This is a genomic window from Marinobacter sp. 3-2 (genome assembly GCF_003751355.1).
GTDB lineage: Bacteria > Pseudomonadota > Gammaproteobacteria > Pseudomonadales > Oleiphilaceae > Marinobacter > Marinobacter adhaerens.
Window position 1 is genome coordinate 114,267 of sequence record NZ_RJUQ01000016.1, and the last position, 56,136, is coordinate 170,402.

Here is a 56,136-nt window from a genome sequence, read left to right on the forward strand (position 1 = left end):
GTGTATATCTGTGTTGTCGACAGGTCAGAGTGGCCCAGCAGCATCTGCACCACACGCAGGTCCGCTCCATGATTAAGTAGGTGCGTGGCAAAGGCATGCCTGAGTGTATGAGGCGACAGGTGTTTGCGAATACCCACTCGAACCGCGTAGTGCTTAATACGATGCCAGAAAGTCTGACGAGTCATCGCCGCAGCACGGTTGCCCGGGAACAGCGCATCGCAGGATCGCCCTTTAAGGAGTTCCGGCCGCCCTTCCTTCATATACTGCAGCAACCAGTCCACTGCCTCTTCACCCAGGGGGACCAACCTCTCCTTGTCGCCCTTGCCAGTGATCCGAACCACGCCCTGACGAAGGTTTACCTGATCAACCCGCAACTCGGTCAGCTCCGAGACCCGCAGACCGCAACCGTAGAGTATTTCCAGCATGGCCTTGTCCCTGAGCTCAATGGCAATTCCGGGGTCCGGCTCGGAAAGCAGCGCATCCACCTCGCCCTCGGTCAGCGAGTCGGGGAGACGCCGAGGCAGCCTGGGGCTGTCAATCCGAAGGGTCGGGTCTTCAGTAATCAGGCCTTCTCGCAGCAGAAACCGATAAAACCGCCGCAGCCCGGACAACCGCCTGGCCGCCGTGGAGCTCTTGACGCCCTGCGCGAGGCCACTGGACATCCAAGCCAGTAAGTCGGTTCTGCGAACATCCTTGAGCAGCGGCTTGCCAGGCTGACTTTCGAGCCATTCCGACAACCGCAACAGATCGCTCCGGTAAGCCTGGCGGGTTTTTTCGCCCAGTCCGTCCTCCAGCCAGATGGCATCAACAAACCTGACGATCACCGATTCATCTTCTGCTCTCATGGCAAGTTCCCAGACTGCATAGGTCCCACAACACACCAAGCATACCGAAACCTCAGACACAAAAAAGGCAGCCCTCGGCTGCCTTTTGCTGACTGCTGTTCAGCGCACTGCTGATCAGCCCAGCTTTTCCTTGATACGAGCCGCCTTGCCAGACAGGTCGCGCAGGTAGTAAAGCTTGGCCTGGCGAACATCGCCACGACGCTTCACGCTGATGCTTTCGATCAGCTTGGAGAAGCTCTGGAAAGTACGCTCAACACCAACACCGTAGGAGATCTTACGTACGGTGAAAGAGGAGTTCATGCCGCGGTTACGCTTGCCGATGACGACACCTTCGAACGCCTGAAGACGCTCACGGTTACCCTCGGTTACGCGAACCTGAACGACCACGGTGTCACCCGGCGCAAACGCGGGGATTTCCTTGGTCATCTGTTCTGCTTCAAGTTGACTGATGATGTTGTTCTTGCCGCTCATCGTAATGCTCCTGATACCCAATCTGTTAATGCCCTGATTATTCAGAGGCACCCGGTTCGTTCAAAATCTCTTCCAGCAGCTCACGCTCTTCGTCCGTAAACACCCGCTTTTCCAGCAGGTCGGGGCGTCGCTCCCGGGTTCGCCTCAGCGACTGCTTGAGCCGCCAACGCCGGATCTGATCATGGTGACCGCCCAATAAAACATCCGGCACCGCCTGACCTTCGTAAACCTCGGGCCGGGTGTAGTGCGGACAATCCAGCAAACCGTCGGCGAAAGAATCCTGCTCTGCCGACTGCGCATGACCCAGCGCTCCGGGGATGAGGCGTGTAACCGCATCAATAACAGCCATCGCTGCCAGTTCGCCACCGGACAGCACAAAATCGCCCAGTGACACTTCCCGATCGACTTCCGTCGCTATCAGGCGCTCATCAACACCCTCGTACCGGCCCGCCACCAGAATCAGTTGCTGTTCTGCCGCGAGCGACTCGACAACAGACTGGTTCAGCGTCTCACCCTGGGGCGACAGGTAAACCACACAGGGGTTTCCGGGTGCCGATTCCCGTGCCGCATGGATTGCGTCCCTCAGGGGCTGAATTTTCATCAGCATGCCCGGGCCGCCACCATAGGGCCGGTCATCTACCGTGCGATGCCGGTCCTGGGTAAATTCACGGGGATTCCAGGTCCGAAAGGTCAGCAGACCATCCCGAACCGCACGCCCTGTGATCCCGTAATCCGTCACCGCACCGAACATCTCCGGGAACAGACTGACTGCGCCAATCCACACCCGTCAGAACTCCGGATCCCAGTCCACCACCATTTGCTTTGCGGCGAGATCAACACTCTGCACCACTTCGCCCGGCAGATAGGGGATCAGACGTTCACGTTGATCAATGGAGCCTGCTGTTGCCTGCACCACCAGAACATCGTTGGATCCGGTTTCCATCAGATGGTGCACTTTACCAAGGCACTCATCATCCACCGTGAACACATCAAGACCTTCCAACTGAAACCAGTAGTACTCCCCATCGGGAAGCGGCGGCAATTCAGCAGTGGAAACCCTGACTTCGGCACCACAATACGTGCGGGCCAGATCACGGTCGTCAATACCTTTCAGCCTGACAACGATCCCCTGCCCCTGGCGGCGACCTTCCTCAAGCTTGGCCGGAATACGCTTGCCATCCAGATCAAGAGTCCAATCGGGATAGTTCAGTATTCCTTCCTTGGGGTCTGTGTAGGAAAAGACTTTAAGCCATCCTTTGACCCCAAACACCGAGGTAATCCGGCCGATCACAGTTTCCTGCGAATTCTGTGTCATGCCATAAACCCCGGTGTCAGTACTGTCTTACCCAGCAGCCTTCAGCAGCTGTGCAACGCGCTCGCTGGTCTGCGCGCCCTGACCGAGCCAGAAATTGACACGATCACGATCAACGCGAAGACTCTCTTCCTGACCACGGGCTACCGGGTTGAAGAAACCTACGCGCTCAATGAAACGACCGTCGCGGGATTTGCGACTGTCGGTGACTGTCAGATGGTAGAACGGGCGCTTCTTGGAGCCGCCACGAGCCAAACGGATAATTACCATTTAACCAATATCCTGTTCTGTTGAACGAACTTTGTACGATTCACGCCTGCTGAACACCAGCTGACGCGAAGACCCATACTCGAAAGGGGCGCTATTCTATGCTAAAAAAGCGCCAAAGAAAACAGCAAAACCAGTTGTTTCCCCGTTTTCCATGTAAGGCTTTTTACATACGGCCAAACGGGGGCATTCCGCCTCCCCCACCGCCGCCAGGGGGCATCATGCCACCCATGCCGCGCATCATATTCGCCATACCGCCTTTCTTGCCAAACTTTTTCATCATCTTCTGCATTTGCTTGTGCTGTTTCAGCAGACGATTGACGTCCTGGATCTGAGTTCCAGACCCCGTGGCGATACGGCGTTTGCGGGAATTGTTGATCACATCCGGGTAACGCCGCTCTTTTGGCGTCATGGAGCAAATGATCGCCTCCATCTGCCCCATGGACTTGTCGTTGACCTGTTGCTGCGCCACCTGGGCCATCTGCCCCATGCCGGGCAACTTGTCGAGCAGGCCACCGATGCCACCCATGTTCTTCATCTGCTGAAGCTGATCCCGAAAATCCTCCAGATCGAAGCTTTTACCCTTCTTGATTTTCTTGGTGAGCTTCTGGGCCTTCTTCTGATCAAGCTTGCGCTCTGCCTCTTCAATCAGCGAGAGCACATCGCCCATACCCAGGATCCGGGAGGCAACCCGGTCCGGATAGAACGGCTCCAGCGCATCAGACTTTTCACCAACACCCAGGAACTTGATCGGCTTACCGGTAATGTGACGAACAGACAGGGCGGCACCGCCACGGGCATCGCCATCGGTCTTGGTCAGTACCACGCCGGTCAGCGGCAGGGCATCGTTGAACGCCTTGGCGGTGTTGGCGGCATCCTGGCCCGTCATGGCATCGACCACGAACAGGGTTTCAACCGGGTTGACCGCTTTATGCAGCCGACCAATCTCTCCCATCATCTGTTCGTCGACGTGCAGTCGGCCGGCGGTATCAAGAATTACCACATCAATGTGTTTCTTCCTGGCCGCGGCAATGGCACCCTCGGCAATATCAACCGGGTCCTGATCAGCACTGCTCGGGAAGAACTCGACACCCACTTCGCCAGCGAGGGTTTCCAACTGGCGAATCGCCGCCGGACGGTAGACGTCGGCGCTGACCACCAGGACGGATTTTTTCTGCCGCTCTTTAAGGAAGCGCGAGAGTTTGGCGACCGTGGTCGTCTTACCTGCACCCTGCAGACCTGCCATCATGACCACGGCCGGCGGCTGGACGTTCAGATTGAGGGACTCATTACCCTCGCCCATGACGCGTTCCAGCTCCTGCTGGACAACTTTCACAAAGACCTGGCCCGGCGTCAGACTGCGCTGCACCTCCTGGCCAATGGCACGCTTGCGGACGCCCTCAACAAAGTCCTTCACCACCGGCAGGGCGACATCCGCCTCCAGCAGCGCCATGCGTACTTCCCGCAGGGTGTCCTTTATGTTGTCATCAGTGAGGCGCGCCTGGCCGGAAATCTTGCGCAGACTGCCGGAAAGTCGGTCTTGGAGGTTCTCAAACATGTTGCTCTTCCGTACCCCGGATAAATTGAGTGCGTGAATCGGCAGAGCCGGCGACGACTCCTTGATTCCAGTTGCATAATCGCGACATTATAACCAGACTATCGCCCTGAAACGACCAGCCCGGTCAAATCGGCGCAAACCAGCGCCGATCCCCAGTCAGAACAGTGGTTAATAAGGAAGTCATGGGAACGCTGATTCTCGCGGTCACCTCTCTTTTTCTTTACAGCGTCGGTACCGCGCTGCAGGCCCTGCATTTCAGGGGCCGGGTTCAAAGCAACATTGCCATTACTACCCTAATTGGCGTTCTCGCCCTGACCAGCCACGGACTTCTCATTGGCCAGACAGTCCACCACGACGGCGGCTTCGATTTCAGTTTTTTCAAAAGCTCCGTGCTCATTTCCTGGCTGATCGTCTTCCTTCTATTGGGACTCAACCTTAAAAAGCCGGTGCAAAGCCTGTTTCTCGGCGTGTACCCGCTGGCCGGCCTCACCATTATTCTCGCCCTGGTTACCCATGGACCCTCGAGACTGGTGTCCGAGCAAAGCTACGGCATGCTCTCCCATATTGCGCTTTCGGTGACAGCCTACAGCCTCTTTACTCTGGCGGCCATCCAGGCGGTTCTACTTTACTTCCAGAATCGCCAACTGAAGCACAATTACAACAGCCTGCTGGTTCGTAACCTGCCGCCTCTGCAAACCATGGAGTCGCTGCTGTTCGAGATGGTCTGGGCCGGCGTCGTCATGCTGATTCTGGCCATTGTGACCGGCGCCCTCTTTATAGAGGATCTCTTTGCCCAGAACCTCGCCCACAAGACCCTGTTCTCGATCCTGTCCCTGCTTGTGTTCGTGGCGCTCCTGATTGGTCGTTACACCAAAGGCTGGAGGGGCATCACCGCCAGCCGTTGGACCCTCGCTGGCTGCGCACTCCTGATGCTGGCCTTCTACGGCAGCAAGTTTGTGCTGGAACTGATCTTCCAGCGCGGCGGCTGACACCGGAAGCACCGGTTATTCTCTTGACACAACGCTCGCCGAAACCCTATTTTCGCTACTTGTCAGCAATATAAGGACACCTCTTTTGAACGAAACATCGCTCACCGCGCTGTTTATTCTCCTGGTTGGACTGATCCTCCTTTCCGGTTTCTTCTCGAGCTCCGAGACGGGGATGATGTCGCTCAACCGATATCGTCTCAAACATATGGCCAAAACCGGCCATAAAGGTGCCAAGCGCGCCCAGGGCCTGCTGCAACGAACCGACCAGCTGATCGGCGTCATCCTGATCGGCAACAACTTCGTGAACATCTTCGCCTCTTCGATCGCCACGGTTATCGCGATTCGGGTCTGGGGCGATGCCGGCATCGCGATTGCCACCATCCTGCTGACCATCGTGATTCTGATCTTCGCAGAAGTCACTCCGAAAACCCTTGCAGCACTATTTCCCGAAAAAATTGCCTTTCCGGCCAGTTACATACTCGGTCCGCTGCTAAAAATCCTGTATCCGATTGTCTGGGCGGTGAACCTGTTCACCGGAGGCATACTGAAACTGCTGGGCGTTTCCGCCGCAGACGCTGCCAACGACCACCTCAGCCGGGAAGAACTGCGAACACTGGTGAACGAGGCAGGCGCCCTGATACCCGCCAAGCACAAGGACATGCTGGTCAGCATTCTGGATCTGGAAAAAGTGACCGTGAATGACATCATGGTGCCTAGAAACGAGGTAGTGGGTATCGACCTGGAAGACGACACCGACACCATTCTGCGCCAACTGCGGAGCAGCCAGCATACCCGGCTTCCGGTCTTCAAGGGCGACATCAATAACATTCAGGGCATACTGCACCTGCGCAGCGCTTCCAAACTGCTGCAACAGGAGGAAATCAACAAGGCCATGATCATGCAGCTTTGCCAGGAACCCTATTTCATCCCGGAAAGCACGCCCCTGAACACCCAACTGATCAATTTCCAGAAAGGTCGTCGTCGGTTCGGCGTTGTTGTCGATGAATACGGCGACGTTCTTGGCCTCGCGACACTGGAAGACATACTCGAAGAGATCGTCGGCGACTTTACGACGGATTATGCCGCCACCAGCCCCGACATCATCCCGCAGGACAACGGCACGTTCATTATCGATGGCACTTCCGCAGTTCGAACCATCAACAAGACCCTGGGCTGGAAGCTCCCTACCGATGGCCCCAAAACCCTCAACGGCCTGATTACCGAAACCCTGGAGAATATCCCCGACACCAACGTCTGCCTGAAAGTGGACGGCCACCGGGTAGAAGTGCTGCAGATCAAGGACAATGTCGTGAAAGCAGCCATTGTGCACCCGAAAAAACGCAAAAAACGTTCTCTGTCACTGAAACAGTAAAACTCGGACACCTCCTCCCTATGGCGCTATAGACCCTTCGGTTATAGCGCCTTCCGTTCTTGAAAGATCAAAATTTAACCGCCAGCTTGACCCCCGGTGATCCCCCACCAACACTGAAGGAGCGTGCGATACAAAAACAATCACAAGGAATACGTCCATGAGTCTGACACACACGTTTGGTCTGCTCGCCCATCCCGACCAGGAGTGGGAGGCGATCCGCAATGAATCCGAGACTGTCACAAGACTGTACGCCGGCCACATTCTGCTGCTGGCATTGATCCCTGCGGTTGCCGGCTTCATCGGAACAACCCAGGTAGGCTGGCAAATTGGTGATGGCCAGATCACCAAGCTGTCGGTAACGAGCGCACTCCAGCTATCCACACTTTTCTACGCGGCCATGCTTGCCGGCATTTTTATACTCGGCAAGTTCATTGATTTTTTCGCCGCAACGTATGATGCGGTAGAACGGACGCCCAGAGGCGTTGCTCTGGCGGCGTACACGGCAACCCCGATTTTCCTGATTGGCGTAATCGCCGCGTATCCGAACATATGGGTGAATATGCTGGCAGGCCTGGTGGCGGTTGCCTACGCGGTCTACCTGCTTTACGAAGGGCTACCGATTCTGATGAGGATCCCGGCGGACAAGGGGTTCATGTTCGCCTCTGCAGTCCTGACGGTTGGCCTCGTTATGTTCGTTGCCCTGCTCGCCATCAGTGTCGTTATCTGGAGCATGGGCATAGGCCCGGTTTACGTGAACTGACCGCAAATTCTCCTGCAAGTCAGTAATCTGCACGAGGGTGCCTGTTGGGCACCCCGTGTTTTTTTGAATTTGCTCCCACGTTAGCGTTTGGTCATGTTAACTTTGGGCAAAATGCGGTAAATTTAACCAATAACGAGAATCCAAGGATTTCAAGCTCGGTCATGTATCCGGTTGAGGCGTAAACAGGAGTCTGCCATGAACAAGCAGTCCGGCATACATTACCTCCGCGAACACAGGGAAGCCGGAAGTAACAGACCGGTTCCTGCGGAGGTCACCCGCATCCGGGACACGGTTGTCGCCGGGCTCGGTGATTTGCTGCAGGGCGCCTTCGACGCCGTCGACGATTCGCTGTTCGAGCTGGCCAATAATGCCCGCAGCAACAACGAACAGAACCGGTATTTCGAGGCGATGCGTGAAATTCGCATCAAGCGTAAGGGTGTCGAGCGGCATTTCCAGAACACCGTTGCCCAATATTTTGCCACCCCCCCTCACACCGGACCGCTTCAGGAAGAACAGCTGAGCAAGCAGGCCAGCGCCGACACTCTTGCCCTGGTCGGCAACGACGACCTTGAGGAGCAGGTTGCCCTCAACGCCATGATCACAAAGGCAAAGGCGCACTTTCAGGGCCCACTGCTGCAACTCCAGACCCGTTTCAGTCAGGTGTACCCCGAAGCCACCGACGAATCACCGGTCAATCCGATGGCACCGGAACACCTGTGCAGTGCGTTCACAGAAGCAATACAGGCCCTTGAAATCCAGATTCGTGAGCGCCTGATCCTGCTCAAGCAGTTTGACCGCTATGTTGTGTCCAACCTCGGCATGCTGCTGGACGAAGCCAACCGCATACTGATCCAGGCCGGCATCATTCCGAACTTCCGTTATCACGGCAAAGCCGGTCAGCAGCATGAGGCCTCCAGCTCCCAGTCGGCAGAGGCGCCAAAACAGGAAAGCGCGCCGGACGCTTCCGCGGCAGAACGGGCCGGCCAGGCCGCTAGCAGCAGCGCGGTTTTCGAACAGATCCGACAGATGCTGGCGCTGCAACGGGCCAATGCGGGCATACCTCCCCGTGCCTCGGACCCGAATGTCCGGGTCGTGGGTGACTCCGAGCTGGCAAGCCTTCTCAATTCATTGCCGCTTTCAGCCCCCAGGCAGGACCAGGGCAACCTGAGCGCCGGCGAACCTGTCAGCATTGATCTCCGTCAGCTGGTACAACAGCTCCTTTCCCAGACCGATACCGGGGATGGTCGAAAACCGGCGCTTAACGAGGTCGATGAAGACCTCATTAACCTGGTTTCCATGCTGTTTGAATTCATTCTTGACGACTACAACCTGTCAGCTCCGGTTCAGGTGTTGATAAGCAGGCTGCAGATTCCGATCCTGAAAGTGGTTATCCGGGACAAGAGTTTCTTCAGCCAGGCTACGCACCCGGCCAGACGTCTCTTAAACTCCCTGGCGAGAGCAGGCATCGGCTGGAGTAGCAGCGACGAGAAAACCAAGGACAAACTCTACGGACAGATTCACAACATTGTGCAAAGGATTCTCAACGAATTTGACGGTGATGTTTCGCTTTTTGAAACCCTCAATCAGGAATTCGAACAGTTCCTTGAACGGGAGAACCGAAAGGCGTCTCTGGTTGAGCAGAGAACCCGTGAATCCGAGCGGGGTCGGATCAAGTCCCAGACGGCTCAACAAACCGTCGACAATCTTCTTAAACAGAAGGTGTCCCGTTACAAACTGCCGGAGTCCATCCATGACATCCTGATGAATGGCTGGAGCCGCGTGATGTTTCTTGCCTATCTCAGGGATGACGTGGAGCATCGGTGGAATGCCACGGTGAAGGTCGTCGATGATCTGATCTGGTGTCTTCACCCCCACCAGGAAGATGACGAAAGAGACCAGTGGGTGCGGGTCGTGCCTGGCCTGCTGAAATCACTGCGGTCAGGGCTTGAAGAGGTCTCCTATAACTCATCGAGACTCGATGAAATGATGGGCCAGCTCAAGCATCAGCTGGCAGAGGCATTCCGGACCAATGCTGCCATCGAAGCACTACAGGATTCTCCTGAAGAGCCGGCGGAAGAGGAAATCGCGACCGTTCACCAGACGGCCGTTGAGCGCCAGCAGGAACTGGAAGACGCTGCAATCTCGGAATATGTTGCCCAGATTGACGGTATTGAGATTGGTAACTGGGTCGAGTTTCGACTGGTCAATGGTGCAAACTTCCGCTGCAAGCTATCCGCTATCATTGACGAAGCAGATTGCTTTGTCTTTGTGAACCGGATGGGGCTGAAAGTGATTGAGAAAACCCGGGTTGAACTGGCCCATGAAATGCGTCGTGGCCGGCTGACTCTGCTTGAGCAGGGCGCATTGATTGATCGGGCCCTGGATGCGGTTGTCGGCACCCTCCGGAGCAAGACCGCCTGACGCCAATGCCTGAAAAAAGCAGTCCCAATGCCCTGCCGGCTGCCTACCGGCTTGGGCTTGCCTTGTCTCTGGCTCTTTTCTTACACACGCTCCTGCTTTCAGGCATCCCCTCGCCCAAGGAAGAACCAACGGCCACGCACAGGGAGAGTGTACGGTTCGAGCTGGTAGTAGCCCCGGGCACTCACAGAACGGTTGCCGACCCGTCAGCTGACCCCAGCCCTCGTCGGGACGCACCACGGGTAACGCCGTTTGAGATTGATCCTCCTGAGCCGGCCCCCCTCTCCAAACCGGAGGTTGTGACATCCCGCGAGCCGCAACCCCCCGCCCCGACAAAGGCAACAAATACCAGCGCCCCCCGCAGCGAAGCCGCACAGGCGAGCGCCAGCTCTGCTGCCGGAGAAGAACCCGAACAGCTCCCTGAAAAAACGGAGGAGAGCATTACGAGGGTTACGGAGTCACCGGGCGAGCTCGACCCCTATGTGGTCAAACTGGCCGTCCATCTGGCCCATCAACTTGAAGAACTGAGAGTGCCGGCCATGAGGAGCCTCACTGACACGGTCGCTATGGAAGTGGAACTGCAGTTGCTGGGAAATGGCGCCCTGACCCGGGCAAGGGTTCTGAAATCAACAGGAATCAAGCCAATCGATGAAGCTGCATATCGGGCTGCGCTGGCGGCTAGCCCCTACCCCCAGCCACCGAAGGATAGCGGGAGCGCGAACCGCTTCGAGGTGGAACTGTTGTTCACCCCGAAACGGCTCTGAGCGGCAGTGATCAGGCTTCTGCCTGCTTCGCCGCCTCTTTGACAAGTTTGGCCAGCTCACCGCTCTCGGACATTTCGAGAACAATGTCACATCCGCCAACGAGCTCACCATTGATGTAAAGCTGGGGATAAGTGGGCCAGCTGGAGTAAACCTTCAGGGCTTCACGAAGCTCCTGGTTATCCAGAATATTGACGAAAGCAAAGCGTTCGCCGCAGGCCATCACAGCCTGTACGGTTTTGGCCGAGAAGCCACACTGGGGTGCCTGTGGGCTGCCCTTCATGTACAGGATGATCGGATTCTCTTCAAGCTGGCTCTTAATGGTTTCATTGATATCCATGAACATTCACCTCTGTTGGAACAGTCTTGCCACACGGCAATTTTCTTGACGCTATTGTACACGGGTGCCGAACACCTCACCAAACACCTTGATTTGACCTCGAGCAACACCGGCAGTTCCAGCCCCGGCCACAGCGTTGTCATACCTGCTCCGAAGGGCTAGACTTGATGCCCCATTTTTTCAGCCAACGTTCAGGCAATCCCGCCAGCAGCGGGGTTCGGTGAGATAAGGGCCATTGCATGGCGGCAAGACATTTTCTGACATTGAATGACATGACAACCAACGAGCTGGAAAGCCTGGTTGATCATGCCACAGCATTGCGCAACGAGTGGCGGCAAGGGAAAGTTCGGGACTCCCTCAAGAACCGTGTCCTTGCGATGATCTTCGAAAAATCATCAACGCGAACCCGGGTTTCTTTTGAAGCCGGCATGACCCAGCTCGGCGGCTCCGCAATGTTCCTGTCGCCACGGGATACCCAGCTTGGCCGGGGCGAGCCGATAGAAGACTCGGCTATCGTTATCTCCAGCATGGTTGATGCGGTGATGATCCGCACCTTTGCCCATGAAACCGTGGAGCGCTTCGCGGCTGCATCACGGGTGCCGGTGATCAATGCGCTGACCGATGACTTTCACCCCTGTCAATTGCTGGCCGATATGCAAACATTCCGGGAACACCGCGGCAGTATTCGCGGCGCTACCGTAGCCTGGATCGGCGATGGCAACAACATGTGCCACTCCTACATCAATGCCGCCGCACAGTTCGATTTCAACCTGAACATCGCCTGCCCTGAGGGCTACGAGCCGGCAGAATCAATGCTCAAGGGCCACGAAGACCGGGTCAAGGTGTTCCGGGAGCCGGCCGAGGCAGCCCGAAACGCCCAGCTCCTGGTGACCGACGTCTGGGCTTCCATGGGCCAGGAAGACGAGCAGAAAGCCCGTGAAAGGGCGTTCAGTGGCTATCAGATCAATCCCGGGCTGCTCTCTGTGGCCGATAAGGATGTGCTGTTCATGCATTGCCTCCCGGCTCACCGTGGTGAGGAAATATCGGCGGACATGATGGAGCATCCTGCCTCTGTGGTCTGGGACGAGGCAGAGAACCGCCTGCACGCCCAGAAGGCACTGCTCGAATTTCTCATCCTGAACCGGCTGGACTGATTCCATGAGCACAACCGCACAATCTCCGGCAGACTGGCTGCTCGAGGTCAATAACCTGTCCTGTGGCTACGGCGGGGATTCTGTGGTCAAGGATGTCAGCTTTGCCCTGAGCCATGGCGACATCGGCTGCCTGCTCGGCCCGAGCGGCTGCGGCAAAAGTACCATACTGCGCGCCCTCGCCGGCTTTCTTCCGCTTAGTGGTGGCGAGATTTCGCTGCAGTCCCAGGCCATCAGCCTGCCCGGACGCACCCTGCCCCCGGAAAAGCGTCGGATCGGCATGGTATTCCAGGATTACGCCCTGTTTCCGCACCTGACTATCGCTGACAACGTGGGGTTCGGTCTGCGGAATCTGAACAAGGCAGAGAAACGGCAGAAGGTCATGGAACTCCTGAATGTCGTGCACCTGCAGGATCTGGCCGACAACTACCCCCATGAACTGTCTGGCGGCCAGCAGCAGCGGGTTGCCCTGGCCCGCGCCCTGGCACCCGAGCCCACCCTGATTTTGCTCGATGAGCCGTTTTCCAATCTGGACGCGGATCTGCGCCGTCGGCTGAGCCTGGATGTTCGCGAAATTCTGAAGACGCTGGGCATCAGCGCCATTCTGGTTACCCACGACCAGCAGGAAGCCTTCGCCATGTGCGATCAGGTCGCTGTATTGCGGGACGGCAGGATCCAGCAGTGGGACGTGCCCTACAACCTCTACCATGAACCGGCAAATCGTTTCGTTGCCAGCTTCGTGGGTCAGGGCGGATTCGTCCCCGGCACCGCCCTGGGGCCGGATACTATTGAATCCGAGCTCGGCGTGATCCACGGCAATCGGGCCTACAAATGGGAACCCGGCACCCTGGTAGACGTTCTGATCCGGCCCGATGACATCGTTCATGACCCTGACTCGGATCTGCAGCCCAAGGTGGTTGAGAAAACCTTTGCCGGCACTTCCACGCTCTACCGTTTCCGGTGTTCCGAAGACACAGAGTTCGAAGCCCTGTTCCGCAGCCACCTGGATTTCAACCTGGGTGAGCATGTGCCGGTGCGTGTCGAGGCGGATCACCTGATTGCCTTCGAACGCACCACCTGATTGAGAGATTCAGTTGTTGCAGACGCGCTCGACAGCATCCAGCCAGCCAGCATAGAGAGATTCTCGCAAAGCCGGACGCATTTCAGGGTGGAACTGCCGCTCACATTCCCAGAGCGCGGAGATCTGCTCAAGGTTGTCAAAAACACCTGTCTGCAGTCCCGCAAGGTAGGCAGCTCCGAGAGCGGTTGTCTCTGTAACCCGGGGCCGGTCAACGGTGACATTCAGTATGTCGGCCAGGAACTGCATCACCCAGTCGTTCACCACCATACCGCCATCCACGCGCAGCGATTCAAGTCGGGCGCCGTCGTTCTGGATCGCCCGCACCAGATCCTTGGTCTGATAGCAGACCGACTGCAGGCCGGCGGTAACGATCTCGCCAATGCCCGTATCCCGCGTCAGGCCCATAATGGCGCCGCGAGCATGAGGATCCCAATGAGGGGCTCCCAGGCCGGTAAACGCCGGAACCAGGTAAACCGGATTGTCGACTCCGACCGCCTCCGCATGGGCGGAAGATTCATTGGCGTGGGCAATCAGCTTGAGCCCGTCCCTCAACCACTGCATGGCAGCACCGGCAACAAAAATACTCCCTTCTACCGCGTAACAGGGCTTGCCGTTTAGCCGATAAGCCATGGTGGTCAGCAACCTGTTCTCGGACCGAACGGCCTTATCGCCCGTATTGAGCATGAGAAAACAGCCGGTGCCGTAAGTGCTCTTGGCCATGCCCGGGTAAAAGCAGGCCTGCCCCACGAGAGCCGCGTGCTGATCCCCTGCAATGCCGGCAATCATAACTGGCGCGCCCAACCACTGTGCTTCGGCGGTGCCATAGTCTGCGGCGCTATCGAGTACTTCCGGCAGCAAGGCCCGCGGCACGCGAAACAGTGCCAGAAGATCGTCGTCCCAGTCCTGCTTGTGAATATTGAAAAGAGCCGTTCTCGAGGCATTGGTGGCATCGGTGCAGTGGGATTTCCCGTTCGTCAGGTTCCAGAGCAGCCAACTGTCCACCGTTCCAAAAGCCAGTGCACCGGATTCGGCCCGGGCGCGGGCGCCCTCCACGTTATCGAGAATCCAGGCTATCTTGGTGGCCGAAAAGTAGGGATCAATTAACAGCCCGGTTCGTTCAACAACCGTGTCCTCATGGCCGTCGGATTTCAGTTTGGTACACCAGGATGCGGTTCGACGGTCTTGCCAGACAATGGCGTGGTAGATCGGCTCGCCGGTTGCCCGGTCCCAGATCACCGTGGTTTCCCGCTGATTGGTGATACCAATACCCGCCAGCTCCGAGGCGTCGATACCCGCTTTGTCGAGCGCGCCGCGACACACCGCCAGAGTGCTGTCCCAGATTTCCCGAGCATCGTGCTCCACCCAGCCATCTTTCGGGAAATACTGGTGAAATTCCTGCTGATCGGTTGCAACGCTGTTGCCCGTTTGGTCAAAAACAATAGCACGGGAACTGGTTGTGCCCTGGTCGATGGCAAGCAGATAACGGGTCATGGACGGCCTCCTTTTGTTTCCCGGAATTCTAACAGCAGAGCAGACGGGAAAGGGTGACCGATATGGAATTTGGGAGCAGGCATAAAAAAAGGGCCGGAAAACCGGCCCTCAAATGACGAATGAAACAAGGAAAGTTCGTAAGAACTACAACCTCAAAAGTCATCCCTTACGCTTTGCAGTATTGACCGGCCCGCCAAAAACTTCAGTAGTGCTTGTGTAGCTGCTTTGTTACATCAGGTGAGGCGATGGGGTCTGGCTCACACAATGGAGTCCACGGTTTTTTTTCTGGGCCAGACCAGGCTGAATTTTGCACCGCCAAGCGTGTCGCTCCTGCTGACGAAGGCGTGCCCTCCGTGCCAGTAGAGAATCCGGCGAACAATAGACAAACCCAGGCCGTAGCCGCCGGAGGTTCGGGTACGGCTGTCGTCCAGTCGGGCAAACGCAGTAAACACTTTCTCCCAGTCTTCCTCTGGAATGCCGGGGCCATCGTCTTCAACATCAACGCGACAGTTGTCCTCATCGAAATGACAGCTGACCAGCACCTTACCAGCCGCGTAGCGTCCCGCGTTGCCTACCAGATTCTGGATCGCCCGATGCAGGTAGCGAGGCTCAATATCCGACAGCGCCCAACGTTCCGAGACCTCATCAATGTTGCCTTCGATACTCAGCTCGGGCCGGACCATCTGCTGCTCAGAGACCACCTGGCGGACAATGTCGGTTACCGAGGTTTCCTGCAGCGAGAAAACCGGGCCGCCCTGCTCCAGCCGCGCATAGGTCAGGATCTCATCAATCAGCTCGTCCAGTTCCTGGATATCGCCATCAATACCGTCCAGTTGCCTTTGCAGGGCAGCCTCGTCCTGGCAGTCCTCGATCATCTGGACGCCAAAGCGGATACGGGCCACGGGAGTGCGCAATTCGTGCGAAACCGCGTGAATCATTTCCCGCTGCACCTGCACCAGGCGCTGTATGTGTTCGGCCATACCGTTGAATGACGAGGCCAGACGGGTTACCAGCGTTCCCTCGCCCGCCTGGACCCGGGCGCTCATTTCTCCACGTGCGATTCGAACCGCTACCGACTCAACGGTTCTGAGATTACTGTCCACTTCCCGGAGCGCGAGGAAAACGGCAACGGCCAAAACCCCGCCAAGCACCAGGACCAGCAGCAGGACAACCGGCCAGGCCCAGGGATCAAACCCCGCGGGCATGTCAATCCGGTACAATTCGCCGTCGGATAGCTGAACGATCACCCGTCCGCAACCGTCTGATTCGTCGGTGTAGAAGGCAAGGCCCCGCTCGGCGACCTGGTCCAGAACGTCAGAGTCCGGCAGCAGGTCGGCGTCGTCCAGGGTCTGCACTTCGACATTGAGAGAACGGGCCATTTGCGAGGCAACATTGAGACGGTCATCCGCAGAGGCTGAATCAAGATGCCACCGGAAAATCAACCCAATGGTTTCTGACACATCCCGGTAGGGCTCGTTCAGACGCAGCTGCAGGATTTCTCCGCTCAGTCCGGTTACCAGAACCCGATACCCTACGTCACTGTCGATGCCAACCACCTGGCCGTAGCCAAGTCGCTCCAGAGCCACCGGTGACAGGTTGAAACGGGAAGCAGCCCCCATACGAAGATCAACCGTCGAACTCAGCCAGTGGTATTGCTGTAATGGTGCCGGGGCCGCAGCCAGCCAGCGCATCAGTGGCTCGGGGAAGCGTTCATGCCAGAATTGGGAGCGCACCGAGTTGATCCCGGTGAACAACAGGACACATAAAAAAACAACCAGCGCGGTCAGGCCGGCAAGGCGGGCATAAAGCTTGAGGAAGAACTTCAGGGGCATGGTACCAACCCTGGCATGGAAGACCGGTATGCGGGCGAATGGCACACCGGCTCCAGAGACTGAATCGTCAGGCTTCCTTTACGAACAGGTAGCCTTTACTACGAACGGTCTTGATGCGTCGCGGATGGATGGGGTCATCGCCAATCTTGGGTCGAATCCGGGAAACGCGAACATCAATGGATCGATCCTGGCCATCGTATTCAATACCACGCAAGGCGGTGAAGATTTCTTCCCGGCTAAGCACGCGGCCCGCGTTGCTGGCGAGCAACCAGAGCAAATCAAATTCGGCGCTGGTCAGATCAATACTTTCTTCACTCAGCCAGGCCTCCCGCATGGAGCGGTCGACAACCAGATCATTGAACTGGAGGCGCACCGGTTCTTCGCCCCCTGCCTCGTCCGCCGCCCCCGAGCCGGTTTCGGTCACCCGACGCAGCATGGCGCGAATCCGTGCCAAGAGCACCCGGGGTTTGACCGGTTTGCCAATATAGTCATCGGCACCCATTTCCAGACCCAAGACCTGGTCCAGATCGTCGGTTCGGGCAGTCAACATGATGATCGGACCGGAAAAGAAGGGGCGCACGCGTCGGCAAATGGAGAGCCCATCCTCGCCAGGCAACATAAGATCCAGAACCACCAGATCCGGCTGCTCGTTACGGATCCGCTCTACCGCGGCACCACCATGAGTTTCCAGGGAGACGGTCAACCCGTTGCTTTCAAGGTATTCGCGGGTTAACTCCGCCAACCGCTCGTCGTCCTCGACAATCAGAATTCGCCAACTTTCGTTTGTCTGTTCCACGCCATCCATCTCTGGTTTTGTTATTCCGGTTTCAGGTCATTCTGTGTACCTGACGATACAGGCAACCTGCTGTAACAGCAATTATACATGCTATTCAGAAATATACATGGAACCGCTGCTTCGTTACACCCTGTGACAGAGCTCCCGTAACCGCCAATCGGACCCGATGTCACAGACACGTCACCTGGTGGTCACCGATGTGTCATACCGGCTTCATAGGCTTGTCGGGAAATGGAAACAAAAGAGACGACGCCATGACCACACAAACCGCGAAAGCCCGCCGCAGCGCCCGTCGCCTGAAAACCGACATGACCCGGTGCCCCAGACAGGTCGAAGCGGCCCAGCGGCTGCGTTACCGGGTATTTTCGGAGGAATACGGCAGCGACCTGGGCGCACAGACGCCCGGCATCGACGCTGACGAGTTCGATGCAGTGTGTGACCACCTGATCGTTACCGACCTGGATTCGGGCGAACTGGTAGCGACCACACGCATCCTGCACCAGAACGACACCAAAGATGTTGGCGGCTTTTATTCGGCCGGGGAGTTCGACCTGAGCGCCCTGGAGAGACTCCCTGGCACCATAGCCGAGCTGGGGCGCACTTGTGTTCACCCGGATTATCGCAATGGCGCGACCATCAGCCTGCTCTGGTCGGCAGTGGCCGAATATCTGGTTGAGCGCGGTGTTGACTACATGATTGGCTGCGCGAGCATCGGCATGTCTGACGGAGGCCTGAAAGCCTGGCGCATCGCCCGCCACCTCCAGACCGAGTATCTGGCCGATCCGGCCTTTCTGGTAAAACCACTTCGCGCGATGCCGCATCTGACCCACACCCGGGACAGCGATCGACCGGTGGACGTTCCCGCGCTGATCCGAGCCTACATGCGTCTTGGTGCCCGTGTCTGCGGTGAGCCCTGCTGGGATCCGGATTTTCGCTGTGCCGACCTGTTGGTTGTGCTGGAGGTCAGTAAACTGGCCGGCCGCTACAGCCGGCACTTCATGCGCTCGGCATCCTGAAGACGGGAATCTGGGATATGAGCTGGCTGAGACTCTGCGTTCGGATCACTGCCTTTATAGCCTTCCTTGCAGCCACCACAATGTTGGCCGCCGCTCTGCGGATCACTGAAATTGTTACCCGCAATGCTATCGACCGGACACCCTGGGCCAGATTCTGTTTCCGCTGGGCCTGTCGGTGCCTCGGACTGACTATACGCCAGCACGGCTCACCTTCCGACGATACCGTTCTGTTCGTCAGCAACCACATCAGTTGGTCAGATATTCCGATTCTGGGAAGCCTGGCACCTATCCGGTTTCTGTCAAAAGCCGAGGTCGGCCAGTGGCCGGTCATAGGCTGGCTGGCACGACAGGCCGGCACGCTCTTCATTCGACGCGGCGGTGGTCAGGCCCGCCGGGTTCGGGACCAGGTCATCGGGAATTTGCGGGCCGGGGAAAGTGTCCTGATATACCCGGAAGGAACCACCAGCGCAGGTCTGACGGTATTGCCGTTCCATGGCCTGTTGCTCAAGGCCGCTCCAGAGAGCAGAACGCCGGTACAACCGATCACTATTGCCTATCGCCGGGAAGGCCGCCCCGACCATCTGGCTCCCTTCATTGGTGATGATGAGTTCCACCACCATTTGTTGCGGATGCTAGCCCAGCCTTCTGCCCGGGTCGACGTAGTCTTCCACGAACCTGTGCACCCGTCGGAAAAGATCCCGGCCGGAGAGTTCGCCGCCAGCCTGAGAGAGACCGTTCTGGAAGGACTGACCCGAATATACCGTGGTGAATACGACAGACCGGCAACCGAGTGTCTCAGAACAGGGGACGACCCTGGGCTACCTCATCTTCCGTCGCTTCACGGCGGCCAACGATCTCCAGATCAAAGTACAGGGTAAAGCCCGCCAATGGGTGATTGGCGTCCACCTTAACCAGGTTGCCATCAATCCCGACAACCTGCACGATCTGCGCTTCATCGCCCGTGTTGGTCTGGAACTTCATGCCAATCTGCAGGTTCTCGATACCTTCGAACAGTGAACGTGGCACCTTGCGCACCAGCTCGGGCTTGTGCTCACCGTACGCCATGGCCGGCGGTACCGTTACCTCGAGGCAATCGCCCACGTTGCGGTCTTTCACCGCCTGTTGGATCCCTTCAATAATCTCGGGACTACCATAGACGAAGTGCAGGGGCTCACTGCCTTCGGAAGTATCAACCAGCTCGCCGATCTTGTTCTTCAAAACATAGTGAACGGTAAAAACGTCGGGTCTTGCTTGTGAAGCTGTCATCAGGTTTTCGAGTTTCCTGTATCCGGTGGTGTTTCGAGCTGTTGCAGGCCATGAATAACCAGTCGCTGATCCAGCTTGTCCCGCAATCCTGAAGGGTTACTCAGGCCCATGCGCTCAAGCAGGGACCCGTAACGGCCTTCGTCATCCCGGGCCCGGAGGGCCTGTAACAGAGTCGACAGTTTACCACGGCGAGTGGCCGTTGCGGCCTTGAGCCCCTTAAGGGCTTTCCCCAACGTCAGCTCCTCATCGGTAAAGTCCCTGCCAAACGGGAACGGCGGGAACAGGCTGGCATCTCCCGCTGCCGCAACGGCACGACGGATGGCTTGCGGGGTATTGTTACACCAGTCGGCAGGCAGCTTGAACGCAGGATCCACCTTGCCCGCCTTCTGGGCTTTTTTCAGAAGCTCCTGCTGGAACCGGGAGTCGGCAATGCGGATCAGCCTCAGGAAGACCTGCTCGTCGGACTGCCCTCTCAGATCGGCAATCCCGTACTCGGTAATGACGATGTCCCGCAGATGGCGGGGTATGGTGCAATGACCATAATTAAACACGATATTGGACAGTACCTTGCCCTGGGATGATCGGGTGCTGCGCAGCGACAGGATCGACCGTGCGCCCGGCAGCTCGTGAGCCATGGCAACGAAGTTGTACTGGCCACCGACGCCACTAACCACACGACCATCCTCAAGACCATCCGATACGCCGGCACCGTTGAGGGTGTACATCATAGCCGAATTGATGAACCGGCCATGAACGCGCTGCGCCGCTTTCAGCTTCTGGTCTCCGAACCGGTGGTCATACAGGTGGTTGATGAAATTCACGCTGGTCATGCAGATTTTTGCACGCTGCTCGTCGGTCATTTCCCTGAGGTACTGGTAAAACTGCTCGGGACCAACGTAAAAACCGCCGTGCATGGCGATACCGCCAGTCAGCCGTTCCCCGAGGATGAGGGTTTCGATGGCCTGCCGGGCCTCCGGATTGTCCAGATCACCCTCGACCGACTGATCACCAATACGCAACCGGCCGCCCTTGAACTCGACAGCTTCTTTAAAGATGCCGTGCTGGACCAGCCAATGAACATCCTTTGCCCGCAACGGGCTATCAATCAGCTTTTCGCGCCGCAGGACATCGAGGGTTGCGAGAGACACTTCGCTGGGAATATCACCGCGATTGATCAATGTCTGCAGACCAGCGTGATCGTATACCTCGCGGGTAAGGATGCCTTCCTGCATCAGGTACAGGAAACCATCCACCATCATTTCACTACAGCCATAAAGCCCCTCCTCGAAGGGGCCGGTGCCGCCGTCCTCGCGAACAACGGGGAAATGCTGATCAACCTGGAGATGGTCAAACACCTGCCGCCAAGCCTTATTGTGACTGTGTCTGAGAATGGCGCTGTGGACCAGGGCCGCGCCCAGTGAGCCGATGCCAACCTGGAGCGTACCGCCGTCCTTCAGGAGGGTACTGGCGTAGAATCCGATCAGGTGGTCTTCCGGGCTGACCGACATCTGGGGCGCTGAGAACAGCGGATAGTCTCCCGAAGGCTGATCAAGCAAGATATCGAACCGGTCTGCTTCAATCGCCGCGTGATGGCCAAACCAGGGAAGGTTCTGGTTCATCTCGGCCACCAGCGCCACCGGCGTGCCAGCCGCCTCGCGCTCACGGAGCAGGGGAATCAGGTCCAGCGTCAGATCCGGGTTGCAGCTCAGGCTGACCTGGCCGGGCTGCCCATGGGCCTCGCCCGGAGACACCATCTGGGCGACGACATTGACACCCACCGCCATCAGATCGCGAACGGCATGGGTATAGTTGGTACACACGTAATGCCGCTGCTGGGAACGATTGTTCAGGTAACTGCCGGCTTTGAAGAAGAACTCCGAGACCTGAACATTCTCAGGAAGACGGTTTGCCGATACATCCCTGGCATAGGCCAGTTCAGGAATCCGGCCATAGAGGCGCTCAACAAAAGGCCCCATGAAACGCTTTTCCAGCGAGGAGCCGCCCTTTGGCGCCAGCAGCGACAGTGCCGTAACAATGTGCAGGCTGATTTCCGGATCGTCTTTCGCCCGCTGGTATAGCGCATTAACAAAGCGAACCGGTTTTCCGAGCCCGAGCGGCAAACCGAGAGTAATCTCCTTGCCAACCCGGCGAATCACCTCGTCGACACAGGCGTTCACATCATTTGATAACTGCCCTCTATCACCCGCCATTACCAAGCTCCTTATTGGCTAATCAGCATGTTAACGGAGATGATCACACGAGCATCGGGCACAGACAATGCGCCAGATCATGATTCTGGGGTTTGATGATAGGACCGGGTGCGGGGAATTGCGGGGTTCAGAAGTTCCACTTCAGATTCAGGCAGGCACCCTCGTTCAGAAGTGCAATGCCATGGTCGGCCTGAGCCGGATCCGACGCGTAATGTTTGCCGGAATGCTTCGAACGGGTCAGCGTGAGGCTCAGCAGGCGGGAACCGATTTCGGCAAACGCATCGGAACTGTCCTCGTCAAAATCACCGGAAACCCGTTCCTGGATTTCGAAAATCTGCTCGCTGGCTGTCTTGCTTTCGATCTGTTCGAAGACGCGCTCGGATGCTTCGGCGCGAACGACGAAAGCAACAAGATTGAGAGCGAGTAACGCAACAAAGATTCGAATAATCATGACACTGCCTGAGACCTTTTTTCCGACACGGGAGTCTACGGATACCTTAGGCTTAAGTCTAATGATTAAGGGCTGGAAAGATGTGAATCTGCACACAAAGACGCCGACTTTTTGTCACGGGATCAGCATCTTTTTGTCAATTTATGATCCCCGATATTTCAGACTGTAACAGCACCCCCGGCCAGCGCCTCTCAGCCGGGGGTTCAAGCCAACAAAGCCGGCGGGCTCAGGGGCAGGGGTAGGTGAATTCCTGGTGAATGGCCTCTATCGCTTCCAGTACCTCGGGGCTCAGGGTGACCTTTGCAGACCCTATGTTTTCCCGCAGTTGCTCCATGGATGTTGCTCCGATGATATTGCTGGTCACAAAGCTGCGGCTGTTCACGTAAGCCAGCGCCATCTGGACCGGAGACAATCCGTTCTGCCGAGCCAGCTCAACATAGGCCTGGGTGGCATCCATGCCACGACTGCCGGTGTAGCGGCTGAAACGCTCGTACAGGGTCATTCGGGCTTTTTCAGGCCACTTGCCGCCCAGATATTTGCCGGAGAGCATACCAAAGGCCAGCGGTGAGTAGGCGAGCAAACCGGCCTGTTCCCGGTGGGCAATTTCCGCCATCCCCACCTCAAATGAACGATTCAGGAGGTTGTAGGGATTCTGGATACTGGCCACTCTCGGCCAGCCTTTCTCGCCGGACAGACGCAGATACTCCATGGTGCCCCAAGGAGTCTCATTAGACAGTCCGATGTGCCGGACCTTCCCGGACCGAACCAGATCATTCAGCGCTTCAAGTGTTTCCTCGATCGGCGTGAAAGACTCTTCCGGGTTGTGCTCGTAACCTAGCTTGCCGAAAAAGTTCGTGCTGCGATCCGGCCAGTGCACCTGGTACAGATCAATGTAGTCGGTCTGCAGGCGTTTCAGGCTGGCGTCGCAGGCTTCCATAATATGATCCCGGGTCAGGCGCGGACCATTACGCAGGTACTTCAGTCCGTTGCCCGGTCCCGCCACTTTCGACGCAATTACCAGGTCGTTGCGGTTGCCCCTGCTGGCAAGCCAGTTTCCCAGGTAGGTCTCGGTCAGCCCCTGGGTTTCCGCCCGGGGCGGCACAGGGTACATCTCTGCGGCATCAATAAAGTTGATACCCTCGGCGACTGCGTAATCCAGCTGTTCAAATGCTTCCTTTTCGGTGTTCTGCTCCCCCCAGGTCATGGTGCCCAGGCAAATCAGGGTAACGTCGAGATCGGTCTTTCCAAGCTTTCGCGTTTGCATATCGTCTCCGATTCGGTTCGGTTAACGGGTAAAGGGAATGTCACGGGAGTGTCGCATAACTGTCATGCCGGCTTTTCATAGTAGAGGCATGTCAAAGGAAGCACAGGAAACACCGTGACCGAGACCATGCAGGCCAACCGGCGCTCACAACACATTACCATTGTTTCGGAGACTTTTCCGCCGGAAATCAATGGCGTGGCAAACACGCTCAGGCAGCTTTGCCAGGGGCTGATGCAACGTGGGCACCGGGTAACGGTTATACGGCCGCGACAGCAGCATGAGCGCAAAGGCCACTTTGCCAGTGCTGGCGAGGCACTCTTCTCCCGTGAACATGTGGTGACCGGATTGCCGCTACCCGGGTACGCGGACCTGCGCTTTGGCCTGGCCCGAACCGGCCATCTGAAAAAGCTCCTGACCACTGACCGCCCCGATGCCGTCTACGTGGCCACTCAGGGCCCGTTGGGCGTTGCGGCGACCACAGCCGCAAGGCAGATAGGGATTCCGGTCAGCTCGGGCTTCCACACCAATTTTCACAGCTACAGCCGTTATTATGGCGTCGGCATGCTGGAAAGGTTGCTGTGCCTCTACGGTCGATGGTTCCACAACCGCACGGCCATCACCCTGGTGCCGACTCGAAAAATGCAGCAGACAACCCGCGCCATGGGTATTCCGGCGACCGGCCTCTGGAGTCGGGGCGTGGACTGTCATGGCTTTACTCCCCACAAGCGAGACAGCGCACTGCGGGAATCCTGGGGCTTACAGGCCAATGACCGAGCCATTCTGTATGTCGGCCGGCTGGCACCGGAAAAGAACCTTCGGATGGCGGTTGCCTGCTTCGAACGTATTCGCGGCCTTCACCCCCAGGCCAGGTTCATACTGGTTGGCGACGGCCCGCTACGGCGCCAGCTGGCTGAACGCCACCCCGATTACGTGTTCTGCGGCACCCGCCGGGGCGACGACCTGGCACGCCATTTCGCCTCAGGCGACCTGTTCCTGTTTCCGAGCAAAACCGACACCTTCGGCAACGTGGTGCTGGAGGCAATGGCCAGCGGACTGGGCGTCGTCAGCTTTGACGACGCCGCCGCAGCCGAACACATACGCCACGAAGAAAACGGCATGAAGGTGCCTCTGGACGAGGATGAAGCATACGTCGACAGCGCTCTCCGCCTGGCCGATCAACCAACCCTGCTGAACCGGATCAGGGCCCAGGCAAGGCTGGACGCTCTGGAACAGAACTGGAACTCGCAGATCGAACAATTTGAACAACTGGTTTTCAACCAAACCGCAAAGGCCGGATACCATGCCATCAACAAGCAAAGCATCTCGCTTCTTTGAACTGGCAGACCAGCGGGAAGTCGCTTTCTGCCAGTCTATTAACCGCGCTGTTCAGTTCCAGCCCGCCCTCGGGTATTTCCGACTGGTCAGCCGACTCGGCGACGGCTGGTTCTGGTACGCACTGATTCTGTTCATCCCCTTTCTCCGACCGGAATCCGGGCCAGGGCTGGCACTGCTTATGGCGTTGACCGGCCTCACCTGCACCCTCACTTACAAGTTACTGAAGCGCTGGCTCACCCGTGAACGTCCATTTATATCCTTTCCCGCCATCAACTGCGGCACACCGCCCCTGGACCGCTACAGCTTCCCGTCCGGCCACACGCTGCACGCTGCCTGCTTTCAGGTCATGCTGACCGTGGCGGAACCGGCGCTGGCTCTCATCGTGCTTCCGTTTACGTTGAGTGTGGCGGCATCAAGGGTGGTCCTCGGCCTGCACTACCCCAGCGATGTCGCTGCCGGCGCCCTGATCGGTGGCCTGATGGGTTACGCGGCCATGAGCTGGCTGCACTTCTAATCGAACAGACGTAACTGGGTAACCGGCGCATCATCATTGCGGAAACGCACACCAAGACCCAGCAGCCGCACCGGCCGCTCCCGGTTAGTGACGAGCTCAGCCAGCAGTGGCAGATAATCATCCAGAGCCGGCTCTTTGACCTGCTCACGAACCCGCTCAAGGGTATGGGTTGAAAAATCACTGTAGCGGATCTTGATGAAGAGTTTGTGGATCGGTTTTCGACGCGCCTTGCGCGACAGGCGAAGGTTGAGATCCGCAACCAGTGAGGCCATGACTGTCTGGCAGGCGGCCATATCTGGCAAATCCTGGGAAAACGTTCGTTCCACGCTTACCGACTTGGCAATCCGCGACACCACCACCGCCCGCTCATCCCGGCCGTGGGCCATCTCGTGGAGTCGATAGCCCTGCTTGCCGAACCGATCAATCAATACATCGGGCCCGAGCGCCTGCATGTCGCCGCAGGTCTTGACCCCCAGAGCATGCAGTTTCGAGGCGGTCACCTGCCCCACTCCAAAAAGCTTCTCAACCGGCAGTCCCCGAACGAAATCCGCAACGTCCTCCGGGCGAATCACGAACAGCCCGTCCGGCTTTTCCCAGTCACTGGCAATCTTTGCGAGAAATTTATTGGGCGCCACGCCGGCGGAAATAGTGATACCCACTTCCTGGCGCACCCGCTCCCGAAGGTGGCGAGCCATAAGCGTGGCACTGCCCTTGTGATCGGTCACATCGGAGACGTCCAGAAAGGCCTCGTCCAGAGAGAGCGGTTCCACCAGGTCTGTCAGTTCCCGCAGGATAGCCATCACCTGCTGTGAGACCGCTCGATACCGGCCCATATCTGTTGGCACCGTCACCAGCCCCGGGCACAGCCGTCGCGCTTCGCTGCCGGGCATCGCCGACCGCACACCGTACGCCCGGGCCTTGTAATTGCAGGTAGTCACCACGCCCCGACCGCCATCGCCACCCACCGCCAGCGGCACATCCCGTAGGCTGGGATCGTCCCGCATCTCCACGGCGGCGTAGAAGCAGTCACAATCCACATGGATGATCTTGCGTTGTGGCATAATCAGAGGGCTCGCGTCGACTTTCTGTACATTTATACAGCCTTGTATCTTAAGCTAACATGCAGAGAATGTCAGGAACCCCAACAACCGGCGCATCAACCATTGCGAGGCCATCATGAGCAACCCGATTCCTGAAGCAGAACGCACCGAAATTGAAGCCGCAGCCTTCCGTAAACTGGTCAGGCATTTGCGCGAAAACACCGACGTCCAGAATATCGACTTGATGAACCTGGCGGGCTTCTGCCGCAACTGTCTGTCCAAGTGGTACCTGGCAGAGGCGAATGAGCGTGGTTTTGAGATTTCAGATCCCCAGGCCCGTGAAGAAATCTACGGAATGCCGTACGAGGACTGGAAGGCGCTCTATCAGACAGGCCCCAAGCAGGAACACAAATAATGAGCGTCAACGATGCCGTAAGGATTCACCTGGCATCCCTGGACGCTGGCCACGCCAGTTTCAAAGATTCCCTGGCCCTGATTGAACAGCACTTCGAGTACCAGCCCTGCGGCTTCCGCAATGGCCCGCTGGTAAACGCAGAAGGCGAGAATGCCGGCTCCTGCCGGATCTTTGGTCTGGGCCAGTACTGCAATCTGAGCGAAGTGGACACGCTCAAGCTGTTTGCCGAGCACTACCAGCAGGTTCTGGACGATCCGACCGGCGAGAGCCATGGCAACATCCGCCAGTTTATCAGTACAGGATGGTCAGGCATCCGCTTCGAAGGCGTGCCACTGCGGCAGCGCCCGAACCCAACCGACAACATGACCAGGGAAGAGACTCCTTCATGAGCGATACCGCCACCTCCGGGGTAAAACAGGGTTTTCAGCTAAAAAGCGCCAGCGTGTCCATGACAGCCCTGGAGCTCTATTATTTTGACGACAGCGAATTTGAAGAAGTACTGCGAGACAAGATCAGCCAGGCACCCGGGTTCTTCAAGGATATTCCGCTGATCATCAGCCTTGAGAAATACCAGGGACTGGACAGTGAACTGGATTTTTTCAAGATGATCGGCACCTGCCGGCGTAACCACATCCATGTGATTGGCGTTCGCGGTGGCACCGACGACCAGCGCCGCCTGGCCCGGGGCGCCGCACTGGCGCTGCTGCCGGGTAACGGCCAGCGGGATCGCACCCATGAAGCCGAACAGGCGGCCGCGGACGAAGCGGAAGCGGCAGTTGTTGCAGCCTCGACAAGCGCTGCTGGTGACCCACCTCCGGCCAAAATCATCTCCCAGCCGGTCCGCTCCGGCCAACAGATCCACGCACCGGAAGGTGACCTGGTTATCCTGGCGCCGGTGCAGGCCGGTGCCGAAGTGCTCGCGGCGGGCAACATCCATGTTTACGGCCCGCTTCGGGGCCGGGCACTGGCCGGCATCCATGGCGCAGAATCCGCACGGGTTTTCTGTCAATCGCTGGAAGCGGAGCTTGTGTCCATCGCGGGACACTATAAAATCTCCGAAGATCTTCAGGACAATGGCTGGAAAAGCGCTGTGCAAATCCAGCTCAGGGACGACCTGCTGGTGGTAACGCCACTGGACAAGGCCTGATTTTGGAGCTGAATACAATAACTTGACCGGATAATTCGGCAGACACGACGAATCCACCGAGAAACAGGAACAGAACCTTGGCTAGAATTATTGTCGTTACCTCAGGAAAGGGCGGCGTTGGCAAAACCACCACCAGCGCCTCGATCAGCACCGGCCTTGCCAAGCGAGGCCACAAGACAGTAGTCATCGATTTTGACGTGGGCCTGCGCAACCTGGACCTGATCATGAACTGCGAGCGTCGCGTGGTGTACGACTTCGTAAACGTGATCCAGGGCGAAGCCTCCCTGAACCAGGCGCTGATCCGCGACAAGCGGGTCGATACCCTGTACATCCTTCCGGCCTCCCAGACCCGGGAAAAGGAGGCACTGACCAAAGATGGCGTCGAGAAAGTCATCAACGAGCTTTCCGAGACCTTCGATTACATCGTCTGCGACTCTCCTGCCGGCATTGAGCATGGCGCCCTGATGGCGCTGTATTACGCTGATGAAGCGATTGTGGTTACCAATCCCGAAGTATCTTCGGTGCGGGATTCCGACCGCATTCTGGGCATTCTGCAGAGCAAATCCCGTCGAGCCGAAATGGGCCAGGACCCGGTCAAGGAACACCTGCTCCTGACCCGTTACAACCCGTCCCGTGTCGAAAAGGGCGAGATGCTGTCCGTGGCGGACGTGGAGGAAATCCTCGCGATCCCTCTGCTGGGCGTCATTCCGGAAAGCCAGATTGTTCTGAACGCTTCAAACCAGGGTTTGCCGGTTATCCTCGAAGAGGATAGCGATGCCGGCCAGGCCTACGATGATGCGGTTGCACGCCTTCTGGGAGAGGAACGGGAACACCGTTTCATGACGTCCCAGAAGAAGGGTTTCTTCTCACGGATGTTCAAGGGGGGCTAAGGGATGAGTTTCCTCGATTACTTCAAGGGTAAAAAGAAGAACACCGCCAGCGTGGCCAAAGAGCGCCTCCAGATTATCGTGGCTCACGAGCGGGGCCAGCGTGATCAGCCGGACTACCTGCCCCAGCTGCAGCAGGAGCTGCTGGAAGTCATTCGCAAGTACGTTCAGATCAGCGACGACATGGTTCAGGTTGAGGTAGACCGCAACGAGAGCTGCTCGGTACTGGAGCTGAACGTCACGCTACCGGAGCGATAACCCGCTTTATCTGGCCTGTCCCGGTTGGGACAGGCCATTTCTTACCACCTCGCAAAGTGGTCTTCCATAAGGCCCCGCAGACCTTTAACCTCAATTTTTCCGCCAGCCTCATCCGTCACCGTTCCACTGAACGAGCCCACGTACTGCCGGAAGTTGGATGCCAGTACCCAGGCGTCCAGTTTCTCCTTGCGCACACCGGCGGGGACAAAGTGCAGATCGACCCGACCATCCTCGGTGCTCACATGCCAGTCGCCGCCTGGTTGATAGCGATCAAAACGGAACCTTGCCGCGCCCAGTTTGTGGCAGACACCATCCAGCCAGAGCGCATTTTCCGTCATTCCCGTCTCATTGACCCCTGCGGCCAGGTTCAACCCCACCGACCGGCCATCTGCAAGCTGGCCGGCCAGGCAGGCCCAGTTCCAGGCTGTTTCCCGGCGCATGAAGCCACAGCTCCAATCGATGGATCCCCGAGTCTGCTCGTCGCAGCGCCAGATACGATGATCCCAGCGCACTTCCCCTTCCACCGGCAAACCTGCCGACTTGCGGGTAAATACCCAGCCATTGTAGCCGGCCGGGCATACCAGCCGGAGCGGGTCCCGATCCTCTGAAAGCGTCAGTTCAATACGGATACCTCCAGGGGCCGAGACCGTAATTGTCCGGCCATCCGCGGAAGGCGCAATTCGCACGGCTACCTCGCCCTTGCCGAACCTTGTCACCCCTTCCTCTGGCCGTGGCTCAATGCAGGTTTGCCGGGCCAATGGCTGAAGGAACGACTGCTCCATCATCTGGCCAGTCTCGAAGTCATACAGATAGAAGAATCCGCTGCCCAGCAGTTTCAGATCCACCACCGCCAGACCAAACACCCAACCCGGGCCCATGGCACTGACAAACTGGAACTGGTTGAACCGCCAGCGTCTTGCCAACTTTGAACGCGGGCGGTCCATCACCGTACGCAAGTCATAGTCCAGGTAGTTGATCTCGTCTACCGGTTCATCCAGCAGTCCCGGAATCACCTGCCCTTTGCCGTTGATAAGTTTCTTAATGGTCATAGTCGTCGTCAGATCGGGCCAATTTCGGTTACCAAATCAACAGGTCGCTACCTGGTTCACAATCCACTGTTTCCGTGGCCATGCCGGCAAAAGCCCCATGCTAGACTCGGCCCACCATCTGCAAGGAAGTGTACCCTATGAGAAAGAGCATAGCCCATGGCATTACGGGCTGGGCCTCGGTGATCAGTGGGCTCGTCTGTGCGTTGCTGGTGTTTGCCGTTGCCGCCAGTGCCCGTGCTGAACTGCCCAGTGAAAGCGACGAGGCGTGGACGCTACGCAAGGAAGCCGATCACATCCGGGTCTATACCATCGAGCAGCCAGGCTCCAGCTTCAAGGCCTTCAAGGCCGTGGCGGTGCTCGACGCGCCTATCGAAAACCTGATGGCTGTGATGGCCAACCCCGGTTCCTGCGTCGAGTGGGTGCACAACTGCACGGAATCCTATGCGTTTGGCGATGGCGTGTTTCACGATCGCTTTGCCTATTCCGTGAATGACATGCCCTGGCCGGTTACTGACCGCGACTATGTCCTGCGCATACGCACACGGGGTGATCAGGCCTCCGGTGAGATCGTCATGGATCTGAACGCCATGCCCGATCAGCGGGCGGAAAACAGCAGCCGGGTGAGGGTCGATCGTTCGGACACCCTGTACCGGTTCACGCCAGAGGGGGAGAGCACCCGGATGGTGTGGGTCCAGCACACGGACCCCAACGGAGCGCTACCCGGCTGGCTGGTGAACTCCCTGCTGGTGGATATTCCCGTGAGGTCGATGGAAGCGCTGGAACGCGTTGCCAACAGTAAAAAGTACCAGGGGTACCAACTGGTTTATGACGAGCAGGGCCAACTGACCGGCCTTCGCATGAACGAACCCTGAGTCCCGGCGCACAGTAAGGGATGACGCGCGGAGTATCACGCGCTAAGCTTTACGAAAGGACTCTAGAAGGCAGCCAAGATCAATGACCGTTCTCGCCTACGAGATCATGACACCCAGCATCAAGGCCGTCCCGCAATCCTGGACCATGGACCGGTTGGCCCGCTTCCTCACCGACAACGAGATAACCGGCAGCCCCGTCACCGATGACGACGGCGAAATTGTCGGCATTGCCACTCTTAAAGACATCACCGAATTCCGTTGGAACGCCACGCGCTCCGATGCCGACCGGCATCTGACTCCCGAAGAGCGGGAGGAAGCCCGACGCCTGCGAATGGTGATCTTTGAGGAAATGGGCAAGGTGCCGGTAGAAGTCCGGGACATCATGACCCCCATCGTTTTATCGGTTGACGAGAAGACGCCGGTGCGCGACATTGCGAATATCATGATGCGCGAGCACCTGCACCGGATTTTTGTCACCAATGATTCAAAAATTACCGGCATCATAACGACTTACGATATGCTGAAAGTGATCTCGGATGAGGAACTCACGCAACGCTGCGCCGATAACGACTGAGCCACCAGAGAGGTAGCGCCACTTATGCCCAGAGCACCGCAAGCTCGCCGAAAGATGTACGTCCTCGACACCAACGTCCTGATCCACGACCCGAACGCCCTCCTCAACTTTGAAGAACACGATGTCATCATCCCGATGACGGTCCTCGAAGAACTCGACAGCCTCAAATCCGGCAAGCAAGCCGTGGCCGCTGACTGCCGTCAGGCCATCCGCAACATCGATAAGTTGCTGGGCGATGCCAGCCCGAAGGTGATCGAGAAAGGTGTTCCCATCGTGCGTGGCAAGAAGGCCGAACCCCTGGGCACTCTTTCGATCCTGATGAGCACCGGTGACAGTGGCAACCATTCGCTGCCAGAGCATCTGAACGACAACAAGATCATCAACACCCTGGCCGCGCTCCAGAACCGCCACAAGTCCCGGGACATTATCTTGGTGTCGAAAGACATTAACATGCGCCTCAAGGCAAGGGGCTTCGGCGTCGAAGCTCAGGACTACCACAACGACCAGTTGCTCGATGACATTGATCTTCTGCCCAAGGGCTACCGGGAATTCCCCAACTCCTTCTGGGACACCATCGAGAAAGTGGAGACTGTTCAGCGGGAGGGTTCAACCGAACATATCCTCAAGCGGGAAGGCGAGCTGGCGAAGCTGAACATCAATGAATTCGTCATCGATGAAATGGGCTTCGTCGGTAAGGTGGTGGACCTCTCCGACGACCAGTTGATCATCAAGGACCTGCACCAACACGACCTGATGAACGAGGAAGTCTGGGGCCTGGTTCCCCGGGACATCTATCAGGCCATGGCGCTGAACCTGCTCCTGGACCCGGACATCCACCTGGTCAACCTCACCGGCTCCGCCGGCTCGGGAAAAACCATCCTGGCGCTGGCTGCATGTATCGAGATGACCGTGGCCAGCAAGCTCTACAAGCGCATTATTGCTACCCGCTCCACCCAGGGCCTCGACGAGGACATCGGGTTCCTGCCCGGCACTGAAGCCGAGAAAATGGAGCCCTGGCTGGGCGCCATCGTCGACAACCTGGAAGCGCTCCACGAGGACGACGAGAACATGACCGCCAGCGTCGACTACATCCTCAGCAAGGTGCCCCTGCACTTCAAATCCATGAATTACATCCGGGGCCGCAGCTTCCAGCACAGCCTGATCATTATCGATGAATCACAGAACCTGACGCCCCATCAGATCAAGACCATCATTACCCGGGCCGGCAACGGGTCAAAGGTGATCTGCCTCGGCAACCTTGCGCAGATCGATACCCCCTACCTGAGTGCCCTGAGTTCGGGCCTCACCTACATGACCGAACGATTCAAGCGCTTTCGACATGGCGCCCACATCCACCTGCAGGGTGTTCCCCGGTCGCTACTGGCAGAATTTGCCGAAGCCAACCTGTAGTCTGACAGAACGTAAAAGAGGGGGCAGCAGCCCCCTCTCAATCCTTGAACTGGGCTTTGTCCAACCCATGCTTGCGCATCTTGTCGTACAGGGTTTTCCGGGCAATACCGAGCTGGACCATGGTGTCCTTGATGCTGCCATGACTGGCATTCAGGGCGCTGATAATGGCAGAACGCTCGAAACCGTCCATCATTTCGGCGAGCGTCTGTCGACCCGCCACATTGGCCGTATCCGCAGGTTCGTTCTCATCCAGCGCTGCCGGCCCCAGCAGGACATAACGTTCAGCCAGGTTCCGAAGTTCGCGAACGTTGCCGGGCCATGAATGTTGCATCAGCCGGGCGGCCTGACCAGCATCAAGCGGTATGCTCTCCCGATCGTAACGGGCCGCGGCAATCAGCACGAAATGATGGAACAGCAGAGGAATGTCCTCTTTCCGCTCTCTCAACGGCGGGATGTCAACTTTGACCACATTCAGCCGGTAATAGAGATCGGGCCGGAATTCGCCGTCGTCACTGAGTTTTTTCAGATCCGCCTTGGTGGCGGCGATGATCCGGACATCCACCTCCTGAACCTTATTGCTGCCCAGACGCTCGACCCGTTGTTCTTCCAGCACCCGCAGGAGTTTCACCTGCAAGGGCATGGGCATACTTTCAACCTCATCCAGGAACAGGGTGCCCTTGTGGGCGTGCTCAATCTTGCCGATCCGGCGCTTTTCAGCCCCGGTGAACGCCCCGGCCTCATGGCCAAACAACTCGCTTTCAATCAGGTTCTCGGGCACCGCGCCGCAGTTGATTGCCACGAAGTTGTGGGCGCTGCGTCCACTGTTCTCATGAATGTATCGGGCCAGCGCATCCTTCCCGGACCCTGTTTCCCCGTGCAGAAGAATATTGGCCGAGATGTCGAGGATGGGATCAATGGTCGCCATGACCTTTTGCATCAACGGCGAATCCCCCAACATCCGTGGACCGGGTCTGGCCAGGTGCCGCAGCTGTGCTTTCAGTCTCCGGTTCTCGAGGGCGAGATGCCGTTTTTCCAGGGCATGGCGGAGCAGCTCTATCAGTTCATCATGATCAAACGGCTTCTCGATAAAGTCGTAAGCGCCCTGCTGCATGGCTGTTACCGCCGTGCTTATGTCGCCCTGCCCGGTAAGAATGATCACGGGAATGGTGTCATCGATAGCTCGAAGCCGGTCCAGCATCTCCAGGCCGTTCATCTCCGGCATGTTGTAGTCGCAGAGAACCACGCCGTCGTAGTCGGCGTTGATATGCCCCAGCGCCGATGGCGCATCTTCGAAGCAGCTGACCGGCAACTCCTCCAGGGTCAGTGTCTGGGCAATGGCCTGGCGGATGTGTGGATCGTCGTCCACAAAGATTACCGAGGGTTCTGTCATTCCATGGCCTCCCGCTTCTTGAGGGTTACGACGAATTCTGCGCCCGGCCCATCCCGGCGGTTACGACCGGTCAGGCTGCCACCCAGTGCATCCACAATCTGGCGCGATATGGAAAGTCCAAGACCCAGTCCCTGCTTGACCGATTTGGTGGTAAAAAAGGGCTCGAAAATCTGTTCGGTGTCGCCCTGCAATCCGGGCCCATTATCGCGCACCAGGCATTTCCAGCACTGCTCGGTTTCTTCTATATCAATCCGGATTTCCGGCCGTGCACCACCCTCTACCGCCTGAACCGCATTCGCCATCAGGTTAACCATAACCTGCTCTATCCGTATCAGGTCGCCATGGCACATCACCGGCGAGTCTGGACGGTGCCACTGGATATCGATTTCCGAACTCGACTGCTGGGCAACGATAATTTTCAGGGAGGCGTCAATCGGTTGCCGGAGATCCACCACCGCTGGCGGGCCTTCGGATTTGCGCGCAAACACCTTGAACTGCCGGGTCAGCTCCGCCATCTTGTCACAAAGGAGGATGATTTCTGACAGGTTAGCATCCACCATCTCCCCGGCACCTTTCTCAAGGAAGCGGCGGCTGTTTCGGGCATAGGTCTGAATGGCCGTCAGAGGCTGGTTCATTTCATGGTTGAGGCCCGCGGACATCTGACCCAGCACCGCCAGTTTTGCAGCCTGGATCAGCTCCTGCTGTGTTTCCCGCAGCTCGGTTTGGGTGCGTTCTCGCTCCCGGATCTCCTCCACCAGTTTGCGATTGGAGTTCTCCAGGTCTGCGGTTCGCTCGGCCACGCTTCGCTCCAGCTGCTCGCCCCGAAGAGCCAGTTCAGCCTCGCGCCGGTAGCGCTCGCGCAGGTACAGCCAGGTCAACAGGCCACCAAAGAACAGCGCTGCCCCACCGACCGCAAACCCCAACCGGGTCCAGACGACCGAGCGAGTGCTCACCATGACTTGAAGCGTCCAGTCCATCCTTGGCAGAGGCGTGCGTACGCTCAGATATTCCCGGGGTTTGCCACTGTCCTGGATGCGGACCGTTGCTGACTGCTCGAGAAGCCCCCATGGGGTTCCCAACGTTTTCAGTGCCATTGGCGTCAAATCACGGTCTGGATAACGCCGGCGGGAATACTCGTCGGGCACGGCATCGGCCATCCCCGAGAAATTGCGGTAAAGCCAGTCCTGCCTGCTCGCGAGAAAACTGATGCCATTATGATCAAGCACGACCATCTCCGCCTCTCGCAAGCCAGTAGGGCGATCCCATTGGGATTCCAGTTCATGAACCAGAACCTTCACAGCGACCACCCCGATAATCTGGCCGCCCTCATCCCGAACCGGATGCGAGAAATACAGACCCCGCACGCCAGACATCAGGCCGAGGGCGAAATAGATCGCCGAATCGCCCGATTCCATCGCCTCATAGAAATACGGCCGGAAATTGAAATTCCGCCCGACAAAACTGTCTGGCTGCAGGTAGTTGTTGGCTGCGATCGTCAGGCCGCGAGTATCCATCAGGTAGACATCCGAACTGCCTACGATAGTGGCCATGCGCTGCATCTGTTCATTGGCCGCGAGAATAGCAGAGGGATTGTCAGGCGCCTCCAGCGCCCGCTGCAATAACGGATGCTCGGCCATCAGCTCGGGCACCGGGAGATACCGGTTCAGTTCGTTGGCCACCAATTGGCGATATCGGAAGGACTCCTCCAGGCTCTCCTGCTCCACCTGCCGGTATCCAACCCAGCCACCAAGCAGCCAGGCGGTCACCAGGGTCGCCACGAAAAGGAGAAAAACGCCAATACGGTAAGGCATAGGGTCCGGTTCCCGAAAAACCGCGGAAAGCCGCTAGAGTATAGCCAGGCCGGGTGCAGAACAACCGTGCGATGCTTCCACGGCACGGTTGTTCTGACGCAGCCAGCAAGCCCCCGTTACAGGGCGCCAGCTGTGGCAAGGCGAGTTTTACGCTGCTTCTGGATGACGAACGCCAGGACCGCCAGGGCAATACCGGTGAGGTCGGTCCAGAGCCCTCCCTCGATCATCAGCAACGCGGCCGCAATCAGCAGGAGTCGCGTTATCCAGGACGCGGAAATGCTCGCAAACCAACCGAGCACGCCGCCAGAAAGCATGTAAACGCCAAAGGTTGCGGTTACCAGCGCCCTCGCGATCTCGAACCAGCCGGCTTCCATCAACAACGCGCCGTTGTAGAAGAACATGAAAGGCACGATGAAGGCTGCGATGCCAATCCGGAACGAGGCCACGGAGGTTTCCATGGCGTTGGCGCCCGATATGCCTGCAGCGGCATAGGAGGCCAGCGCAACCGGTGGTGTGATCGCGGAGACTACGGCAAAGTAGAACACGAAGAAGTGCGCCGTCAGCGGTTCAATACCCAACTGGACAAGGCCGGGCGCGACCACCGAGGCAGCTACCGCATAGGCCGCCGTGGTCGGCATCCCCATACCCAGAAGAATGGAAATGAACATGGCGAAGATCAGCGCCAGCAACTGGCTCGTGGCCGCAACATCCAGCAACAGCACGGAGAAGCGCGCGCCCACTCCCGTCAGTGAAATCACGCCCACGATTACCCCGGCCGCCGCGCACACCACGATAATCTGGATCGCCATATAGGAAGCAATTTCCAGTGCCTGAAGGATATGCCGCAGACCCATCTTGTTGGGTGACAGCCAGCTCACGACCGCGGCAGAAACGGTCGCCAGGGTGCCGGCCCGGATCACTGAATAGCCCATGAACAAGGCGACAATCAGGATTATGATCGGCACGAACAGATAGCACTGCTTCATCATGGTTCTGAGCTTTGGCAGCTCGTCTTCACGCATGCCGCGCATTCCGGTCTTGGCGGCTTCAAAATCCACCATGAAGTAGACCGAGGCAAAATACAGGATCGCCGGAATGATCGCCGCGATGGCTATCTCGGTGTAGGGAATGCCGGTAATCTCCGCCATGATAAAGGCGCCGGCGCCCATGATCGGTGGCATGATCTGTCCACCGGTGGACGCGGCCGCCTCGACAGCGCCTGCGGATTGCTTGCTGTAGCCCACCTTCTTCATCAATGGAATCGTCAGGGAGCCGGTGGATACCACGTTGCCGGCACTGGTGCCGTTGATCATACCCATCAGGCCCGATGCAAAGATCGATACCTTGGCCGGGCCACCCCGGGAACGGCCGGCCGCCGCAAAGGCAAAGTTCACGAAGTAGTCGCCCACCTTCGATGACTGCAGGAAGGCGGCAAAAATGATGAACAGAATGATGTATGTCGAAGACACCGCCGTGGTCGGCCCAAGGATCCCGGCATCGGTATACACCTGACTGAAGAAACGCTGAACCGAAAGCCCCGGGTAACCGAGGAAACCTGGCAGGTAGGGTCCTGCGAAAACATAGGCCAGAAACACCAGACCGATGATCACCAGTGCCATCCCCGCCACGCGCCGGGTAAGCTCCATGATCAGGGCCGTGCCGGCAATGGCTGCAAACGAGATACCCACCGGCGCAAAGGAGGTGCCGGTCGACATCCGCATGGACGTGTTATACACCACCAGGAAATAGGCGGCCACGGCCAGCGAGCAGACGATCAACACCAGGTCGGGCACACTGAATACCGATCGCTCGCGCTGATGAAACCAGCTCATGACAATGCCAACACCGGTCGCCGCCAGCAGCGGCCAGCCAAAGTGCCACACTTCCAGTTCGACCGGAATCCGCATGGCGCCGTTCTGAACCATCTGCCAGAACGAAAATGTCTGATACAACACATAGAGAGCCGGCAGCATGGCACCGGCACTGATCCAGGTTGTCCACCGGTGGCGGGCGCCGCCCTCTTCCGATGACACAAACCGGGCGCCGGCAAACAGAACGAAACCCAGCACCAGGGCACCGGCAATGTGCACGATCCGGAACGACCAGGTTTCCAGGGGCGCTATGTTCAGGGAATACAGGTGAAAGGCTGAATAGGCTATCGCCAGCAGCGCGACGAATTTCAGCAGGCCGCCTTCGAAAAGCCGGCGGTTGGCTTCGACCGGTTCCTCGTCCACGTTGTGCGCGAGTACATGGTCTTCGCCCACTTCAATGTCCGGAAGGTCTTTGGAATCTTGTTCGGTAGTCATGACACACCCTGCTTGCAGGCAAATCGGAGCCAGAACTCGGCTGGCCATACATTGCAGGAGGCTGCAGGGCAGCCTCCTGCTCGAGCACTGTTACTTGATCTGGCTGTCTTCGATCGGGTAACCATTCTCGTTGAACCAACGCGCAGCGCCCGGGTGCCAGGGCAGGACGTTGTTCTTTGTGTAGTTCTCGGGTACCGAGTTACGGGCCGCCTTGTGAATGGAGACCATCTTGTCGTTGTTCTCCATGGTCAGCTTGGTGATTTCATACACGAAGCTTTCAGATACATCACAGTTGACCATCGCGAAGTTCCACATGGATACCACGCGGGAAGGCGCATCCAGGGACTGATAGGTGGACGCCGGAATGATGAACTCGGACACCGGGAAGTTGCTGATAATGGTCTCGGCCTCGGCATCGTTCATACCGATGATGTTCACGTCGGTTTGCACTTCCAGCTGGCTGACCGCAGGAATGGGAATACCGGCGGCGAAGGCAACCACATCAATCAGGCCATCCTGAAGCTGACCGCCCAGATCAGACCAGCTGCCGTTGCGGCGTTCGAAGTTCACACCCAGGGTCTCCATCATGCGCGGAAAGTAGGTGTCCGAGGTGGAGCCCGCCGGACCAAAACCGATCGTGGCGCCATCAGGGATATCGGCGATGGAAGTAATGCCAGAGCTGGATAGCGCGGTCACCGAGAACGGTGTTTCGTACATCGGGAACATGGCGCAGACGTTGTCCATCTTCATGCCCGGCGCAAGCGGGCTGTTACCGTCCATGGATTCCCGAGCCGGGCCCATGGTGGTCAGGCCAAACTTCAGGTCGCCGGTGTGCACCAGCGCCATATTCTGAACCGGTCCGCCGGTGATCTCGGCACCACCGGAAACGCCCAGGTTTTCAGCCACAAAGTTCGCCCAACCGGAACCGTAGGCAAAATAGGTTCCACCCTGACTGGCGGTACCAACGGTGAAGTTGCTCGGCCAGTCCGAACGATCCTGGGCTGTTGCGGGGGTTGCGACTGCGAAGGTGGAGGCAAAGGCCACCGCCATTACGGCTTGGGTTTTCATAAGGAATGCTCCCGATTCATTTTGTTTGTTGGGTGCTCAACGAAGCTCTAACAGCTCCGGTGGGTAACCCAATCAGCAAGGAGCAGACCAGATCTCGATTAATTCGGAAAAACAGGGCCTTACTAGAATCAGAGCAAGGTCAGGCGCTGGAAAATGGGTGGAAATCCACCCATCGGAAAGAGCAGATGGGTGAATCCCGACACGTAGGGCGTTTCGGGTTCTGGCTACCAGCGACCCTGAAGAGTCGCCACAATACGACGACTACCGGCTCGATCCCGATGCTCACAGAGATAAAGTCCCTGCCAGGTTCCAAGTGCCAGGCGACCATGGCTGACCGGGAGGGTCAGCGAGGGGCCGATCAGGATGCTTTTGATATGAGCCGGCATGTCGTCGGGCCCTTCCATAACGTGCTCATAGTGCGGCGCATTCTCCGGCACCATGACGTTGAAATGGCGTTCCAGGTCGCCCCGCACATCCGGATCGGCGTTCTCGTTCACCGCCAGCGAAGCGGAGGTATGCTGGATGAACAGGTGCAGCAAGCCGACTTCGCAGTTGGTCAGGTCCGGCGCCTGGGCAAGGATTTCATTGGTGACCAGATGAAAACCCCGCGGCAGCGGCGCCAACTCGATAAACGACTGATCCCAGATCATGACAGCCCTCTCGATTATTTCTGCCGGTCATCCCAGGGGTGCACGGGAACCACATCGTCGCCGACATCGCCCTCGTAGCTGCTGCGGAAATAATCCATCGCTTTTTCCGCCTCGCTGAGCTCGTCAAATCGGGCGACGTGGTAGATTGCCTCACCCTCGTTCACCAGTGGCAGGTTATTCACGCAGATCACGATACCTGAGCAGGGTGACACCACCGCGGTTTCCGATTCGCCGAAGGGATCCGCCACCATGGCCAGCCTCTGGCCTTTGCGAACCTTCTGGCCCAGCCGGGCGACAGGCCTCATGATCCCATCGATATCCGCCCGCACCCATTGGGAATTGGCCGCGGTTTCAGACCGTTTTCTCGGTGCCTTGGGCCCCTTCTTCGCCGGGATCATTTCGAGTTCACGCATCACCCGGATAACCCCTTTCACACCGCTGCCGATCACCACGTCATCAAATCGCAGAGCCTCTCCGCCTTCGAAGGTGATCACCGGAATGTCCTGTGAATCAGCGTAGGCCCGGAGGCTTCCCTCTCGGAGCCCCGAATTGATTATGATCGGGGCACCAAAGGCCTCGGCCATGCGCACGGTTTCCGGATTTTTCAGCTCAGCACGAATTTGCGGCAAATTGAATCGATGAACTGCACCCGTGTGCAAATCAATAATGTGGGTCACCCGCTCCATAATCTGGGTGCGCAGCAGGTAGGCAATACGCCCGCCCAGGGAGCCACTTTCACTGCCGGGAAAACAGCGGTTCAGATCCCGCCGGTCAGGCAGGTATCGGGTGCGCTGCACGAACCCGAAAATGTTCACGATAGGCACCGCAACCAACGTGCCCCGAAGGTGCCTCAACGCCGAATTGGTGAGCACCCGACGAACGATCTCAACACCGTTGATCTCATCACCGTGAATGGCGCCACACACCATCAATACCGGGCCACTTCGCCGGCCGTGCACAACCTCAACTGGAATGTGCAGCGGCGTATGGGTGTACAGCTTGGCGACCGGAACTTCCACGGTTTGCCGGGTTCCGGCCTTTACCTGGGTCCCGGCAATTTCATAGGGGGCACGAGCCATGCTTTAGCCTCTCCCCTTGGTCCGGGTCTTCCAGGGCTTCTGATTCTTTTCGGTCCAGTTAATGATCATGCCGGCAACGTTCTTGCCCGTGGCGTTCTCGATGCCCTCAAGGCCAGGCGACGAGTTCACCTCCATTACCAGTGGCCCCCTGCTGGAGCGAAGCAGGTCAACACCGGCAACGTTCAGGCCCATGGCTTTGGCGGCCTTGATGGCAGTGCTGCGCTCTTGGGGGGTGATGCGTATGAGGGAGGCAGTTCCGCCCCGATGCAGGTTCGAACGGAATTCGCCTTCGGCACCCTGACGCTTCATGGCAGCGATCACCTTGTCGCCAATCACAAAGCAACGGATATCGGCACCGCCGGCTTCCTTGATGAATTCCTGCACGAGAATATCCGCTTTCAGGCCCATGAAGGCTTCAATCACACTCTCCGCGGCCTTGCGGGTTTCTGCCAGCACCACGCCGATGCCCTGGGTACCCTGCAGCAGCTTGATCACCACCGGCGCCCCGCCAACCATCTGAAGCAACTCCGGAACGTTGTCCGGTTTGTTCGCGAAACCGGTAATCGGCATTCCTACACCCTTACGGGCTAGCAGTTGCAGCGAGCGGAGCTTATCCCGGGAACGGCTGATAGCCACGGATTCATTCACCGGAAACACGCCCATCATCTCGAACTGGCGCAACACCGCCGTTCCGTAAAACGTCACCGATGCACCGATCCGCGGAATCACCACATCGAAATCCTCAAGGACCTCCTCGTGGTAGTGGATCTGTGGATTGGCCGAGGTGATATTCATCGAACAGTGAAGGCAGTCAATCACCTTCACTTCGTGGCCACGATTAATGCCCTCCTCCACCAGACGGCGGGTCGAGTAGAGGTGACGGTTTCGTGACAGTACCGCTATTTTCATTTTTCAGTCCTTAAGGCCGGCTTGCCGGCAAGATAGGAAGCTTCGGGATAGATCACTGAGCGCCCTGACATAGCGGTACGGCCCAGCAACATCCGGAACCGCATAGAATCTCGGTTGGTCAATGTCATTTCAATGGGCCATTTCTGGCCGCCAATCAGCAGCGTGGTCTCGATAACCAGGCGCATTTCCTTGTGGCCGCCGGAATCAGACACGTTCCGCTCATCCAGCACCCTGGCGTCACACTCCACCACCTGGTGAAGATCGTTCTGTACCGGATGAACCCAGAAGCGCACGCGCCGTTCACCGTTTTCCGTGTAGGGTTCAGTGCGGAACGTGTGGAGACAGGAAGTTCTGGCTCCGGTATCGATTTTCGCCTTGATACGGCTGATATCCAGGTCCGGCAGCGCCACCCATTCCCGCCAGCCAAGACTCATCTTGCTCTCGGCGGGGGTCGGTGGGATGGTTTTGATAACGTCAGCTGTCTTTGTCGACATCCGGGAGATCCTTTTCAGTGATTTTTTCCGGCCCCAACAGCTGAACACGGAACGGCTCTGAATGGCTACCCGCATAAACGCTGGTGTGGGGGAACGGAATTTCAATGCCTTCCCGATCCAGGGTTTTCTTGATCGCGACCATCATGCCGCTTCTCCCTTCAAGCACCTTTTCCTTCGGCACCCAGTAAGAGAACTGCAGATCGACCGAGGATGGGCCAAACGCTGTCACCAAGGTGAAGGGCTTGGGTTCTTCGAGACAGACCGGATTCTTTTCTGCCAGATTCAGAAGCAGACTTTCCACCCGCTCTACATCTTCAGCGTAGGCAATCCCCACCGTCAGGTCGAGCCGGCGTATCGGAAACCGGGAACGGTTGACCACCCTTGTCTTGATCAGGGTTTCATTGGGAATCCGCACGTACAGATTGTCCGGCGTGCGTAACTTCACGCTCAGCATATCAATGCCGACGACTTCCCCGATGGTCGCGTCTACCTCAATGAAGTCACCGATTTCAAAGGGTTTTTCCACCAGCAGAAACAGGCCGCTGATCATGTTCGACGCCGAGGTCTGAGAAGCAAAACCAATGGCAACGGTGAGGATACCGGCAGCGCCGAGCACCACATCCAGAGAGAACCCGGCCTCCCGCAGGGCCGCCACAAAAAACAGCACAACGATGACGTAAAACACCAGCCGCCGAACCATGACGGTATGATGGCGGGAGGTGCGCTGCGCCATGAAACGGCCGACGCTGCGGGCCGCCAGAGACCCGAGGAACAGCCCCAACACCACAAGAAAGGCGGAACTGATCCACTGCCCCCAGGCAATGTCGGTAAAAAACTGCATTACGCCTGTTTGCATTGTTTCCAGCAAAGCGTCGACTCCATCAGATCCGTTTCAGCCAAACATCCGGTCAAACGCCCGGACAAGCCGGCCGCGGACCATTTTTTCACGAGCATCCGCCACCGGCCGGCAGGTACCCGCTGCGGCCAGCAACGACTGTTCCACATGCAGACTCGCCGAATTCATGTCGGTCTCAACTTCAACGGTTACCCCCGGCGTCCAGAGCTGGCCCCGATCGTTCTGGTGCAATGACAGCAACGGCGTGGGCAGGCTGAAGCGCTCAAGCAGCAGGGGCTCATCCCGCCGGTTGATCAGCGTCACCGGCGTGACGGCTCGCCAGGGGCGTTTCGGCACCGCCTCAAGCACAAGACGGGCAAAACTATGAGAGGTATAACAAAGCTCGCCCTCCATGGTATTTCTGCCCACCCAGGTCATTGAAGGCGACGCCAGGGGAATTTCCGTCAACACGGTTTGCTTGTCGCCGGCACAGACCTTCATCCAGACCAGCGTGCCCACGTAGATTGTGCAGCGGCCGCCGGCGGGAATCGTCAGGGGCTGGAAAGGACGAATCACGGTAGGCATGTTTGCGAGTGCCGGCAGGAATGTCACGGTCGACGACCGGTTTTCCCGAATGAAACGCTGCAGCGGCACAGACGCCGAAGGCAGAGTGTGGCCGATGGTTTCTGTCCAACTGGCCGGATCCGTATCCAGTTCCAGCGTTTCTGAACGAATCTGCCATTCCTGGTCCAACAGAGTCACCCACAAACGAATATGACCCAGTTGATGATACTGGGTCTGGCCGGAAGCCAGTGAATAAGGCTGGGCCCAAACGCCGTCACGGCGACCTTCGCTGTTGTTCTCCATTCCTGCCACAGAACTCCTTGAGGATCGGCCGGCTGAATTGCTGTAAAAGTGTCCTAACTATAATCCAATCAGGCAGCCCGGGCGAATATCCAAGTTGGTGATTTTATTGATACACCGGGCTGTAATTACACTTACATCAATCCCTCAGACAACTATGGATTACGGATGACACAACTGGTCTGGTTCCGAAACGATCTCCGGGTTGCCGACAACCCCGCCCTCACAGCCGCCTGCGAAAGCAGCGAAGAGGTGCGAGCCTGTTTTATTCTCACCCCGGACCAATGGCAGGAACACGATTGGTCGCCGGCCCGGGTGCAATTCGTCGTCGCCCACGCCAACGCCCTGGCCGAAGAGCTGGCCAAGCTGGGTATACCGCTGTCCTTTATTCAGGCAAAACGCTTCGACGACAGCCTTGGCAAACTCGAGAGCCACTGCGAAGAGCACGGGGTGACAGCGCTGCACTTCAACGAGGAGTACGGCGTTAACGAGCGCAAGCGCGACAAGGCGTTGAAACACCGCTTTGATCAACTCGGCATTGCCGTTCGCAAATACCGCGACCAGACAGTTGCACCAGTAGGCGAGATCCTCACCCAACAGAATGACCCCTACTCCGTATTCACACCGTTTTCGAGACGCTGGCGCAGCTGGATAGAAGAAACCCATCCGGGTCTTTTCCCAACGCCCAAAGCCAGGGGTAACGCCGTAAGCCCGGAACAGATTGACGCCATACCCGAAGCCTTTCGAGACGCCCCCGAGCCCCTCGTTGCAACCGGTGAAGATGCCGCCCTCGACCAGCTCGAGCGCTTCCTCGAAAAACGCGGCGGTGCGTACAAGGAAAAGCGTGACTTCCCCGCCATCGATGGCACCAGCCAGATATCCCCTTATCTCGCCAACGGTGTTCTCTCTGGCCGGCAATGCCTGATAGCCGGCCGACAGGCGCAGGGCGCCGGCGGCAACCAGGAAGGCCTGGGAACCTGGATCACCGAAATCGCCTGGCGGGATTTCTACATCAACATCCTGTACCACTTCCCCAGAGTGAGCATGCACCGCGCCTTCAAGCCGGAAACCGAAACTCTTGAGTGGAACACCCCGGGCGACAGGTTCGAAGCCTGGAAAACCGGCAACACCGGCGTCCCCATCGTCGACGCCGCCATGCGCCAACTCAACCAGACCGGCTGGATGCACAACCGCCTACGCATGATCACCGCCATGTACCTCACCAAAAACCTATTCATCGACTGGCGCCTGGGCGAAGCCTACTTCATGTCAAAACTGATCGACGGCTTCCTGGCCTCCAACAACGGCGGCTGGCAATGGAGCGCCTCCACCGGCACCGACGCCGCCCCCTACTTCCGCGTGTTCAACCCGGTTACCCAGAGCGAGCGATTCGATCCCGATGGGGATTTCATCCGGGAGTGGGTACCGGAGCTAGCGAAACTGGATAGCAAACGGATTCACGATCCGGGTGCGAAAGGTGGTGTTATTCCGAAGGGGTATCCGAGGCAGATCGTTGATCTTAAAGAAAGCAGAAAGGAAGCTATAGCGAAGTTCCAAGAGTTGAAGAACTGAAAATCTCTGGAGGGCTGACTCAAAACCCGGAAGCGGGGTTGGCGATGGTCTGCCCAAAACCCTGCGGAGCCATGGATGGCGGAGCGGAGCCTACAGGGACGTATTCACGGCGTGTTTTGGGCAGACCATCGCCAACTCCGCAGGCACCAAAGTCAGCCAGAACAGACCGGGCAATCAGGATCCCGAGCCAGCTTCATCTCCCGCCACTGCATCTCCCAGGCATCCAGAATCAGCAATCGCCCCACCAGAGGCGAGCCAACCCCGGAAATCACCTTGATGGCCTCCATGGCCTGAGTCGCCCCAATCATCCCGACCAGAGGCGCAATCACGCCCGCCTCGGAGCAGGTCAGATCCTCATTGCCCTGCTCCGGATACAGACAGTGGTAGCAGGGGCTGTCCTCCCGCCGGCTGTCGTAAACCGAAACCTGCCCCTCGCCCCGAATGGCCGCACCGGACACCAGCGGAACTTTCGACGCCACACAGGCACGGTTCAGCGCAAACCGGGTGTTGAAGTTATCCGTACAATCCACCACCAGGGTTGCCTCCGCGACCGTCCGCGTCAGAGCCTCACCTTCGAGGCGCTGATTCAGGGCGGTAACAGACACCAGCGGGTTGATCCGACGAATCCGATCGGCAAGGCTTTCCGCTTTGGATTCACCCAGCAGCGAGGTTTCAAAACCGATCTGGCGCTGAAGGTTGGCCAGCTCGATATTATCGTCATCCACCAGGGTCAGGGTCCCGACACCTGCGGCGCCCAGATACAGAGCCACAGGACACCCCAATCCGCCGGCACCGATCACCAGAACCCTGGCCGACTGCAGCTTTTCCTGGCCGGCAATATCGAACCGGGGCATCAGGATCTGCCGGCTGTAGCGCAATAATTCGTCGTCACTGAGCATCTGCATCTCCACTGTTAGGCACCCGAAGACCATTGTCCAAGTGTCATCCGATCCCGGTTGCCATAATCCTGCCGGGTCTCAACGGCTTTAAACCCGCGAGTGTGAAACAACTGTGCCACGGCCTCTGCCTGGTCGAAACCATGCTCAACCAGAAGCCAGCCGCCTTCAACCAGCCAGTCCGGCGCCTGGCTGATAATCAGCCGCAGATCATCCAGGCCATCGCTCCCGGATACCAGGGCCGAGGCAGGTTCGAATCGAACGTCCCCTTCCTCAAGGTGGCGGTCGCTATCGGGGATATAGGGTGGATTGGAGACAATCAGATCAAACCTCTCTGGCTCCAACCCCGAAAACCAGGAGCTCTGGACCACGGAAAGGTTCAGGCCAAGGGCAACGGCGTTTTCACGGGCCAGCGCCACTGCCTCGGGCTCGGCATCACAGGCAGATATTCGCCAGCCCACGTGCTCACTGGCGAGAGCCAGGGCAATGGCGCCCGTCCCTGTTCCCAGATCCAGCACACTGGCTTGCCGTGGTAGCGGCAAAGCAAGAGCAACTTCCACCAGGCATTCAGTATCCGGTCTTGGAATCAGGGTGGAGGCACTGACTTTCAGCGGTAGTGACCAGAATTCCTGATGCCCCAACAAATGTGCCACAGGCCTGCCGGCCACCCGATCCTGCACCAGCCTCTCAAAGGCCTCGGCGTGAGTGTCGGTCACCTCACGTTCCGGCCAGGCCCGGAAACTGGTCCGGCTGAGCCCCGTAATGTGGCTCAGCAGCAGCTCAGCATCCAGCCTCGGCGAATCACTTTCAATTCGGCTGGATGCCTCCTTCAGAAGGGCTTCGCAGGTCAGTGAAGGTTTACTGGTCATCGGCGAGAGAGGCGAGCAGCTCGGCCTGGTGCTCCTGCTGCAGAGGCACGACGACGGCGTCCAGGTCACCGGCAATGACTTCGTCGAGCTTGTAAAGGGTGAGATTGATCCGATGATCCGTCACCCGCCCCTGGGGAAAGTTGTACGTACGGATCCGTTCGGACCGGTCGCCACTGCCCACCAGGCTCTTGCGAGTCTCGGCCATGGACTTTTGCTGCCGCTCGGCCTCGGCATTCTGAAGCCGAGAGGCCAGCAGGCTCAACGCCTTGGCGCGGTTCTTGTGCTGGGAACGCTCTTCCTGGCATTCCACCACAATGCCCGTTGGCAAATGCGTTATCCGGATCGCCGAATCGGTCTTGTTCACGTGCTGGCCGCCAGCACCTGAAGCACGAAACGTGTCTACCCGCAGATCCGCCTTGTTGAGCTCGATGGCCTCGGCCTCATCGGCCTCGGGCATAACCGCCACAGTACAGGCGGAGGTATGGATCCGGCCCTGGGATTCGGTTTCCGGAACACGCTGCACCCGGTGGGCACCAGACTCGAATTTCAGGGCACCATACACTCCGTCACCGGCCACGCGCGCAATCAGTTCCTTGAAGCCACCGTGCTCGCCCTCGCTCTCGCTCAGAACCTCCACTTGCCAGCGCCGGCGCTCGGCATAGCGCAGATACATCCGGAACAGGTCGCCGGCAAAAATGGCAGCTTCGTCACCACCGGTGCCGGCGCGAATCTCCAGGAATACGTTCTTGCCGTCGTTCGGGTCTTTCGGCAGCATCAGGCGCTGGAGCTCTTCATCGAGCTCCTCGCTTTTCTGCTCGGCAAGTTGCAGCTCTTCCTCGGCCATTTCCCGCATATCGGCGTCGCCATCTTTCGCCAGCTCGCGCGCAGCCTCGATGTCATCCAGGGAGTGCTGCCAGGCCTGGAAACAATGAACAATGGGCTCAATCTCGGCGAACTCCCGGGAAAGGTCCCGGAACTTGTCCTGCTGGGAGATAATGGAGGAATCACTAAGCAATGCACTGACTTCCTCGAAGCGGTCAGAAAGCTGCTCGAGGCGGGATTGGATCGATGGCTTCATAGTTTTTCCGGGGTTGTCGTCGTGTCCGCGTCCAGTGCATCCAGCTGGTGCAACTCACGCAGCCACTCTGTCACCTCGGTGCGACCTTCTGTGGTGGCCTTGCGAACCTGCACAGAGGGCTCGTGCAGGAGTTTGTTGGTGAGGCCGCGTGCCATACTGCGCAGCACGGTTTCAGGATCTGTGCCATTGCGCAGGGCGCGCAGGGCTTTTTCGGTCTCCGCATCGCGCAGCACTTCGGCACGCTGACGGAACTGCTTGAGCGTGGACACCGCATCCAGCGCCCTTAGCTGGTTCAGAAAATCCTGAACTCCGGACGCCACCAGATTCTCGGCCTCCCGGGCCGCACCCTCACGAGAGCGGATATTTTCTTCGATAACCTGACGCAGGTCGTCCACCGTGTAGAGATACACGTCGTCCAGCGAGGCCACCTCCGGCTCGATATCCCGGGGCACGGCAATATCCACCATGAAATAGGGGCGGTGTTTGCGTTTCTTCAGGGCTCGCTCAACGGCACCTTTACCAAGGATCGGCAATGGGCTTGCCGTTGAAGAAATAATAATGTCGACATCGGCCAGATGTTCCGGGATCTCGGACAGCACAATGCCCTTGCCACCACGGGATTCTGCCAGTGCCTGTGCCCGCTCAAGGGTACGGTTGGCCACCAGGAAGTCTTTCACGCCGGCATCCGCAAGGTGCCGGGCCACCAGTTCGATGGTTTTGCCGGCACCGATCAACAGGGCCTTGTTGCGGGACATGTCGGCAAATATGTGGTGCGCCATGCTCACCGCGGCATAGGCAACAGAAACGGGATTTTCACCGATGGCAGTCTGCGTCCGCACTCGTTTGGCGACCGAGAAGGTATGTTCAAACAATCGGGACAGGAACGAGCCGCTGGCGCCGTGTTCCCTGGCCAGGGAATAGGCATCCTTCAATTGCCCGAGGATCTGTGGCTCGCCAAGCACCATGGAGTCCAGGCCGGCGGCCACTCGCATCATGTGCCTGACGGCATCGCCATCGCGGTGCACGTAAAGCGCTTCTTCCAGTTCCGCGGCGTCCATTCCATGGAAGCCGGCCATCCAGCGAAGCACCATGGGGGCGCAGTCATCATCGCCGGCCAGGTACAGCTCGGTCCGGTTACAGGTAGACAGTATCGCCGCCTCGGTGGCGCCTGACGTCGCACGCAGCTCGGCGAACGCCTCCGCCATACGCTCGGGCGTAAACGCCACTCGCTCCCGTAGTTCTACGGGGGCCGTGCGATGATTGATTCCCAGCGTTACCAGTGCCATTTCGTGGTTGTACAACCTTTTGCCGATGAGCGGTTTAGATACGCGCAATTACTGGACATTTTAACGGCCAGCGGCCTGAGCTGCCACCCAAAACCACCGCAGCTTCGGCAAGTGCGGACAGGTTGGGCAAGATCAGGTGCTTATGCCATTATAGGGATTCGGCTGAGGCCGCGACCCGATCTAGCTCAATTCCGGGGCTGGAGCGTGGTTATTTCAGATGCGTTTTCGACAGATCATGGGAAGTTGCATGCACAAATCCGTACCGTTTCTGTTTACCTGCCTGCTTGGCCTCACGCTGGCAGGCTGTGCCAGCCTCACCGGCACAGAGGAAGCGCCTGCCAAGAGCGAAACCGTCGCCGCCGGAGAAAAGACAGAACCACAACCGCCGGTTGAATACGCCGATTTTGAGCCCGAAACCCTCTATTTGCTTCTATCTGCCGAAATTGCAGCCCAGCGCGGACGCTACGACATTACCCTGGTTAACTACCTGAAGGCTGCCAAACAGTCCCGAGACCAGGTGGTGATCGAGCGGGCGATGCGAATCGCCCAATCCCTGAACGGCGATAACGCCCAGAAACAGCTCGCCGAGCTGTGGCTGGACATCGACCCGGATAATCTCCAGGCCCACAGGATTTCTGCCATCCAGGCCGTAAAGGGAAACGACCTCCAGACTGCCATCCATCACATGGAACGGATCATGGATCAGGGCGGCGATGCTGACTTCGACAGCCTTGCCGCTATGGCGGCCAATTTGCCGCCAGAGCAACAGCAGGAGCTGCTCGCTCTTTACAATGAGATGTCGGACCGCCACCCCGACACCCCGGAACTGGAATACAGCATCGCGCTCCTGTTGAAAGTAACCGGGCAGCCACAGCAAGCCCTGGACAGACTCGAACCACTGCTGCAGGAAAACGCAAACTTCCAGCCGGCCATCATTCTCAAGGGCGATCTGCTCTACCAGACCGGTCAGAAAAGCAGCGCCCTGGATTACCTGCTGACCAACACCCGCCGCTTTCCGGGCAACCGACAAATGGGCACCCTTTACGGCCGCATGCTTATAAATGAAGGTGAATTACAGGCTGCCCAGGATGAATTCAATCGCCTCGTAAAGCGGTACCCGGACACGCCGGGCCTGCGACTCTCTCATGCACTGGTCGCTCTTGAAAATGGGCAGACCGACCTGGCCCGGCAAGAACTGACACAACTGGCCGAACAGGGCCACCATACCAGCGAAGCCAACTACTACCTGGGCCGCATTGAAGACCAGGCAAGCAATACCGAGCAGGCCATTGGCTATTACCAGAGCGTGGAACAGGGCAATTACTACTTCCCGGCCCTGGCCCGCGCCAGCTCTCTGCTGGCCGAGAATGGCCAGCTTGAGGACGCCATTGACCGCATCCGCAGGCTGCGCGAAGCCAATCCCCGCCAGGCAGAGAACTTCTGGCTGCTGGAGGTGAACCTGCTGCTGGATCAGGAACAACAACAGCAGGCCCTGAGCACCGCCACGGAAGCCCTGGAAGAACATCCGGACAATATCGAGATCCGGTACGCCCGGGCCATGCTCTACGATGGCATCGGACAGCCTGCCGACGCCGAAGCCGACCTGAAGCAGATTATCGAACAGGAACCGGAAAACGCCGTTGCCCTGAATGCCCTGGGCTACATCCTGACCACTCGGACAGACAGACTCAGAGAAGCCCGCGGCTATATCGAGAAAGCTCTGCGGCTGGACCCGAACAATCCGGCCATTCTCGATAGCATGGGCTGGGTCCTGTTCCTCGAAGGCCAGCTCGAGCCGGCGCTAGAGTACCTCTCCCGTGCCTGGGCCGCCTTCCCCGATCCGGAAGTTGCCGCTCACTATGGTGAGGCGCTATGGATGAACGGAGCCGAAGAGCAGGCCAGAATCATCTGGCAGGAAGGCCTCGAACAGGACAGCAATCACGAAGTGCTCAGAGAAACCATCGATCGGCTGACCAATGGTGGTGACACCGAATGAGACTGGCGCGAATTCTGGCCGCACTGACGATGCTTGCCACCCTCGGCGCCTGCACTACGATCCAGATCGATCCATTGCCGGAGGGCATGACAGACCAGCCTCCGGCTGACTGGACCACTCGCGCAGTCAATCTCGACAAACTCGACCACTGGAAGCTGTCCGGCAAGCTGGCTGTACGCCAGCCATCCGACAGCGGAACCGCCATCATCAATCACTGGATTCAGGATGGCGAAGCCTACGATCTTGCCCTCTCCTCATCTTTCCTCGGTATGGGCAGCACGACACTCAAAGGGGTTCCCGGGTTTATCGAGTTAACCCTGCCGAACGGCGAAACCTACCGCTCGGGCGAACCGGAAGCGCTGGTCGAGGCGGCCACGGGCTGGCAGCTGCCACTGGAGAATCTGACCTGGTGGATTCGGGGCCTGCCATCCCCCGCCAGCGACTATCGCCTGCTGTTTGATAATCAGGGCACCCTGGCCATAATCCGCCAGAACGGCTGGGAAATCCGCTACGACCGCTGGCAGGCCTTCCTCTCCGCTTACCCGGCGCTGCCCGCCCGGATTACCGCCCTCAAGGACGACAAGCGGGTGCGCCTGGTGGTCAGCGACTGGCAGGAGCAGCCCGAGTGACACCCGACCTGATACTGCCCTCACCGGCCAAGCTGAACCTGTTCCTGCACATTGTCGGCCGCAGGGAAGACGGCTATCACGAGCTTCAGACCTTGTTCCAGTTCCTGGACTACGGCGACGAGCTGAGCTTCACCCTGACACCCGGCGAGCCGGGGGTGAGGCTCGCGGAGCCTGTTCCCGGTGTCGACGACGAGGACAACCTCATCATTCGCGCCGCCAGAGCACTCCTTGAGAGGGCTCAAGGCGACTTGCCCGGGGTCACCGTCGGCATCACCAAACGGCTGCCCATGGGCGGCGGTCTGGGCGGCGGCAGCTCCAATGCTGCAACCACTCTGCTGGCCCTGAACCATCTCTGGCAGCTCGACTTGAGCACCGATGAGCTTGCCGGAATAGGCCTCGGCCTGGGCGCCGATGTGCCGGTGTTTGTCCGGGGCCATGCCGCCTTTGGTGAGGGAGTTGGTGAAACACTGACCAACGCAAATCCGCCGGAAGACTGGTTCGTTGTCCTCAAGCCCGGCTGCAACATAAACACTGGCAAGATTTTTTCCGAGCAAGGGTTGACAAGGAACACCCCGAGAATCAAAATAGCGCCCGCTTTTGAGGGAGACGCCTCGAGGTACCGAAACGACTGTGAGGATGTAGTTCGAAAACTGTATCCTGAGGTTAACCAGAGCCTGGAATGGCTTTCACAATTCGGACCTGCAAGATTAACCGGAACCGGGGCTTGCATATTTGGACGTTTCCCGACAGAATCCGCAGCCCGGATCATCTGGGAAAGCAAACCCTCCGGCGTCACGGGGTTCGTAGCTAAAGGGGTGAACATTTCACCTCTACACAAAAAGCTAACAGAGCTGAAATGATGCCAAAAAAGCACGATACTGGGGTGTCGCCAAGTGGTAAGGCAACGGGTTTTGATCCCGTCATGCGCAGGTTCGAATCCTGCCACCCCAGCCACCTTTCTCCCGCTTCTTCTGAATCAAACGCCGATACTGAGAAGGATGCCGTCGTGTCCAAACTGATGATCTTCGCTGGCAACGCCAACCCTGAACTGGCTCAAGCGATTGCCCGCAAACTCCATATTCCCATGGGACAGGCCACTGTTGGCCGTTTCAGCGACGGGGAAACCACCGTCGAGATCAATGAGAATGTCCGCGGCCATGATGTGTTCATCATCCAGCCGACCTGCTACCCCACCAACGATAACCTGATGGAACTGATCGTGATGGCCGACGCACTTCGCCGTGCTTCCGCTACACGGGTCACCGCCGTTATCCCCTATTACGGATACGCGCGCCAGGATCGCCGGGTACGCTCTACCCGTGTTGCCATCAGCGCCAAGGTGGTAGCCGACATGATTTCCAGCATCGGCGTTGACCGGGTCCTGACCGTCGACCTGCACGCTGACCAGATCCAGGGCTTCTTCGATATCCCGGTGGACAACATCTACGCCACACCGGTTATGCTCGAGGACATCTTCAAGCAGCGCTTCGAGAACTTTGTCGTGGTATCTCCGGACGTTGGCGGCGTGGTTCGCGCCCGTGCCGTGGCCAAGCGCCTGGACGACGCCGACCTTGCCATCATCGACAAACGTCGCCCGAAAGCGAACGTGTCCCAGGTGATGCACATCATCGGGGATGTCAAAGACAAGACCTGTATCCTGGTGGACGACATCATCGATACCGCCGGCACGCTGTGCAAAGCGGCCAACGCCCTGAAAGAACACGGCGCGGCTCGCGTGGTTGCCTACATCACCCACCCGGTTCTCTCCGGCCCGGCCATTGATAACATCAATGCCTCACAGCTGGACGAACTTGTGGTCTGCGATACCATCCCGCTGGGTGACAAAGCGCATAATTGTGATAGAATCCGCGTCCTCGGAATGGCAGGGCTGCTTGCGGAGTCGATTCGCCGCGTGAGCAACGAAGAGTCCATCAGTGCCATGTTCGAGAATGCCTGAGTGACCTTTCGGTCGTAATATCAAGGCATTACAAGCAGTTACCGGGTCGGGAGCCTACACAGGCTCCCGACTCTTTTAGTCAGCCGGAAAAATCCGGCTTTTCAGAAACATCACCTGATCCTACGCCTGGTCGCGGGCAGTTCAGGTGACGATTGAGGTTATTACCATGTCTCAGGAATTTGTTATCGAAGCATTTCCTCGTGACGATCAGGGGAGAGGTGCGAGCCGCCGCCTGCGTCGTGAGGAACGGAAAATCCCGGCCATCATTTATGGTGGCAACAAGGATGCAACTCCGATTGCCATCTGGCACAACGAGCTGAAGAAAGCCCTGGAAAACGAAGCATTCTTCTCCCACGTTCTGACCGTTGAGCTGAACGGCAAGAAAGAAAGCGTAATCCTGAAGGATCTGCAGCGTCACCCGTACAAGCCGATCCTGACCCACGCTGACTTCCTGCGTGTTGACAAGGACCACGAGATCCACGTCAACGTACCGCTGCACTTCATCAACGAAGACACTGCACCGGCTATCAAGCTCCACGGCGGTGTAGCGAACCACCAGATCAACGAAGTTGAAGTGATCTGTCTGCCGCAGAACCTGCCCGAGTTCATCGAAGTGGACATGACCACTGTTGAGATGGACCAGGTAGTTCACCTGAGCGACCTGAAGCTGCCGAAAGACGTCAAGATTGCCGCCCTGCTCCAGGGTGAAGATCACGACCTGCCGGTTGTGGCTATCCATAAGCCGCGCGGCGCCAAGGTTGATGACGAAGCCGAAGACGGCGAAGAAGGTGAAGAAGGCGAAGACAAGGAGTAATCACTCCTGCACTGAGGAGGGCAACGGCGAATGGCGCAGGATATTGTCATGGTGGTTGGTCTGGGTAACCCCGGCGCTGACTACGAGAATACCCGCCACAACGCCGGCGCCCTCTTCGTGGAAGCTCTGGCTCGCACCGCGGGCCAGACGCTCCGCCCCGAAAAGAAGTACCACGGGCTCTATGCCCGCATTCAATGGCAGGGCCTGGACCTGCACCTCCTGAATCCGACCACTTTCATGAATCGCAGCGGCCTGGCCATCAAGGCGCTGGCAGACTTCTTCAAGATTCAGCCCCAACAGATTCTGATTGCCCACGACGAACTCGATCTGCCCCCGGGTACCGCAAAGCTCAAGAAAGGTGGCGGCCACGGCGGACACAACGGCCTGCGTGACGCTATCGCCCACCTGGGCACCAACGATTTCCAGAGACTGCGCATCGGTATCGGCCACCCCGGCGACAGCCGCAGGGTAACCGGGTACG

At 58.1% G+C, this 56,136-nt stretch carries 56 protein-coding genes and 1 tRNA gene (2 of these 57 running past the window's edge); 27 read left to right on the forward strand and 30 right to left on the reverse strand.

Annotation, left to right across the window (positions count from 1 at the left end):
- From xerD to ffh, 6 genes are all read right to left on the reverse strand, one after another.
- A protein-coding gene (xerD, locus tag EDB94_RS15960; protein WP_008176234.1) for a site-specific tyrosine recombinase XerD crosses the window boundary here: on the reverse strand, positions 1-845 show its 5' portion. Its footprint begins 58 nt before the window's first position; only the first 845 of its 903 coding nucleotides appear in the window; it begins with the start codon at positions 843-845; its stop codon lies beyond the left edge, outside the window.
- Between the two features lie 114 nt (positions 846-959).
- Positions 960-1,316 (reverse strand): 50S ribosomal protein L19, encoded by a 357-nt coding sequence (rplS, locus tag EDB94_RS15965; protein ID WP_008176237.1) that lies wholly within the window; start codon positions 1,314-1,316, stop codon positions 960-962.
- A 37-nt stretch (positions 1,317-1,353) separates the two neighbouring features.
- A complete protein-coding gene (gene trmD, locus EDB94_RS15970) occupies positions 1,354-2,100 on the reverse strand; it encodes a tRNA (guanosine(37)-N1)-methyltransferase TrmD (protein ID WP_008176240.1) in 747 nt (248 codons plus the stop codon).
- 3 nt (positions 2,101-2,103) lie between these two features.
- Positions 2,104-2,631: a ribosome maturation factor RimM gene (rimM, locus tag EDB94_RS15975; protein ID WP_108018798.1), complete on the reverse strand. Its 528-nt coding sequence runs from the start codon at positions 2,629-2,631 to the stop codon at positions 2,104-2,106.
- A gap of 27 nt (positions 2,632-2,658) precedes the next feature.
- Entirely contained in the window at positions 2,659-2,898 is a 240-nt protein-coding gene (rpsP, locus tag EDB94_RS15980) for a 30S ribosomal protein S16 (protein WP_008176245.1), read from the reverse strand.
- 163 nt (positions 2,899-3,061) lie between these two features.
- A complete protein-coding gene (gene ffh, locus EDB94_RS15985) occupies positions 3,062-4,453 on the reverse strand; it encodes a signal recognition particle protein (RefSeq protein WP_008176248.1) in 1,392 nt (463 codons plus the stop codon).
- A 182-nt stretch (positions 4,454-4,635) separates the two neighbouring features.
- Here ffh and EDB94_RS15990 point away from each other — a divergent pair, with 182 nt between their 5' ends.
- The 5 genes from EDB94_RS15990 (at position 4,636) to EDB94_RS16010 (ending at position 10,756) form a co-directional block, all read left to right on the forward strand.
- Complete coding sequence (locus EDB94_RS15990; RefSeq protein ID WP_008176250.1) at positions 4,636-5,442, forward strand: inner membrane protein YpjD; 807 nt, start codon at positions 4,636-4,638, stop codon at positions 5,440-5,442.
- A gap of 85 nt (positions 5,443-5,527) precedes the next feature.
- Positions 5,528-6,814 (forward strand): HlyC/CorC family transporter, encoded by a 1,287-nt coding sequence (locus tag EDB94_RS15995; protein ID WP_008176252.1) that lies wholly within the window; start codon positions 5,528-5,530, stop codon positions 6,812-6,814.
- 157 nt (positions 6,815-6,971) lie between these two features.
- Entirely contained in the window at positions 6,972-7,574 is a 603-nt protein-coding gene (locus EDB94_RS16000; protein WP_008176254.1) for a Yip1 family protein, read from the forward strand.
- Positions 7,575-7,769: 195 nt separating this feature from the next.
- Positions 7,770-9,995: a DUF1631 domain-containing protein gene (locus tag EDB94_RS16005; protein ID WP_108018797.1), complete on the forward strand. Its 2,226-nt coding sequence runs from the start codon at positions 7,770-7,772 to the stop codon at positions 9,993-9,995.
- Between the two features lie 5 nt (positions 9,996-10,000).
- Complete coding sequence (locus EDB94_RS16010) at positions 10,001-10,756, forward strand: energy transducer TonB (protein ID WP_108018796.1); 756 nt, start codon at positions 10,001-10,003, stop codon at positions 10,754-10,756.
- A 10-nt stretch (positions 10,757-10,766) separates the two neighbouring features.
- Here EDB94_RS16010 and grxD read toward each other — a convergent pair whose 3' ends face one another.
- Positions 10,767-11,093, reverse strand: coding sequence for a Grx4 family monothiol glutaredoxin (gene grxD, locus EDB94_RS16015; RefSeq protein ID WP_008176261.1), 327 nt, complete (start codon positions 11,091-11,093; stop codon positions 10,767-10,769).
- A 239-nt stretch (positions 11,094-11,332) separates the two neighbouring features.
- Between grxD and argF the strand changes: the two genes are divergently transcribed.
- Both argF and EDB94_RS16025 read left to right on the forward strand, forming a co-directional pair.
- A complete protein-coding gene (argF, locus tag EDB94_RS16020; RefSeq protein ID WP_008176263.1) occupies positions 11,333-12,247 on the forward strand; it encodes an ornithine carbamoyltransferase in 915 nt (304 codons plus the stop codon).
- Positions 12,248-12,251: 4 nt separating this feature from the next.
- Positions 12,252-13,325, forward strand: coding sequence for an ABC transporter ATP-binding protein (locus EDB94_RS16025; protein ID WP_014576257.1), 1,074 nt, complete (start codon positions 12,252-12,254; stop codon positions 13,323-13,325).
- Between the two features lie 9 nt (positions 13,326-13,334).
- Here the strand turns inward: EDB94_RS16025 and glpK are convergent, their stop codons facing one another.
- From glpK to EDB94_RS16040, 3 genes are all read right to left on the reverse strand, one after another.
- Positions 13,335-14,816 carry a glycerol kinase GlpK gene (gene glpK, locus EDB94_RS16030; protein ID WP_014576256.1) on the reverse strand — a complete coding sequence of 494 codons (1,482 nt, stop codon included), beginning with the start codon at positions 14,814-14,816 and terminating at the stop codon, positions 13,335-13,337.
- Between the two features lie 257 nt (positions 14,817-15,073).
- Complete coding sequence (locus tag EDB94_RS16035; RefSeq protein ID WP_260312614.1) at positions 15,074-16,693, reverse strand: ATP-binding protein; 1,620 nt, start codon at positions 16,691-16,693, stop codon at positions 15,074-15,076.
- Between the two features lie 22 nt (positions 16,694-16,715).
- A complete protein-coding gene (locus EDB94_RS16040; RefSeq protein ID WP_108018795.1) occupies positions 16,716-17,453 on the reverse strand; it encodes a response regulator in 738 nt (245 codons plus the stop codon).
- 245 nt (positions 17,454-17,698) lie between these two features.
- Here EDB94_RS16040 and EDB94_RS16045 point away from each other — a divergent pair, with 245 nt between their 5' ends.
- Positions 17,699-18,460: a GNAT family N-acetyltransferase gene (locus tag EDB94_RS16045; protein WP_108018794.1), complete on the forward strand. Its 762-nt coding sequence runs from the start codon at positions 17,699-17,701 to the stop codon at positions 18,458-18,460.
- A gap of 17 nt (positions 18,461-18,477) precedes the next feature.
- Entirely contained in the window at positions 18,478-19,338 is an 861-nt protein-coding gene (locus EDB94_RS16050; RefSeq protein WP_108018793.1) for a 1-acyl-sn-glycerol-3-phosphate acyltransferase, read from the forward strand.
- Here EDB94_RS16050 and EDB94_RS16055 read toward each other — a convergent pair.
- The 4 genes from EDB94_RS16055 to EDB94_RS16070 all read right to left on the reverse strand — a co-directional run bounded on the left by EDB94_RS16055 (position 19,256) and on the right by EDB94_RS16070 (position 23,651).
- Entirely contained in the window at positions 19,256-19,726 is a 471-nt protein-coding gene (locus tag EDB94_RS16055) for a peptidylprolyl isomerase (protein WP_008176279.1), read from the reverse strand. The genes EDB94_RS16050 and EDB94_RS16055 overlap by 83 nt on opposite strands.
- Positions 19,726-21,936 carry an acetyl-CoA hydrolase/transferase C-terminal domain-containing protein gene (locus EDB94_RS16060; RefSeq protein ID WP_108018792.1) on the reverse strand — a complete coding sequence of 737 codons (2,211 nt, stop codon included), beginning with the start codon at positions 21,934-21,936 and terminating at the stop codon, positions 19,726-19,728. Before EDB94_RS16060 ends, EDB94_RS16055 begins: the two co-directional genes overlap by 1 nt.
- A gap of 127 nt (positions 21,937-22,063) precedes the next feature.
- A complete protein-coding gene (locus EDB94_RS16065) occupies positions 22,064-22,387 on the reverse strand; it encodes a hypothetical protein (protein WP_108018791.1) in 324 nt (107 codons plus the stop codon).
- Positions 22,388-22,613: 226 nt separating this feature from the next.
- Positions 22,614-23,651, reverse strand: a complete 1,038-nt coding sequence (locus tag EDB94_RS16070; RefSeq protein ID WP_062785570.1) for an NADP(H)-dependent aldo-keto reductase — start codon at positions 23,649-23,651, stop codon at positions 22,614-22,616.
- 126 nt (positions 23,652-23,777) lie between these two features.
- Between EDB94_RS16070 and EDB94_RS16075 the strand changes: the two genes are divergently transcribed.
- Together EDB94_RS16075 and EDB94_RS16080 are read left to right on the forward strand one after the other, a co-directional pair.
- Positions 23,778-24,986, forward strand: a complete 1,209-nt coding sequence (locus tag EDB94_RS16075; RefSeq protein WP_108018851.1) for a glycosyltransferase family 1 protein — start codon at positions 23,778-23,780, stop codon at positions 24,984-24,986.
- Positions 24,952-25,500 (forward strand): phosphatase PAP2 family protein, encoded by a 549-nt coding sequence (locus EDB94_RS16080; RefSeq protein WP_108018790.1) that lies wholly within the window; start codon positions 24,952-24,954, stop codon positions 25,498-25,500. Before EDB94_RS16075 ends, EDB94_RS16080 begins: the two co-directional genes overlap by 35 nt.
- Here the strand turns inward: EDB94_RS16080 and dinB are convergent.
- Entirely contained in the window at positions 25,497-26,561 is a 1,065-nt protein-coding gene (gene dinB / locus EDB94_RS16085; RefSeq protein WP_108018789.1) for a DNA polymerase IV, read from the reverse strand. The two genes, EDB94_RS16080 and dinB, sit on opposite strands and share 4 nt — an antisense overlap.
- A 115-nt stretch (positions 26,562-26,676) precedes the next feature.
- Between dinB and EDB94_RS16090 the strand changes: the two genes are divergently transcribed.
- The 5 genes from EDB94_RS16090 to minE all read left to right on the forward strand — a co-directional run bounded on the left by EDB94_RS16090 (position 26,677) and on the right by minE (position 29,247).
- Positions 26,677-26,955 carry a DUF1244 domain-containing protein gene (locus tag EDB94_RS16090; RefSeq protein WP_014576245.1) on the forward strand — a complete coding sequence of 93 codons (279 nt, stop codon included), beginning with the start codon at positions 26,677-26,679 and terminating at the stop codon, positions 26,953-26,955.
- Positions 26,955-27,344, forward strand: a complete 390-nt coding sequence (locus EDB94_RS16095) for a HopJ type III effector protein (protein ID WP_014576244.1) — start codon at positions 26,955-26,957, stop codon at positions 27,342-27,344. Before EDB94_RS16090 ends, EDB94_RS16095 begins: the two co-directional genes overlap by 1 nt.
- A complete protein-coding gene (minC, locus tag EDB94_RS16100; RefSeq protein WP_008176297.1) occupies positions 27,341-28,102 on the forward strand; it encodes a septum site-determining protein MinC in 762 nt (253 codons plus the stop codon). The genes EDB94_RS16095 and minC overlap by 4 nt, the downstream gene beginning before the upstream one ends.
- Positions 28,103-28,179: 77 nt before the next feature.
- Positions 28,180-28,992 carry a septum site-determining protein MinD gene (gene minD, locus EDB94_RS16105; protein ID WP_008176299.1) on the forward strand — a complete coding sequence of 271 codons (813 nt, stop codon included), beginning with the start codon at positions 28,180-28,182 and terminating at the stop codon, positions 28,990-28,992.
- 3 nt (positions 28,993-28,995) lie between these two features.
- Positions 28,996-29,247 (forward strand): cell division topological specificity factor MinE, encoded by a 252-nt coding sequence (gene minE / locus EDB94_RS16110; RefSeq protein WP_008176301.1) that lies wholly within the window; start codon positions 28,996-28,998, stop codon positions 29,245-29,247.
- A 41-nt stretch (positions 29,248-29,288) separates the two neighbouring features.
- Here minE and EDB94_RS16115 read toward each other — a convergent pair whose 3' ends face one another.
- Entirely contained in the window at positions 29,289-30,296 is a 1,008-nt protein-coding gene (locus tag EDB94_RS16115; RefSeq protein WP_108018788.1) for a DUF2804 domain-containing protein, read from the reverse strand.
- A gap of 137 nt (positions 30,297-30,433) precedes the next feature.
- Here EDB94_RS16115 and EDB94_RS16120 point away from each other — a divergent pair, with 137 nt between their 5' ends.
- The 3 genes from EDB94_RS16120 (at position 30,434) to EDB94_RS16130 (ending at position 33,152) form a co-directional block, all read left to right on the forward strand.
- Entirely contained in the window at positions 30,434-31,168 is a 735-nt protein-coding gene (locus EDB94_RS16120) for an START domain-containing protein (protein ID WP_108018787.1), read from the forward strand.
- An 82-nt stretch (positions 31,169-31,250) separates the two neighbouring features.
- The gene (locus EDB94_RS16125) at positions 31,251-31,742 is read left to right on the forward strand and encodes an HPP family protein (protein WP_008176308.1); all 492 of its coding nucleotides are present in this window, start codon (positions 31,251-31,253) and stop codon (positions 31,740-31,742) included.
- Between the two features lie 24 nt (positions 31,743-31,766).
- The gene (locus tag EDB94_RS16130; protein ID WP_404935310.1) at positions 31,767-33,152 is read left to right on the forward strand and encodes a PhoH family protein; all 1,386 of its coding nucleotides are present in this window, start codon (positions 31,767-31,769) and stop codon (positions 33,150-33,152) included.
- A 37-nt stretch (positions 33,153-33,189) separates the two neighbouring features.
- On the opposite strand, the gene EDB94_RS16135 is transcribed toward EDB94_RS16130, so the two are convergent.
- The 10 genes from EDB94_RS16135 to EDB94_RS16180 form a co-directional block, all read right to left on the reverse strand.
- Positions 33,190-34,542: a sigma-54 dependent transcriptional regulator gene (locus EDB94_RS16135; protein WP_014576237.1), complete on the reverse strand. Its 1,353-nt coding sequence runs from the start codon at positions 34,540-34,542 to the stop codon at positions 33,190-33,192.
- The gene (locus EDB94_RS16140; RefSeq protein WP_108018785.1) at positions 34,539-36,353 is read right to left on the reverse strand and encodes an ATP-binding protein; all 1,815 of its coding nucleotides are present in this window, start codon (positions 36,351-36,353) and stop codon (positions 34,539-34,541) included. The genes EDB94_RS16135 and EDB94_RS16140 overlap by 4 nt, the downstream gene beginning before the upstream one ends.
- A 116-nt stretch (positions 36,354-36,469) precedes the next feature.
- The gene (locus tag EDB94_RS16145; RefSeq protein WP_014576235.1) at positions 36,470-38,659 is read right to left on the reverse strand and encodes a TRAP transporter fused permease subunit; all 2,190 of its coding nucleotides are present in this window, start codon (positions 38,657-38,659) and stop codon (positions 36,470-36,472) included.
- Positions 38,660-38,749: 90 nt separating this feature from the next.
- Positions 38,750-39,727 carry a TAXI family TRAP transporter solute-binding subunit gene (locus EDB94_RS16150; protein WP_008176323.1) on the reverse strand — a complete coding sequence of 326 codons (978 nt, stop codon included), beginning with the start codon at positions 39,725-39,727 and terminating at the stop codon, positions 38,750-38,752.
- A 224-nt stretch (positions 39,728-39,951) separates the two neighbouring features.
- Positions 39,952-40,377: a secondary thiamine-phosphate synthase enzyme YjbQ gene (locus tag EDB94_RS16155; RefSeq protein ID WP_008176325.1), complete on the reverse strand. Its 426-nt coding sequence runs from the start codon at positions 40,375-40,377 to the stop codon at positions 39,952-39,954.
- Positions 40,378-40,391: 14 nt separating this feature from the next.
- Entirely contained in the window at positions 40,392-41,456 is a 1,065-nt protein-coding gene (locus EDB94_RS16160) for a succinylglutamate desuccinylase/aspartoacylase family protein (RefSeq protein WP_008176327.1), read from the reverse strand.
- A gap of 3 nt (positions 41,457-41,459) precedes the next feature.
- Entirely contained in the window at positions 41,460-42,365 is a 906-nt protein-coding gene (rimK, locus tag EDB94_RS16165; protein WP_008176329.1) for a 30S ribosomal protein S6--L-glutamate ligase, read from the reverse strand.
- The gene (locus EDB94_RS16170; protein WP_041644996.1) at positions 42,362-42,859 is read right to left on the reverse strand and encodes an ATP-dependent zinc protease; all 498 of its coding nucleotides are present in this window, start codon (positions 42,857-42,859) and stop codon (positions 42,362-42,364) included. Before EDB94_RS16170 ends, rimK begins: the two co-directional genes overlap by 4 nt.
- Positions 42,840-43,700 carry a mechanosensitive ion channel family protein gene (locus EDB94_RS16175; RefSeq protein ID WP_008176333.1) on the reverse strand — a complete coding sequence of 287 codons (861 nt, stop codon included), beginning with the start codon at positions 43,698-43,700 and terminating at the stop codon, positions 42,840-42,842. The genes EDB94_RS16170 and EDB94_RS16175 overlap by 20 nt, the downstream gene beginning before the upstream one ends.
- 51 nt (positions 43,701-43,751) lie before the next feature.
- Positions 43,752-44,561: a hypothetical protein gene (locus EDB94_RS16180; protein ID WP_108018784.1), complete on the reverse strand. Its 810-nt coding sequence runs from the start codon at positions 44,559-44,561 to the stop codon at positions 43,752-43,754.
- Positions 44,562-44,726: 165 nt separating this feature from the next.
- On the opposite strand from EDB94_RS16180, the gene phrB reads away from it, so the two are divergent.
- A complete protein-coding gene (gene phrB / locus EDB94_RS16185) occupies positions 44,727-46,130 on the forward strand; it encodes a deoxyribodipyrimidine photo-lyase (RefSeq protein ID WP_108018783.1) in 1,404 nt (467 codons plus the stop codon).
- Positions 46,131-46,282: 152 nt separating this feature from the next.
- Here the strand turns inward: phrB and EDB94_RS16190 are convergent, their stop codons facing one another.
- The 4 genes from EDB94_RS16190 to hemA are packed head-to-tail and all read right to left on the reverse strand — an operon-like array spanning position 46,283 to position 50,259.
- Complete coding sequence (locus tag EDB94_RS16190) at positions 46,283-47,029, reverse strand: molybdopterin-synthase adenylyltransferase MoeB (protein WP_108018850.1); 747 nt, start codon at positions 47,027-47,029, stop codon at positions 46,283-46,285.
- A gap of 14 nt (positions 47,030-47,043) precedes the next feature.
- A complete protein-coding gene (gene prmC, locus EDB94_RS16195) occupies positions 47,044-47,895 on the reverse strand; it encodes a peptide chain release factor N(5)-glutamine methyltransferase (RefSeq protein WP_108018782.1) in 852 nt (283 codons plus the stop codon).
- Entirely contained in the window at positions 47,885-48,973 is a 1,089-nt protein-coding gene (gene prfA, locus EDB94_RS16200; protein WP_108018781.1) for a peptide chain release factor 1, read from the reverse strand. The genes prmC and prfA overlap by 11 nt, the downstream gene beginning before the upstream one ends.
- Positions 48,970-50,259: a glutamyl-tRNA reductase gene (gene hemA / locus EDB94_RS16205; RefSeq protein WP_008176344.1), complete on the reverse strand. Its 1,290-nt coding sequence runs from the start codon at positions 50,257-50,259 to the stop codon at positions 48,970-48,972. The genes prfA and hemA overlap by 4 nt, the downstream gene beginning before the upstream one ends.
- 247 nt (positions 50,260-50,506) lie before the next feature.
- On the opposite strand from hemA, the gene EDB94_RS16210 reads away from it, so the two are divergent.
- From EDB94_RS16210 to pth, 7 genes are all read left to right on the forward strand, one after another.
- Entirely contained in the window at positions 50,507-52,255 is a 1,749-nt protein-coding gene (locus EDB94_RS16210; RefSeq protein ID WP_108018849.1) for a tetratricopeptide repeat protein, read from the forward strand.
- Positions 52,252-52,884: a lipoprotein insertase outer membrane protein LolB gene (lolB, locus tag EDB94_RS16215; RefSeq protein ID WP_108018780.1), complete on the forward strand. Its 633-nt coding sequence runs from the start codon at positions 52,252-52,254 to the stop codon at positions 52,882-52,884. The genes EDB94_RS16210 and lolB overlap by 4 nt, the downstream gene beginning before the upstream one ends.
- Positions 52,881-53,744: a 4-(cytidine 5'-diphospho)-2-C-methyl-D-erythritol kinase gene (gene ispE, locus EDB94_RS16220; RefSeq protein ID WP_108018779.1), complete on the forward strand. Its 864-nt coding sequence runs from the start codon at positions 52,881-52,883 to the stop codon at positions 53,742-53,744. The genes lolB and ispE overlap by 4 nt, the downstream gene beginning before the upstream one ends.
- A gap of 19 nt (positions 53,745-53,763) precedes the next feature.
- Positions 53,764-53,838, forward strand: a tRNA-Gln gene (locus EDB94_RS16225).
- Between the two features lie 52 nt (positions 53,839-53,890).
- Positions 53,891-54,841 (forward strand): ribose-phosphate diphosphokinase, encoded by a 951-nt coding sequence (locus EDB94_RS16230; protein WP_008176348.1) that lies wholly within the window; start codon positions 53,891-53,893, stop codon positions 54,839-54,841.
- A 166-nt stretch (positions 54,842-55,007) separates the two neighbouring features.
- Positions 55,008-55,655, forward strand: a complete 648-nt coding sequence (locus EDB94_RS16235; protein ID WP_108018848.1) for a 50S ribosomal protein L25/general stress protein Ctc — start codon at positions 55,008-55,010, stop codon at positions 55,653-55,655.
- Positions 55,656-55,685: 30 nt separating this feature from the next.
- Positions 55,686-56,136: the 5' portion of an aminoacyl-tRNA hydrolase gene (pth, locus tag EDB94_RS16240; protein ID WP_014576222.1), read on the forward strand. 137 nt of this gene lie beyond the right edge of the window; the window shows 451 of its 588 coding nt (coding positions 1-451); the start codon lies at positions 55,686-55,688; its stop codon lies off the right edge, out of view.

What these genes read in the sequence shown, in the direction of transcription:
- rplS (WP_008176237.1), bottom strand. Translation starts at nt 1,316, where the DNA reads ATGAGCGGCAAGAACAACATCATCAGTCAACTTGAAGCAGAACAGATG.
- rimM (WP_108018798.1), bottom strand. Translation starts at nt 2,631, where the DNA reads ATGACACAGAATTCGCAGGAAACTGTGATCGGCCGGATTACCTCGGTG.
- rpsP (WP_008176245.1), bottom strand. Translation starts at nt 2,898, where the DNA reads ATGGTAATTATCCGTTTGGCTCGTGGCGGCTCCAAGAAGCGCCCGTTC.
- ffh (WP_008176248.1), bottom strand. Translation starts at nt 4,453, where the DNA reads ATGTTTGAGAACCTCCAAGACCGACTTTCCGGCAGTCTGCGCAAGATT.
- EDB94_RS15990 (WP_008176250.1), top strand. Translation starts at nt 4,636, where the DNA reads ATGGGAACGCTGATTCTCGCGGTCACCTCTCTTTTTCTTTACAGCGTC.
- EDB94_RS16000 (WP_008176254.1), top strand. Translation starts at nt 6,972, where the DNA reads ATGAGTCTGACACACACGTTTGGTCTGCTCGCCCATCCCGACCAGGAG.
- EDB94_RS16005 (WP_108018797.1), top strand. Translation starts at nt 7,770, where the DNA reads ATGAACAAGCAGTCCGGCATACATTACCTCCGCGAACACAGGGAAGCC.
- EDB94_RS16010 (WP_108018796.1), top strand. Translation starts at nt 10,001, where the DNA reads ATGCCTGAAAAAAGCAGTCCCAATGCCCTGCCGGCTGCCTACCGGCTT.
- grxD (WP_008176261.1), bottom strand. Translation starts at nt 11,093, where the DNA reads ATGGATATCAATGAAACCATTAAGAGCCAGCTTGAAGAGAATCCGATC.
- argF (WP_008176263.1), top strand. Translation starts at nt 11,333, where the DNA reads ATGGCGGCAAGACATTTTCTGACATTGAATGACATGACAACCAACGAG.
- EDB94_RS16025 (WP_014576257.1), top strand. Translation starts at nt 12,252, where the DNA reads ATGAGCACAACCGCACAATCTCCGGCAGACTGGCTGCTCGAGGTCAAT.
- glpK (WP_014576256.1), bottom strand. Translation starts at nt 14,816, where the DNA reads ATGACCCGTTATCTGCTTGCCATCGACCAGGGCACAACCAGTTCCCGT.
- EDB94_RS16040 (WP_108018795.1), bottom strand. Translation starts at nt 17,453, where the DNA reads ATGGATGGCGTGGAACAGACAAACGAAAGTTGGCGAATTCTGATTGTC.
- EDB94_RS16045 (WP_108018794.1), top strand. Translation starts at nt 17,699, where the DNA reads ATGACCACACAAACCGCGAAAGCCCGCCGCAGCGCCCGTCGCCTGAAA.
- EDB94_RS16050 (WP_108018793.1), top strand. Translation starts at nt 18,478, where the DNA reads ATGAGCTGGCTGAGACTCTGCGTTCGGATCACTGCCTTTATAGCCTTC.
- EDB94_RS16055 (WP_008176279.1), bottom strand. Translation starts at nt 19,726, where the DNA reads ATGACAGCTTCACAAGCAAGACCCGACGTTTTTACCGTTCACTATGTT.
- EDB94_RS16060 (WP_108018792.1), bottom strand. Translation starts at nt 21,936, where the DNA reads ATGGCGGGTGATAGAGGGCAGTTATCAAATGATGTGAACGCCTGTGTC.
- EDB94_RS16065 (WP_108018791.1), bottom strand. Translation starts at nt 22,387, where the DNA reads ATGATTATTCGAATCTTTGTTGCGTTACTCGCTCTCAATCTTGTTGCT.
- EDB94_RS16070 (WP_062785570.1), bottom strand. Translation starts at nt 23,651, where the DNA reads ATGCAAACGCGAAAGCTTGGAAAGACCGATCTCGACGTTACCCTGATT.
- EDB94_RS16075 (WP_108018851.1), top strand. Translation starts at nt 23,778, where the DNA reads ATGCAGGCCAACCGGCGCTCACAACACATTACCATTGTTTCGGAGACT.
- EDB94_RS16080 (WP_108018790.1), top strand. Translation starts at nt 24,952, where the DNA reads ATGCCATCAACAAGCAAAGCATCTCGCTTCTTTGAACTGGCAGACCAG.
- dinB (WP_108018789.1), bottom strand. Translation starts at nt 26,561, where the DNA reads ATGCCACAACGCAAGATCATCCATGTGGATTGTGACTGCTTCTACGCC.
- EDB94_RS16090 (WP_014576245.1), top strand. Translation starts at nt 26,677, where the DNA reads ATGAGCAACCCGATTCCTGAAGCAGAACGCACCGAAATTGAAGCCGCA.
- EDB94_RS16095 (WP_014576244.1), top strand. Translation starts at nt 26,955, where the DNA reads ATGAGCGTCAACGATGCCGTAAGGATTCACCTGGCATCCCTGGACGCT.
- minC (WP_008176297.1), top strand. Translation starts at nt 27,341, where the DNA reads ATGAGCGATACCGCCACCTCCGGGGTAAAACAGGGTTTTCAGCTAAAA.
- minE (WP_008176301.1), top strand. Translation starts at nt 28,996, where the DNA reads ATGAGTTTCCTCGATTACTTCAAGGGTAAAAAGAAGAACACCGCCAGC.
- EDB94_RS16115 (WP_108018788.1), bottom strand. Translation starts at nt 30,296, where the DNA reads ATGACCATTAAGAAACTTATCAACGGCAAAGGGCAGGTGATTCCGGGA.
- EDB94_RS16120 (WP_108018787.1), top strand. Translation starts at nt 30,434, where the DNA reads ATGAGAAAGAGCATAGCCCATGGCATTACGGGCTGGGCCTCGGTGATC.
- EDB94_RS16125 (WP_008176308.1), top strand. Translation starts at nt 31,251, where the DNA reads ATGACCGTTCTCGCCTACGAGATCATGACACCCAGCATCAAGGCCGTC.
- EDB94_RS16130 (WP_404935310.1), top strand. Translation starts at nt 31,767, where the DNA reads ATGCCCAGAGCACCGCAAGCTCGCCGAAAGATGTACGTCCTCGACACC.
- EDB94_RS16135 (WP_014576237.1), bottom strand. Translation starts at nt 34,542, where the DNA reads ATGACAGAACCCTCGGTAATCTTTGTGGACGACGATCCACACATCCGC.
- EDB94_RS16140 (WP_108018785.1), bottom strand. Translation starts at nt 36,353, where the DNA reads ATGCCTTACCGTATTGGCGTTTTTCTCCTTTTCGTGGCGACCCTGGTG.
- EDB94_RS16145 (WP_014576235.1), bottom strand. Translation starts at nt 38,659, where the DNA reads ATGACTACCGAACAAGATTCCAAAGACCTTCCGGACATTGAAGTGGGC.
- EDB94_RS16150 (WP_008176323.1), bottom strand. Translation starts at nt 39,727, where the DNA reads ATGAAAACCCAAGCCGTAATGGCGGTGGCCTTTGCCTCCACCTTCGCA.
- EDB94_RS16155 (WP_008176325.1), bottom strand. Translation starts at nt 40,377, where the DNA reads ATGATCTGGGATCAGTCGTTTATCGAGTTGGCGCCGCTGCCGCGGGGT.
- EDB94_RS16160 (WP_008176327.1), bottom strand. Translation starts at nt 41,456, where the DNA reads ATGGCTCGTGCCCCCTATGAAATTGCCGGGACCCAGGTAAAGGCCGGA.
- rimK (WP_008176329.1), bottom strand. Translation starts at nt 42,365, where the DNA reads ATGAAAATAGCGGTACTGTCACGAAACCGTCACCTCTACTCGACCCGC.
- EDB94_RS16170 (WP_041644996.1), bottom strand. Translation starts at nt 42,859, where the DNA reads ATGTCGACAAAGACAGCTGACGTTATCAAAACCATCCCACCGACCCCC.
- EDB94_RS16175 (WP_008176333.1), bottom strand. Translation starts at nt 43,700, where the DNA reads ATGCAGTTTTTTACCGACATTGCCTGGGGGCAGTGGATCAGTTCCGCC.
- EDB94_RS16180 (WP_108018784.1), bottom strand. Translation starts at nt 44,561, where the DNA reads ATGGAGAACAACAGCGAAGGTCGCCGTGACGGCGTTTGGGCCCAGCCT.
- phrB (WP_108018783.1), top strand. Translation starts at nt 44,727, where the DNA reads ATGACACAACTGGTCTGGTTCCGAAACGATCTCCGGGTTGCCGACAAC.
- EDB94_RS16190 (WP_108018850.1), bottom strand. Translation starts at nt 47,029, where the DNA reads ATGCTCAGTGACGACGAATTATTGCGCTACAGCCGGCAGATCCTGATG.
- prmC (WP_108018782.1), bottom strand. Translation starts at nt 47,895, where the DNA reads ATGACCAGTAAACCTTCACTGACCTGCGAAGCCCTTCTGAAGGAGGCA.
- prfA (WP_108018781.1), bottom strand. Translation starts at nt 48,973, where the DNA reads ATGAAGCCATCGATCCAATCCCGCCTCGAGCAGCTTTCTGACCGCTTC.
- hemA (WP_008176344.1), bottom strand. Translation starts at nt 50,259, where the DNA reads ATGGCACTGGTAACGCTGGGAATCAATCATCGCACGGCCCCCGTAGAA.
- EDB94_RS16210 (WP_108018849.1), top strand. Translation starts at nt 50,507, where the DNA reads ATGCACAAATCCGTACCGTTTCTGTTTACCTGCCTGCTTGGCCTCACG.
- lolB (WP_108018780.1), top strand. Translation starts at nt 52,252, where the DNA reads ATGAGACTGGCGCGAATTCTGGCCGCACTGACGATGCTTGCCACCCTC.
- EDB94_RS16235 (WP_108018848.1), top strand. Translation starts at nt 55,008, where the DNA reads ATGTCTCAGGAATTTGTTATCGAAGCATTTCCTCGTGACGATCAGGGG.